Here is a 56277-nt window from a genome sequence, read left to right on the forward strand (position 1 = left end):
CTCGCCCGCCGTATCGGCGACCCGGTCGCGGTCGCGCTGGGTGCCGGTGCGGAAGCGACCGCGGGTGTGCTGGGTGAGCACGGTGCGGTGAAGGTCCTGGTCTCCGAGGCGTCGGAGTTCGCGGACTATCTGGTGGTGCCGAAGGTGGATGCGCTGCAGGCCGCGTTCGACGCGGTCTCCCCGGCGGCGGTGCTGGTGGTGTCCTCGGCCGAGGGCAAGGAGATCGCGGCCCGTCTGGCGCTGCGGGTCGGTTCGGGGATCATCACGGATGCCACCGACCTGGAGGCCGGTGAGGAGGGTCCGGTCGCGACGCAGGCGGTGTTCGCCGCGTCGTTCACGACGAAGTCCCGGGTCTCCAAGGGTGTTCCGGTGATCACGGTCAAGCCGAACTCGGCTCCCGTCGAGCCGGCCGCGGCGGCGGGTGCGGTCCAGGCTCTGGCGGTGTCGTTCGGTGCGGGCGCGTCGGGTACGAAGGTGACCTCGCGGACGCCGCGTGAGTCGACCGGGCGTCCGGAGCTGACCGAGGCGGCGATCGTGGTCTCGGGTGGCCGGGGGGTCAACGGTGCGGAGAACTTCCCCGTGATCGAGGCTCTCGCGGACTCCCTGGGTGCCGCGGTGGGCGCGTCGCGTGCGGCGGTGGACGCGGGCTGGTACCCGCACACCTCGCAGGTCGGGCAGACGGGCAAGTCCGTCTCGCCGCAGCTGTACATCGCCTCGGGTATCTCGGGGGCGATCCAGCACCGGGCGGGCATGCAGACCTCGAAGACGATCGTCGCGATCAACAAGGACGCCGAGGCCCCGATCTTCGAACTCGTCGACTACGGCGTCGTCGGCGACCTCTTCGCCGTCGTTCCCCAGCTCACCGAGGAGATCACCGCCCGCAAGGGCTGATCCCCCGGCGAACCACCCCCGCCCCGGGCCGCACGGTGAACCCCACCGCGCGGCCCGGCGCCGTTCCGGGCGACCATTGACGCAGGTCGAGCGGCCTTATAACTTCACTATACGGATTGTTGATTCCGGGAAGCGGAAACGACGAGAGCGTGGAGGGTACGTTCATGGGTCAGCAGGAGAAGGTGGCAACGAGCCTCGCCGGTGCGGTCAGCGAGGAGATCAGTGCCTCCCTCACGGCGGTCGACGCGGAGCTCGCCCGCCGCTATCCGGGCGATCCCGGCACCCGCCAGCCCGTGCACACCGTCTACGTACCCGGTGACGTCTTCGAGCCCGGCACCCTGCGCTCCTGGGGCGACCAGGCGCTGGCCGCCCTCGACGAACACGCCCCCGACGCCTCCGCGTTCGCCGCCGTCCTCGGCATCCCCGAGGAGCTGGCCGGGCCGGTCCACGACCGCGTGCGCGCCAAGCTGGAGCGCGAGCCCGTCGAGGACCTGCGCATCGACTTCGAGGACGGCTACGGTCCCCGTCCGGACGCGGAGGAGGACGAGGCCGCCGCCCGCGCCGCGCGCCTGGTCTCCGAGGCGTACGCGAACGGCACCGCCGCCCCGTACATGGGCATCCGGATGAAGTGCATGGAGGCCGGTGTACGCGACCGGGGCATCCGCACCACCGACGTCTTCCTCACCGGCCTGATGGAGGCGGGCGGGCTCCCCGAAGGGCTCGTGCTGACCCTGCCGAAGGTGACGTACCCGGAGCAGGTCACCGCCTTCGTCCAGCTCCTCGAAGCCTTCGAGAAGGCCCACGGCCTCGACGCCGGGCGGATCGGCTTCGAGATCCAGATCGAGACCAGCCAGTCCATCCTCGCCGCCGACGGGACCGCCGCCGTCGCCCGCATGATCGACGCCGCCCAGGGCCGGGCGACGGGGCTGCACTACGGCACCTTCGACTACAGCGCCTGCGTCGGGGTCAGCGCCGCCTACCAGGCCAGTGACCACCCGGCCGCCGATCACGCCAAGGCCGTGATGCAGGTCGCCGCCGCGGGCACCGGCGTACGTGTCTCCGACGGCTCGACCAACGTCCTGCCCGTCGGCCCGACCGACCAGGTCCACGAGGCCTGGCGGCTCCACTACGGCCTCACCCGCCGCGCTCTGGCCCGCGCCTACTACCAGGGCTGGGACATGCACCCCGGTCACCTGCCGACGCGCTACGCGGCCGTCTACGCCTTCTACCGCGAGGGCCTGGAGCCCGCGGCCGCCCGGCTCGCCGCCTACGTGGCCAAGGCCGGCGGTGACGTCATGGACGAGCCCGCCACCGCCAAGGCCCTCAGCGGCTACCTGCTGCGCGGCATCGACTGCGGCGCGCTGGACACCGCCGAGGTCGCCCGGCTGACCGGCCTGACCCGCGCGGACCTGGACGCCTTCGCCTCACCGCGCCGGGGCGACCTGACGGTCACCGCTCCGTAAGGGGGAGCCTCAGTAGCCTTCGCGCCCCGAGGGGACGGCCAGTCCCGCCGGGGTGCGCAGGCCCGCGACCGGCACCGTCCGCTGGCCGCCGCGCGCCGGCAGCTGCACCACCCGGTCGTTGTTGAAGTCCGCGATGTACAGCGCGCCCGCGGGGTCGAAGGCCAGGCCGTACGGGGAGTTGAGCCCGGTCGCCGGGACGGTCCGCTGCGGCCCGCCGCCCGCAGGCAGCCGGACCACCCGGTCGTTGCCGCTGTCGGAGACGAAGAGATCCCCTCCCCGGCCGAAGGCCAGACCGGTCGGCTGGGAGAGCCCGGTCGTGGGCACGGTCGTCTGCGGGCCGCCGTCGGCCGGGACCTTCACCACGCGGTCGTTGACGAAGTCCGCCACGAAGAGGTTCCCCGCCCGGTCCAGCGCGAGACCGTTGGGATGGAGCAGCCCGGTGGTGGGGACGGTGACCTGGCCGCTGCCGTCGGCGGGCACCTTCACCACCCGGTCGTTGAAGCTGTCGGCGATGTAGAGGTCGCCGTCCGCGTCCAGCGCCAGCCCGATGGGGCGGGAGAGGTCGGTGGTCGGGACGACGGTCTGCGGGCCTCCGTCGCCCGGCACCACGACGACCCGGTTGTTGCCGGTGTCGGCGATGTACAGGTCGCCCGAGGGGCCGAGCGTCATCCCGGTCGGGCGGATCAAGCCGCTCGCCGCGACCGTGACCGGCGCGCCGCCGCCGGGCGGCAGGCGCAGCACGGTGTTGTCGGCGTAGTCGGAGATGTACAGGGGCGCTCCACCCTGCGCCGGGGGGCGCCCGTCCGCCGTCCCGGGCGCGGTTTTGGGCGTGGCGGAGGCGACCGGTGCCGCGCACAGCAGCAGCGCCGCCGCCATGGCGGCGAGCCGCCAGCGCGGCTGACTGCGGACCGGCTTCGGGACCGGCGGGGCTGAAGGGATCGATGGGGTCGTCGTGGGACGGCTCATGGGTGCGTACCTGTTCTGGATGCCCTGCCCGCTGCCGTACCGGCCCGGGAAGGGGAGGGGGCGCCCCGGGGTCCGGTCCGCGCGGTGCCCGAGCCGAGGGGCGGACGAGCGGGCGGGCGGGCCGAGGGGAGCTGCGGAGGTGACGGTCCGACACCCGGGCCCGTCGACCGGTCCGCCGGGGCGTGCCGTACGGGGGACGGGGCGTCGGCGGCCGACGATAGGGAGCCGCTCCCGCCGATCCGTCGGCACCACGCCCCGATGGACCGGGCGGCCACCCCAACGGCCCCTGCCGCCCCTCCCGTCCGGACGAGCCGGGCCGTCTTCGGCTGTCCCGGCGCGCTGCTGCCCCGCCACGAGCGCGACAGGTGCGCATCGTGTGCCGCCCACCGCGCACCGCACACGTCCATGTCGTACACGTCCACGGCGCACCAGGTGCCGTTCGACGTGGGCGCGGTCGTGGAAGACCCCCCCGGCGCTCCGGGGACGCGTACGCCTTGAGGTGCCCGGCGTGACGGCCGGTCAGGCCGTCGAGCAGGAGGGCTTCGAGCGCCGAGCCGTCGGGCTGCCGTCTCCGGCCGGGCGGCGGGGTTCGGGGGTCGGCGGCCCTGGTGCGCGTGGCTTCCCGGGCCCCGGTGGGCCCGACCGGCTTCAGGCGGGCGGCAGTTCGCCCGAGCCGCGGGGGATCAGCGTCGTCGGCAGTTCCACCCGTGCCGTGGCGTGGTCCGCTCCGTCGAGGCGGCGGAAGAGATGCTCGGCGGCGGTCCTGCCGACCGCCGCCGCGTCCTGCGAGATCACGGTGATGCCGAGCAGGTCGGCCAGCTCGATGTCGTCGAACCCCACCAGCGCCACCGGCCGCTCCCGCTCCGCGATCACCCGGACCGCCGTCACCGTCACCCGGTTGTTGCCCGCGAACAGGGCGGTGACCGGCTCGGGCCCGCCGAGCATCTCCTCGGCGGCGGCCCGGACCCGCTCCGGCTCGGTGGAGCCGAGGGAGACCCAGCCGTCCTCGACGGTGATGCCCGCGTCCCGCATGGCGGCGTGATAGCCGCGCAGTCGCTCGGTGGCCGTGTGGATCCGCGGCTGGTCTCCGATGAACCCGATCCTGCGGTGACCGTGCGCGATGAGGTGCGCCACGCCCTCCCGGGCCCCGCCGAAGCTGTCGGAGAGCACCATGTCGACGTCGACGTGGCCCGCCGGGCGGTCCACGAAGACCGTGGCGATGCCCGCCTTGATCTCCGGCTCCAGATAACGGTGGTCGTCGCCCGCCGGGATCACGATCAGACCGTCCACCCGGCGGGCGCACAGCGCCAGCACCAACTCCTGCTCCCGCTCCGGGTCCTCGGCGCTGGAACCGTTGATCAGCAGCGCGCCGTGCGCTCGGGCGACCTCCTCCACAGCGCGGCTCAGCGGACCGTAGAACGGGTCCGCCAGATCCTCCAGGACCAGTCCGATGGATGCCGTACGTCCCTTGCGCAGCACGCGGGCACTGTCGTTGCGGCGGAAGCCCAGCGCGTCGATCGCCTCCTGCACGCGCCGCTCGGTGTCGGGCGTGACGCCGGGCTCGCTGTTCACCACCCGGGAGACCGTCTTCAGGCCGACTCCGGCGCGAGCCGCCACGTCCTTCATGGTCGGCCGGTTGCCGTAGCGGGTCTCGGAATGACGGGCGGTCCGGTCCACGTGCGCTGTCCTGTCGTCGGATACGGGCGGGGCTGCGGTGCTCCGGGCGGGGCCGAGCGAGGCCGAGTGGGGGCGCCGCGGGGGTGATCGGAGGCTGTGGCGTCGAGCATAGGCCCTGGACAACGTTGTCAACTGAATGGAGACTGTGCAGACTGTGGACGGAACCCGCAGGTCCCGCCCCTTCACCGATCCGGAGAGTCCCCACCGATGCATACCGACCTCGTCGCCGCGCTCGACATCGGCGGCACCAAGATCGCCGGAGCGCTGGTGGACGGCGACGGATCCCTTCTCGTACGGGCGCAGCGGCCGACGCCCGCCCGGGAAGGGGCCGAGGCGGTCATGGGGGCCGTGGACGAGGTGCTGGGCGAGCTGATGGCCTCGCCGCTGTGGAGCAGGGCCGGATCGATCGGTATCGGCAGCGCCGGTCCGGTGGACGCCGCCGCGGGCACGGTCAGCCCGGTCAACGTCCCCGGCTGGCGGGACTTCCCGCTGGTGGAGCGGGTGCACAAGACGGCGGGCGGATTGTCGGTCGCGCTGGTGGGCGACGGGGTCGCGATGACGGCCGCCGAACACTGGCTCGGTGCGGCGCGCGGCTACGACAACGCGCTGTGCCTCGTCGTGTCGACGGGCGTCGGCGGCGGCCTCGTCCTCGGCGGCACCCTGCGCCCCGGCCCCTCGGGCAACGCCGGGCACATCGGCCACATCAGCGTCGACCTGGACGGGGACCTGTGCCCCTGCGGTGCGCGCGGCTGCGTCGAGGGCATCGCCAGCGGTCCCAACATCGCCCGCCGGGCCCTGGAGAACGGCTGGCGGCCCGGTCCGGACGGCGACGGGACTGCCGCCGCGGTGGCCGTCGCCGCCCGCGCCGGGGACCCGGTCGCCATCGCCTCCTACGAGCGCGCGGCCCAGGCACTGGCGGCCGGCATCGCCGCCACCGCCACCCTGGCGGACCTCGACATCGCGGTGGTCGGCGGGGGAGTGGCCGGGGCCGGTGACGTGCTCTTCGTACCGTTGCGCCGCAGCCTGCGCGACTACGCCACGCTCTCCTACCTCAGGCGGCTGACGATCGCACCCGCCGTGATGGGCACCGACGCCGGTCTGGTCGGGGCCGCCGCGGCGGCGATCGCGCTGCGCTGAAGGGCCCCGCCGCGACAGCTTCCAGGGGGCGCCCGGTTCGTCAGGCAGGGCGCCCCTTGGTCCACCCCTCGCGCGTACCGCAGAGAGATGCCAGTCCGCCGCCGACGGCATCGGCCGGGTCTCCGCCGGGCGTCCCAGCACGGGCCACGCTCATGAACGCCACCATCTTTCGACAGCTGAAGGCACAACGGCGTCAGCCGACGTCGCCCTCGGCGGACCCCGGGCCCGGGCCCCGCCCCCGGCCGACGCCCGTCATCGCCCATCGATAACGGCGACCGCATCGAGCCCTGCGTGGCGAAGCGTCCGCTGGACGGAGCGCCGCGCTCCGTGAATCGTGAGGACAGCCTGCTCCGGCCGCAGCGTTGCCGCACGTAGCAGCGCGTAGGCGCAGGCCAGATCGAGGCGTGTCGCGTCACTCATGTCCACGTGCCACTCGGCAGCCTCGTTCAGAGAGGGCTCAGCAAGGAGTTGCTCCAGCTCCCGCAGGTTCTCAGCTCTCAGATCTCCGGCCAGCACCAGGGTGGCGCGCGGCCCTTCGATGACAGCGACCGTCATGGTCGGTCCTGCCGACGGAGTGGAGCCGGGGTGGGTCGCCACGGTGGCATCCTTTCGCGGCCGACTGACGAGATTCCGCCATATTCCTATAGTGCATCCGGCAGCAGGGAAGGGTTCGTTCGGCGGCACTCGGAAGCCCGTGCGCGGACGGATGCCCCAGGGGTCCACACCCGCCCTGCGAGATCACCGCACATGCGGCCGGTGCAAATGAGTACCCGTCCTCCACTGTCCGGACGATCAGCCTCATGGGGCCTGTCATCTTCGACAGCAACGGCATCTTCGACGTCCTGGACACCAAGCGTGAGCGTCGGGCTGCATCCGAGCGGGCCGTGCAGGTCGAACAATCAGGCGAGCGGACCCGCCGCATCTCGCCCAGAATCGGATGACCGCCGATCCCGCACGACGGAGAGGACCCCATGCCGCGCATCGTCGTCGTCAGCCCGCCGTTCGACTCGCACGCTGCCCCGCTGGCGACGCTGGCGGGGGCGCTCGGTGCGCGAGGTGCGGAGGTGTACTTCGCCTGCGCCGAGGAATTCGCCCACCTCGCACGGGGCGACAGCGTGACGTTCGTCCCGCTGACCGTGACACGGAACGCCAACACCGGAGTCGCAGAGGCGACCCGGCAGCCCTTGGCCGAGGCGGCCCGACTGGGGGAGTTCCTGGAGGCCACCCGCGCCGGGGCCGTGCCGACTCTGCTCACCCAGGCGCGGCATCGGCGGGCGGACATGCTCTCGGACCCCGAGGGCGTCCTGCGGAAGCTGCGCGTCCTCGACGAGCGACTGCGCCCGGACTGGTACGTCACGGACCAGCTCAGCTTCGCCGTCACGCTCGCCCTGCACTGCCTGGGTGCACCCTATGCAACGTTCTGCCCAGGTCATCCCACCTATCTGCCGGCGGGCCCCGAGGCGTACTTCGGTGTGCCCTACGACTGGCCCCAGGCGCTGCGCCCCGGCCACGCGGACGCGAACCGCCTGCTGGCGGCCGCCCGCGAGAACGACCTCGCGTTCACCAGCGCGTTTCACGAGTTCGTACGCCGCCACGCGCCCTCGGCACCGGCTCCTGGGCGAGCCTTCGCGCTCACCTCACCTCATGCCGTCGTCCACGGCTACCCGGATCTGCCGTGGCTGCCCAGGCCCGCCACCGGCCCCGCCCGTCTGTTCGCGGGCCACATGGTTCCGCCGCACTCCCCGCCGCTCGACACCGCCTGGCTGCTGCGCCTGGAGCGGCTGCGGCGACGGGCGGAAAGGATCGTCCTCGTCGCCTTCGGCACGTTTCTGTCGGCTCGCGGCGACGTGTTGCGCACCGTGATCAAGGGCCTGCTCGACGGTCTGCCGGACGTGGGAGTGATCGCGGCCGCGGGGAGCCGGTCGCCGGCGCTGGCGGACCTGGCCGGCGACCGGGCGGTGATCGCCGCGACCGTGCCGCAGCAGAGTCTGCTGAACCATGTGGACGCCATGGTTCACCACGGCGGGGGCAACTCCTTCACCGAATGCCTGCGCGCGGGTGTTCCCGCTCTGGTGCTCCCCTTCTCCAGCGATCAGTTCGCGGTGGCGCGTGACGCCGAGCGCCTGGGCGCCGGGGTCGTGGCCGACCCGAACACCCTGAAACGGGCGGACGTCCGGGCGGCGCTGGACGGTCTGCGGGAGCCGGCGACCGACGTGCCCCTGAGCAGTTCCCCCCGGCTGAGGTCTCGCGGGCCGGTCTGGGCGGCGGCACAGTTGTTGCGCGTCATGGCCGAGAGCGCTCCCGGGCGCTGATGTGCGAAGAGATCGCCCGCTTCTCCGCCGGGCGTTCGTCCCGGGCCGTGCGGCGCGGTGCCGGACAGGCCCCGGCGCGATGCGACCGCGCCGGGTGCATCCGTCGGACGGGTGAGCGCCGAACTGTCACCCGGCTCCACTTCCCACAGGAGGCTCACCTTGTCCACTGACGCTTCCGCGCACCGATCCCCCGAGAGGGACGCGCTCGGCGGACTGGATTTCGACGAGCTGCTGGCCGCGCGCTCGGCGTTCTACGGCATACCCGCCGAAGAGCCGGACCCACCGGCCGCGCAGCCGGCAGCCGATCCGTCCCCCGGCGGACTGCTCGCTCAACTGCTCGCCGCCGAGTACGGGCGCCGCCCCCAGGGGGGCCGCCGTCGGGCCGTCGGATTCACCCCCGACGATTCGGCGACAGCGGCGCTCCGGCGAGCCTGCCGCCTCGGGATCGCCCTGCCTCCGCGCACCCTGCTCCACGTAGCCCTGGACCATCCCCACCAGGCAGGTCCGGTGCTGGAGCTGTGGCCTGGGTCGGTAAGCCGCTACGGCCCCCGGCAGGCCCGGGAAGTGCTGCGACGACAGCTGGTCGGCGGCCATGGTCACCCCGAGCACATCCCCGTGCTGCTCGAACTCGCGATGAGTGCGGGACTCCGCCCCCTGGCAGCCGAGGAGGCCGCCGCCGCTGCCGCCGCGTCACCGGTCCGGGAGGCTCGGCACGCCCTGTGGCGCTACCTCCATCTGCTCCCCGGCGGCAGCGGCCGCCTCCCGGACACGGCGACCGCGGGCGACGACTACGAGCGGCTGCTGCTCAGCCCTCCGACCGATCTCGCCGGTGTCAGGATGAGGCCCGGCGGCCTGCTCATCGCCCAGTCCATGCTGCTGGGGAGCCTGGACCGCCCTGGCCACGGGCAGAGCGGAGGTCTCTCCGTCCTGCTCGCGGGACTGGGAGACCGCCTGGCGTCGACGAGCGCGGCCGCCGGGGTGGTGACGATCGTGACAGCGGGGCATCGCGACCTCGCCGAGGACCCGTGCCTGGTGCGGGAACGTGCCCCCGGGCACTGGGTCGTACGCCTGCCCGTCGACGCCCCGACCGGCCCGGCGCAACAGCAGATGCCCGCACACCGTCCAGGACTCACCTGGTGGGCCGTACGCCTCCTGAGCCTTCTGCCCCGGCCCGTGGACGTGCTGCACGTACGCTACGCCGACGACGCCAGCCTCGGACTGGCCGAGGCAGGCAGAATCCTCGGGTGTCGCCTGGTGTTCACGGCCACCCCGGATCCGCATCGGCATCTGGCGCGACGCCACGGAGACACCGCCTCCGGCAGCAGCCGGTCCGCGGAGCACCTGCGGCATGACCTGCACCGAGTGTTCCTCGCCGACAGACTGGTGCACCGAGCCCACTCCGTCGTGGGCATCCCCGGTCGCGGAGGAAGCGCGGAGCTTCTCAGGTTCTTCCCGGTACTCTCCACCCGCAACGACGGCAGAGGCCCTTCCGCCCTGCCCGAGGGCGTCCCCGCGTATACGCCGGCTCAGCACGAGAACGAACTCAGAAAGACGCTTCTGGGGACCCTGTTCGCAGGCGGCGACGACATCAGAACACTCGCCCCCGGGGACCGGGACCTCACACTTCTGCTGTGCGTGGGCCGGCTCCACCCGATGAAGCAGCAACACCTCCTCGTCGACGCCTGGCTGAACGGCGGCCTCTGGCGCACCACGACACTCGTCCTGGTGGGCGGGGCCGGCGAGCACCCCTCCGAGGAGGAGCGGGACATGCGGCGCCGTCTCCACGCAAGGGTGCGCGAGTCCCCCTCCGCCGCTCGCCGCCTCGCGCTCCTGCCCGCGATACCCAACGACGAGGTACGCCGACTGGAGCACGCCCTCGCCGAGTCGGAGGGATTCAAGGCCTGGTACGTGTGTCCCAGTCTCAAGGAGGAGTTCGGCCTCGCCGTGCTGGAAGCCATGGAGGCGGGCCTGCCCGTGGCCGGCACGCGGCGGGGAGGCATCCCCCACTACCTGCGCGACGGTGTCAACGGCGTCCTGCTGGACACGTCCGACCGGCTCACGCTGGCACGGGGCCTGCACCGCCTGGCCGCGCTGGCCGAACCCGAACGGCGCCGCATGGCGCGTGCGGGGCGCAGGACCGTCCGTGAGCGCTTCTCCGTCGCGGAGATGGCCGACGCGCTCGCCCAGGAGTACACCGAAGCATGTCTGCGGCCGCTTTGAGTGCATTCCTACCAAGATGCGCCGACACGTGCGGGAAGTAAGGATGATCCCAGTCCGATGACTTCTACCCGCAGGAGAGCCATGATCGTCCAGACGCTGCACGAAAAGGGACTGCGTTCCGAGCACGCCTACACGGCCGCCTTCGTATCGATCGGCCTGTCCGTCGTGACGTGGTGCGGTTCGATGAAGGGTGAATCGTCGGGGACGGACCGCGCGGATCGGTGGGGCATCTTCGTGGGCGAGTGGGCCCCGACGTTTCTCGCCCTCGGCCTGGCCCTGGCGAACTACGAGCGGGACCACCAGCCCTCGCACTCCTTGAAGCACTGACGCGGCAGCGCGTGCCGGGCGGGGTGACGCGCGGTCACCTCGCTCCCCAGGGCTGTCCCGCAGCCCTCGGACGTACCTCTCCACGAGAGCCGTGGACCCCCGGCACGTCCGAGAAATATTTTCCGACTGGAGTGAAACCGAGGAGCCGCGAGGGGCGGAAGGCTCTGCACAGACTCCCCCCAGGAGTCCCGGTGAAGGGAAACTCCATGACCCCTCGGCCCATAGCAGCGACCCTCGCGCTGGCCTCAGCCACCACGATCGGTCTCGTCGCCGCGACCCCCGCGCTCGCCGCGCCCGCCGCCGCAGCCGATGACAAGGCAGTCGTCTCGGTCTTCCACGCCGTACCCGGCCTGAAGGTCGACGTGTACGCCAACGGCAAGGAACTGCTGCCGGACTTCGAGCCCGGCACTCTGACGGACCCTCTCGAACTCAAGGCCGGCAGCTACGACATCAAGGTCTTCAAGGACGGCGAGGGCCCCGACGGCACACCCGCCATCGAGAAGAAGGTCGAGGTGCCCGCTGGAGCCGACGCGACGCTGGTGGCGCACCTGACAGCCGACGGCAAGCCCGCCCTCAACGCCTTCGTGAACGACCTGTCCAAGGTGCCGGCCGGGAAGTCCCGGCTGACGGTCCGCCATGTCGCGGCCGCACCGGCCGTCGACGTCCGGGCCGGAGGTACTCCCGTCTTCAAGGGCCTGGAGAACCCCAAGGAGATCAAGGGAGAGGTCGACGCCGGCACCGTCGAGGCCGACGTGACCCTGGCCGGTACGGACACGGTCGCCATCGGACCGGCCGAACTCGATCTCGCCGAGGGCGTCAATACGGTCGTGTACGCCTGGGGCAGCGCGGACGACAAGAACCTCGCCCTGAAGACACAGACCTTCAAGGACCTGCACTCCGCCCCGCACGGTGTGCCGGCCGGTGAGACCGGCCAGAACGCCACGAACTCCGCCGGGCTGTCGGGCTGGTCCCTCGCGCTCGCCGGGATCGCCGTGGCCGGGGCGGCGGTCGGGGGCCGCCGACTCCTCACCTCGCAGCGCTGACCGTTCGGCATCCGGAGGAGCGGGCGACGCTCCCGCACCACCCGCTCCTCCGGCCCCGCCGTCGACCACTCCTCACAGAAGGAAGACATCCGTCGATGAAGCACCGTCGTTCCCCGCGAGGTCGGTGGCTCCTGGCCACTGGGGCGATCCTCGGTCTGTCGCTGCTCGCCGTTCTCATCGTGATCCGGCTGGACCGCGATGCCGGGCCGGCGGACTTCGGTGCTCCCCTTCCTGCCCAGGAGGCGCCGGCAGCCAGCGGTCCCTCCGCCGCTTCACCCACGCCCTCTCCGGAGGCGTCAGGGGCTGCCGACGCACAGCCGCGCCTGCTGCAGATACCTCGGCTGCGCGTCAGTGCGCCCATCGACCCGGTCGGCGTGGCGCCGGACGGGGAGACGGAAGTCCCCGAGGACGCGCGCCGCGTCGGCTGGTACCGCTTCGGTCCCACCCCGGGCTCATCGGAGGGCTCGGCAGTCATCGTCGGCCACGTCGACTCCCGGACCCAGGGACTCGGCGTGCTGGCCAAGCTCGACGACGTCCGAGCGGACGACCGCGTGGCCGTGCGCGATTCGGACGGGTCCACCACGCGGTACCGGATCGTCTCGCGCCGAACCGTCCCGAAGGATGAACTGGCGGACTCCGGGGTGTTCCGCCGGGACGGTTCACCCGCTCTCACGCTGATCACCTGCACCGGGCCGTTCCTCGAAGACCGCGGCGGCTACCAGGACAATCTGGTGATCACCGCGGTGCCGGAGACGAGTTGACGATGCCCTGGGGTGGCCCGCACATCCTTACGACTATTCTGTCGCGTGTGCCGAAGACGGATGAGGACATCGCCAAGGGCTTCGCCCTGGGCGATGAGTCATGTCTGGCCGCGGCCTACCGGAGGTGGGGTTCGCTCGTCTACACGGTGGCCGGCCGCGCGCTGGGCGACGCCGAGGAAGCCAAGGACATCGCACAGCAGGTCTTCATCGGTGCCTGGCGTGGCCGTGCCGGTTTCGAGCCTTCGAAAGGGACTCTGCTGGCCTGGCTCATGGGCATCACGCGCTACAAGATCGCCGACGCTCTGGAGCAGCGGTCCCGTCGCAGGCGCGATCTGGAGGCGGTGTCGGCCACCGCGGTGGAGATCCCGCGGTTGGATGACGCCGTACCGCAAGTGATCGTCGATCAGCTCCTGGTCCGCGACTGTCTCGCTGATCTGACTCCCGCACAGCGGCGGGTGCTGGAGCTGGCCTTCTTCGACGACCTCACCCAGATTCAGATCGCTGAGCGCACGGGGTGGCCGCTGGGAACGGTGAAGACCCACGCACGACGCGGGCTCATCGCGCTCAGGCGCAGGTTGGAGGAGGTGGACGGTGCAGCACAATAGCCTGAACGATCTGGTGCTGATCGCCTTGGGCGATGCGCCGTCATCGGTCGGATCGGCACACGTGAGCGAGTGCTCCCAGTGCGCGCGGGACCTGGCTGACCTGGTGCGCGTGGTCGACGCGGGCCGTGCCCCCGAAGAGCAGGAGCTGGTGGAGCCGCCACCGGACGTCTGGTCCGGTATATGCGCCGAGCTGCATCTGGACTTCGATGACACCGCCGAGGAAAGGCCGACCCCGCTTCCCGCGGAGGGCGGCCCGGCGGCCGGATCCGCGAGGCGGAAGGATGCCGTCCACGTCCTGTGGGGGGATGACGACGATCCAGATTCTCGTTCCGTTGTCGGGAACGGGTCCGGCGCGCGGCGGGGGCGTCGGACCGCGTTCGTCGTCGCTGTGGCAGCGGCCCTGCTGGGGGCGGCGGCCGGAAGCGGCATCACCTGGTGGGCTGTCGACCAGGACCGTCAGCCTGCCGTTGCCGGAAACAGCCGGGCTCTCACCCCTCTCGTGCCCAGCGCGCTCGGCTCCGCGCGTATCGGTGACGCTTCCGGACAGCGCAAACTCGACATCAAGGTCGAGGGGCTGCCGAAGACTTCCGGATACTTCGAGGTCTGGCTCATGGACCGCAGCCACACCAAACTCATATCCATGGGGATTCTGGGCCCCGAGGGCCACGCGGTGCTCCCCGTACCGGACAACCTGGACCTCAAGGACTATCCGTTCGTCGATGTCTCCGTCCAGGCCTACAACGGCAGCCCGGAACATTCGGGCAACAGCGTTGTGCGCGGACAGTTCGCCGGCGCTTGACAGCGCGAAGCAGGTAAAGGGCGCGGCGACCTGGGTGCCCGCCGCGCCGCACGCTGTGCGTGCGAGGAAACTGCAACAAGCGGGTCCCTTAAGGAACTCTTCGCGAACCCGTCGCTCAACTGCGCCCGGGTCGAAGTCCCGGTCGACTATGCGGTCACCAGCCGGCATGAGCTCCCCGGTGTGGAGGGTACGTACAGCGAGGCGACGACAGCGATGGAAGAGCGGATCGGTGGGTATCTCTAGGGAGTTTGGGAGAAAGAGGTGGTGGGAGCCGGGCTGTGGACACCCTCGTTTCCCGTGCCTCTCCCGGACGAACCGGCGAAACCCGCTCCGCCGCTGGTCAGCGGCCTTCCCACTCTGGAGTGCTAGTGATTGTCGTCTGGGTCAACGGTGCGTTCGGTGCGGGCAAGACCAGCGCCGCGGGCGAACTGATCGATCTGATCCCGAACAGCACGCTGTACGACCCGGAGATCACCGGCGCGGCGCTGCGCGCTCTGCTGCCGCAGAAGAGGCTCGCCGAGGTCACCGACTTCCAGGACCTGCCGATCTGGCGGCGGCTCGTGGTGGACACGGCCGCGGCGCTGCTCGCCGAGGTGCCCGGGGTGCTGGTGGTGCCGATGACGCTGCTGCGGCAGGAGTACCGCGACGAGATCTTCGGCGGGCTCGCCTCCCGGCGCATCCCCGTCCGGCATGTGGCGCTCTCACCAGAGGAAACGATCCTGCGCAGCCGGATCGCGGGCCGCGAGGAGTTTCCCGGCGACGACGAACAGAGCGACCGGGTGCGCCGGTGGGCGTACGAGCACATCGGCCCGTACCGCGACGCCCTCGGCTGGATCGCCACCGACGCGTATGTGCTCGACAACAGCGCCCTCACGCCCCGTCAGACCGCCGAGCGGATCGCGGACGCCGTGCGCGACGGGATCGCCGCCCCGTGCCCGATCGTGCAGAGCCCCGAGCCGACCGGTGAGACGGTCGCTGCCGGGGTGCTGCTCTTCGACGAACAGGACCGGGTGCTGCTCGTCGACCCCACGTACAAACCGGGGTGGGAGTTCCCCGGCGGTGTCGTCGAGGCGGGCGAGGCCCCCGCGCAGGCCGGGATCCGTGAGGTCGCCGAGGAGATAGGCCTCAGCCTCGACCGGATCCCCACCCTGTTGCTCGTCGACTGGGAGGCGCCCCGCCCACCCGGCTACGGCGGGCTGCGCTTCCTCTTCGACGGCGGCCTGTTGCGCTCCGAGGACGCCGGCCGGCTGCTGCTGCCCGGCTCCGAGCTGCGCGGCTGGCGCTTCGTCACCGAGGAGGAAGCCGCGGGGATGCTGCCGCCGACCCGGTACGAGCGGCTGCGCTGGGCCCTGCGGGCGCGTGAGCGGTCGACGGTGCTCAACCTGGAGGCGGGGGCGCCGGTGGGCTGAGCGGCGGCCGCACGACGCTCACCCGCCGTTCGCCGCCGCCGCCAGCAACGCGGCCGCGTTCTCGGTGAGCGGGTCGCCGTGACCGAAGCAGACGGTACGGGGCGCGAGCGCGGCCAGTCGCCGGAACGTGCCCGCCGCCTCGGCTCGGTCCACGTTGAACACGCCGAGCATCACCCGGTCCGCGAAGGCAGCGGTGTCCCCGGTGAACAGAACGCCGTGGCGCGGCAGATGCAGCGCGATGGAGCCCGCCGTGTGCCCGGGGGCGTGGACCACCCGCGCGCCGTCCCCGAACGGCAGCACCTCGCCGCCGGTCACCTCGCGGTCGACCCGGGTGGGCGGGGCGTCGGGACACGTCAGCCCGTGCTCCCAGAGCGGCCGTTCCCAGTCCAGCAGGTCCGGTTCCGGTACGGGACGCTCGCCCCGGACCGCTGGGGCGTCCAGCGCGTGGGCGACGATCTCCGCGCCGTGGCGGTCGGCCAGCTCCCGCGCGGCCCCGTAGTGGTCGCGGTGACCATGGGTGATGACGATGCGGCGGATCCCGGCCGGGTGGTGGCCGAGCGAGCGGATCGCGTCCTCGATCGCGGTGGCCGAGTCGACGTCGCCCGCGTCGATCAGGGTCAGATCCGCCCCGTCGCGCCAGAGATACGCCTGGCCGATCCGGAAGCGGAACATGTGCAACTGGGGGAGTACCTCGACGAGATCCATGCGGCGAACGTACGCAGCTGCGGACGTCCGCCGCACGGATCTACGCTGCCGGCGACTTCGCCGGCGGCGTAGCGGTCAGGCCTTCTTCGACGCCGCGTAGTTCCGCAGGAACAGCGCCTCGGCGACCGACATCCGCTCCAGCTCCTCGGGCGACACGCTCTCGTTCACCGCGTGGATCTGCGCCTCGGGCTCGCTCAGTCCGATCAGCAGGATCTCCGCCTCCGGGTAGAGGCCCGCGAGGGTGTTGCACAGCGGGATCGAGCCGCCCATCCCGGAGGACTGCATCTCCTGGCCCGGGTAGGCGTCCCGCATCGCGTCGGCCATCGCCGTGTACGCCGGGCTGGTCATGTCGGCACGGAACGGCTGGCCCTGGCCGACCTGTTCCACCTTCACCCGGGCGCCCCACGGAGCACGCGACTCCAGGTGGGCGGTGAGCAGCTTCGTCGCCTCGGCGGCGTCGTGGCCCGGCGGCACCCGCAGGCTGATCTGCGCCCGGGCGCTCGCCTGCACGGACGGGGTCGCGCCGACGACCGGCGGGCAGTCGATGCCGATGACGGTGACGGCGGGACGGGCCCAGATGCGGTCAGCGACCGTGCCCGTGCCGATCAGCTCGACCCCGTCCAGCACCTTGGCGTCCTGCCGGAACTCCGCCTCCGGGTACTGGATGCCGTCCCAGTCGGCGTCACCGGTCAGACCGTCGACCGTGGTGGTCCCGTCCTCGGCGCGCAGCGAGGCCAGCAGCTGGATCATCGCGGCCAGCGCGTCCGGGGCCGCGCCGCCGAACTGTCCCGAGTGCAGGTTCCCTTCCAGGGTGTCCAGCTGCACGCGCAGCATGGTCATCCCGCGCAGCGTCGCCGTGACGGTCGGCAGGCCGACCCGGAAGTTCCCGGTGTCGCCGATGACGATCGTGTCGGCGGCCAGCAGCTCCGGGTGCGCCTCCGCGTACTGCTCCAGACCGCCGGTGCCCTGCTCCTCGGAGCCCTCGGCGATCACCTTCACCGAGACCGGGACGCCACCGTCCGCCTTCAGGGCGCGCAGCGCGAGCAGATGCATGATGAACCCGCCCTTGCAGTCGGCCGCGCCCCGCCCGTACCAGCGGCCGTCGCGCTCGGTCAGCTCGAACGGCGGGGAGACCCAGGCCGCCTCGTCCAGCGGCGGCTGCACGTCGTAGTGCGCGTAGAGCAGCACGGTCGGCGCCCCGGCCGGCCCGGGCAGGTACCCGTAGACGGACTGCGTCCCGTCGGGGGTGTCCAGGAGCGCGACGTCCGTGAACCCCTCGGCGCGCAGCGCGCCGGCGACCCACCTCGCCGCACCCTCGCACTCGCTCCTCGGGAACACCGCCGGGTCCGCCACCGACTGGAACGCCACCAGCTCGGCCAGCTCCTCCCGGGCGCGGGGCATCAGCGAGGCGACGGTCTCGGGAATCGGACGGGCGGTCATGGGCACGCTCCTCGTGGGTGCGACGTTATGGGTAGGGCGCGGTGTGTACGCGACCGGGTGCGCCGCCGTCTCCGCGACGACGCATGTACGACGAAATCATGGCCGATCCTCCCACAGGAGGGCCGGCCCGTAGCGCGCCGTAGGATGCCGTGAGCAGCTTGGGGCCACTGGGCGGATCAGGAGCAGAAGCACATCGTGAGCAGCGAGAACGCAGACGCCGGACGAGAGTCGGAAGAGTCGTTGGTGTGGGATGTCGTCGTGGTCGGCGCCGGACCGGCCGGCGCATCGGCGGCGTACGCGGCAGCCGTGGCGGGCCGGAGAGTCCTGCTGCTGGAGAAAGCGGAACTGCCGCGCTACAAGACCTGCGGCGGAGGAATCATCGGCTTCTCGCGGGACGCCCTGCCGCCGGGGTTCGAACTGCCCCTGAAGGACCGCATCCACGCGGTCACCTTCTCGCTCAACGGCAAGCTGTCGCGCACCCGCCGCTCCCGGCGCATGCTCTTCGGGCTCATCAACCGCCCGGAGTTCGACGCCGGGCTGGTCGAGGAGGCGCAGAAGGCCGGGGCCGAACTGCGCACCGGGGCATCGGTGGTGCGGGTCGAACAGCACGGTCCCGCCGTGCCCGACCGGCGAACGGTCGCCGTGGTGCTGGCCGGTGGTGAGACGGTGCTCGCGCGAGCGGTCGTCGGCGCGGACGGCAGCGCGGGCCGGATAGGAGCCCATGTCGGGGTGAAGCTCGACCAGGTCGACCTCGGCCTGGAGGCGGAGATTCCGGTTCCGGCCACCGTCGCGGAGGACTGGGCGGGACGGGTGCTCATCGACTGGGGCCCGATGCCGGGGAGTTACGGCTGGGTCTTCCCCAAGGGCGACACCCTCACCGTGGGCGTCATCTCGGCGCGCGGCGACGGCGCGGGCACCAAGCGGTATCTGGAGGACTTCATCGCCCGCCTCGGCCTCGCCGGGTTCGAGCCGGCGGTCTCCTCGGGACATCTCACCCGCTGCCGCAGCGACGACTCGCCGCTCTCCCGCGGCCGGGTCGTGGTCTGTGGCGACGCGGCCGGACTGCTGGAGCCGTGGACCCGCGAGGGCATCTCCTTCGCGCTGCGCTCGGGCCGGCTCGCGGGGGAGTGGGCGGTCAGGATCGCCGAGTCGCACGACGCGGTGGACGCCCGCCGCCAGGCCCTCAACTACGCCTTCGCCATCAAGGCCGGTCTCGGCGTGGAGATGAGCGTCGGCCGCCGCATGCTCAAGCTGTTCGAGCGCCGCCCGGGAGTGCTGCACGCGGTGCTGACCGGCTTCCGCCCGGCGTGGAAGGCGTTCGCCGGGATCACCCGGGGGACCACGTCGCTGGCCGAGCTGGTGCGTACCCACCCGCTGGCGCAGCGGGCGCTGCACGCGATGGACCGCTAGGGCGTGTCGTTACCGCGCCCCCGTCGCCCGCACGGGCCACGGGGGCGCGGTCATGCCTGAACGGTGATGCGGAAGACCGGGTGGTCCGGGCAGGCGGCCAGCAGCTCGGCGTCCGTGGACTTCGCCGTGATCCCCTGGAAGTACTGGTTGACCTCCCAGCCCCACCGCTCCAGATAGGCCCGGATGATCCGGGCCTTCTGCGCGTCGTCGGCGAGCTCCACGGCGGTGAAGCGGCTGACCTTGCGTCCCAGCCGCAGCTCCCCGCCGCCCGCCACGCGCATGTTGCGCACCCACTGCGAGTGGCCGCGCGCCGAGACCAGATACCGGTCGCCCTCGAAGGTGTGGGTGTTGACCGGGATGCGCTGCATCTGCCCGCTCTTGCGCCCGCGCACCGACAGCTCGGCGGAGCCCATCAGGCTGAAGCCGTGCCGGGCCAGCCAGCTGACGATCTTGTTGAAGCGGTTGGCGGAGGCGCTCGCCCGGAGGTAGTAGGGCTGCTGCGACATGATGACTCCCAGGCTATGGAGAGCGGTGCTCTCGCTTGAGATCAGTGTGCATGGAGGTGTCGGCTAAAGCAAGAGCACTGCTCTTGTTCATGGTCAGTGCTCCGTTCGCATGGCAGACTGATCGTATGAGCACCATCCGAGGGGCCAGGGAACGCGCCCGTATCGAAGTGACCGCAGCCATCAAGGACGAGGCCAGGAAGCAGCTCGCCGAGGAGGGCGCGGCGAAGCTCTCGCTACGGGCCGTCGCCCGGGAGCTGGGCATGGTCTCGTCCGCGCTCTACCGCTACTTCCCGAGCCGCGACGACCTGCTCACCGCGCTGATCGTCGACGCGTTCGACGCGATCGGCGCGGTCGCGGAGGCGGCGGCGGAGGAGCGGGCGGCGACGGTCGCGCCCACCCAGCGCTGGGTCGCCGCCGCCTGCGCCGTACGGGAATGGGCCCTCGCCCACCCCCATGAGTACGCCCTGATCCACGGTTCGCCCGTCCCCGGCTACATCGCCCCGATGGACACGGTGGGGCCCGCGTCCCGGGTCGGCCTGGTGCTCATCGGCATCGTCCGTGCCGCGGCCCGGGCCGGCGACCTCACCCTGCCGCCGCTCGCGGACGAGCTGCGCGCCGACGCGGAGCGGATGGCCGCCGATTTCGCCGAGGACGTCCCACCCGAGGCCGTGGCGGCTCTGGTCGCCGCCTGGGCGCAGCTGTTCGGCCTGATCTCCTTCGAGCTGTTCGGCCAGTTCAACCGGGTCGTCGAGGCGCGCGAGCCGCTGTTCCGGCAGGCCGCCGGTGAGCTGGCCCGCTCGGTGGGCCTGCGCGATGCCGGTACGGCCTGACGGCGGCGCACCGCCCTTCGCGGCGGCGTACTCCCCGCGGAGTACGGGTGCTCACCACGCACGGCGGACGCCTCCGTGCCCGCCCGCCGTCTAGCGTGGCCGCCATGGACGAACAGCAGCCGCCGCACCGGGACGGCGGTCACTCCTGCGGCTTCCCGGGCCGCCGGCCGCCCGGACGCCCGGGGTGGCGCGGCGGGCCCCCGTGGCTGTCCGCCGCGCGCTCGCGGACCGCCGCCGGGCTGCCCTGGGTGTCGACCACGCTGCTCCTGGTGTTCGTCATGGTCGGTACGGGCTTCGCCGAGCACGGACAGGACCGCCGGCCCCTGGACCTGACGGCCCGGCTGCTGCTGCTCGTCGCGGTCGGCGTGCTGCTCTTCCGGCACCGCCGCCCCGTCGTCGCCGTGGCCACCACCTGCGCGGCGACCCTGGGCTACCTCGCGGCGGGCTATCCGTACGGTCCGGTGCTCGTCGCCGTCGCCGTGGGCTGCTTCGGCGCGATCGTGACCGGCCACCGCAAAGCCGCCTGGTGGTCGTTGGGCGGGCTCTGGGCCGGGCAGGTCCTGGTCTCCCACTGGCTGTACCGGTGGCTGCCGCCTGGCGGTGACCGGGCCGAGTCCTGGACGCAGGAAGGCTTCATCGCCGCCTGGGTCGTGGCCGTCGCGGCCGCCGCCGAACTGCTGCGCCTCCGCCGTGAGCAGTGGGCCGCCGCCCGTGCGGAGCGCGAGGCCGCAGAGCGGCGACGGGCCGACGAGGAACGGCTGCGCATGGCCCGCGAACTCCACGACGTGCTGGCCCACTCCATCTCCGTCATCAACGTGCAGGCCGGGGTCGGACTCGCCCTGCTCGACTCCGACCCGGAACAGGCCCGGACCGCCCTCACCACGATCAAGGGGGCCAGCAAGGAGGCGCTCGACGAGGTGCGTCAGGTGCTCGCCAACCTCCGCACGCCCGGCGACGCCCCCACGTCCCCCGCCCCCGGCCTCGACCGGCTGCCGGAACTGGTCGAACAGGCGGCGGCCGCCGGACTCACCGTCACCGTGGAGAGCGAGGGCGACCCGGCCGCCGTCCCGCCCGGCGCCCATCTCGCCGCCTTCCGCATCGTCCAGGAGGCCCTGACCAACGTGGTCCGCCACTCCGGCTCCCGTACCGCGCTGGTGCACATCGCGTACGGCTCCGGGCAGGTCCGGCTCCGCATCGACGACGCGGGCCCCGCCACCGGCGACGACGCGGGCGGCGGCGGCAACGGACTCGTCGGGATGCGGGAGCGGGCCGCCGCCCTCGGTGGCACGATCGAGGCGGGCCCGCGTACCGACGGCGGCTTCCGGGTCCTGGCCGAACTGCCGTTCACCGCCCCGGACCGCGACCGACGCCGCCAGCACCCGCCGGAGCCCCCCGAGGAGACACCGTGATCCGCGTAACGCTCGCCGACGACCAGTTGCTGGTACGGGCGGGCTTCCGCGCCCTGCTGGACGCGCAGCCCGACATCGAGGTCGCCGGGGAGGCCGCCGACGGCGAGGAGGCCGTCCGCCTGGTGCGCGAACTGCGCCCCGACATCGTGCTGATGGACATCCGCATGCCCCGCCTGGACGGCCTGGCCGCCACCCGGCGGATCACCGGCGACCCGGAGCTGAACGAGGTGAAGGTGGTCATGCTCACCACCTTCGAACTCGACGAGTACGTCTTCGAGGCCCTCCGCAACGGAGCCTCGGGCTTCCTGGTCAAGGACACCGAGCCGGAGGAACTGCTGCGCGCGGTACGGGCCGTGGTCGGCGGGGACGCACTGCTCTCGCCGGGCGTGACGCGCCGGCTGATCGCGGAGTTCGCGGCCCGCTCCAAGGAACCGCAGGCCGCGGCCTCGCTCGTCCTGCTCACCGAACGCGAGCGGGAGGTGATGGCGCTGGTCGGCATCGGCCTGTCGAACGAGGAGATCGCCCGCAGACTGGTCGTCAGCCCGCTCACCGCCAAGACCCATGTCAGCCGCACGATGGTCAAGCTCGGAGCCCGTGACCGGGCCCAACTCGTCGTGCTCGCCTACGAATCGGGGCTGGTGCGCCCCGGCTGGCTCGGCTGAGCCGGGGCGGGGCGCCCGGTCCGGCGGGAGATCGTCAGACGACCGCGGAGTGGTCCGTCCAGAGCCGGGCCACCGAACGGTCGCCGCGCAGGGTGACGGCGGTGAGCGGCAGCCGGTTCCAGAGGGTGAGGAAGAGCCCCTCGGCCGTACCGCTCAGCTCGCAGTCGACGTGTACGGCGCTGTCGACACCGCCCGTGCCGCCCGTGCCGCCCGTGCCGCCCGCGCCGTCCGCGCCGTCCGTGCCGTCCGCGCCGTCCGTGCCATCCGCGCCCGCCGTGCGTACGGCCTGCGGCGGGTTCTCCGAGATCCGCACCGTCCAGGTCGCCGCCGTGTCCACGGCCCGTACCCGCAGGGTGCGGGGCCGGTCGGAGCGGACCCGGCTCTTGGGGCGGGCGTGGAAGCCGGTGAGGAGTTCGTCGATGGCGTCGGCCGCCCGGTCCGCCGACACCGGGGTCAGCGGGCCGCCGAGGGCCGATTCCGCGTCCACCCGGTGCACGGTCGTCTCGTTCAGCTGACGGCGGGACCAGAACGCCAGTGGTGAGGGGGCCGGCAGGAAGGTCCAGCAGTCCAGGTCGGCGGGCGCTTCCTCCAGGGACCGGACCAGATGACGGTGCCCCTCACGGAACCAGGCCAGGAGTTCGGCCCCGTCGAGGTCGGGCTCGCCGCCGTCGGAGTGGTAGGAGGTGTGTCCCTCGGTGACGAACGCCGCCGCCCACCGGTGCACCGTGCCGGTGTGCCGCAGCAGATGGCGTATCTGCCAGCCGGGGCAGGTCGGGACGGAGGCGCCGGGGCCCGCCTGCTCGGCGGCCGCCGCGAGCAGCCGCCCTTCCTCGGACAACGACGCGATGTGCTCGGTGATCTGCATGGCGGCGATTGTGCCAGGGCCCTGTTCGGCCCTCAGACGCCCTGCGGGTGCGCGGATCCGGCCGAACCGGCCCGGCGCACCAGGCGGACGAACCAGCCCAGGGCCAGGGACTGGACGAGGACCGAGACCACCAGGCCGAGCACCAGGAACCACGCGGGCCCGCCGGCCTCGGCGCCCGCCAGGGAGCCGCCGAAGAAGAACAGGAAGATGGTCGGGGCCGCGAGGAGGAACAGCCAGACGCCGGAGAACGAGGCGTCCTCGTGGGCGACGAACAGGGTGTCCACGGCGACGAACAGCGTCGCCGCGAGCACCAGCCCGAGGTAGATCAGGGAAGCGGGGTTGCGGAAGGTCAGGCGGACCAGGGTGTTCAGGTGCGGGTGGTCGGTCAGCCGCTTCATGAGGTGCTCCCTTGCTCGGTCGGGCTTCCATCGTGCGCCGGGGGAGCGGGTCCTGCCTGAGTACCGCTACTCAATCGACCATGTGTGCTGGTGATCAGGTGTGCGGGTCCGTCGTCGCGTTGCGGGCCGTGTAGCCCAGGGCGGCCGCCGCCGCGGCCAGCAGGGCGACCGTGGTCAGGGCCAGCGGCAGCGAGAACCAGTCGGCGAGGAAGCCGATCGCGGGCGGGCCGAGCAGCATCCCGCCGTAGCCGAGCGTCGAGGCGGCCGCGACTCCGCTCGGTCCCGCCAGTTCGCCGGCCCGGCCGACGGCGACCGGGAAGATGTTGGCGAGCCCGAGGCCGGTGACGGCGAACCCGGCCAGCGCCAGCCAGGTGGTCGGGGCCAGCGAGCCCAGCAGCATCCCGGCCGCGGCCGTCGCCCCGCCGAGGACGAGGGTGCGGGTCTGGCCGAGCCGCTCCAGGAGCAGGGTCCCGGTCAGCCGGCCAGCCGTCATCGTCAGGGCGAACAGCGCGTATCCGGCGGCGGCGAGCCCGGGGTGCGCGCCCAGGTCCTGTTCCAGGTGCAGGGCGCCCCAGTCGGCGAGAGCCCCTTCCCCGTACGCCGTGCACAGGGCGATCACGCCGAAGAGCACCACGATCCGGCGGGCCCGGGGCGAGAGCCGCTGCTTTGGCTGCCGCGGGTCGAGAGCCTCCGGGGCCGTGGGAGCCGGGCGGTGGCGCAGCAGGGAGGGTCCGGCGAAGGCGGTCACCAGCAGGCCGATCCCGGCCAGCAGGAAGAGGTGGGTGGAGGCGGAGAGGCTGCCCGCGACCAGGCCGCCGAGTCCGGCTCCGACCATCCCGCCCAGGCTGAACGCCGCGTGGAAGCTGGGCATCACGGGCCGGCGCAGTTCGGCGACCAGATCGACGGCGGCGCTGTTCATCGCCACGTTCATCCCGCCGTACGCCGCTCCGAAGACCAGCAGCACGAGGCCGAGGGAGAGTGCCGAGTGGGTCTGGGCGGGCAACGCGATGCTCAGGGGGAGCAGGACGCCGCAGACCACGGTGACGGCATGGCTGCCGTAGCGGCGGCAGAGCCGGCCGGTGAGCATCATGGTGATCACCGCACCGGCGGAGACGCCGAGCAGGGCGAGGCCGAGGGTGGAGGCGGAGGCTCCGGTCTGCTGCTTGATGGCCGGGATACGGACCACCCAGCCGGCGAAGAGGAACCCGTCGAGGGCGAAGAACACGGTCAGCGCGGTACGGAGGCGGGCCGACGCGGGTGGGGCGGTGTCTCCGCCAGGTCCCCCGGGTAGGGCCGTCCGCAGTTTGTTTAGTTGCGGCACAAACTCAGCATAGAGGCGCTCCGGCGACGGGCGCAACACCGCCGCACATCGCTCGTTCCGGGAGCGCCGCCGTGGCGGGAACGGGATCCCCGGACCGCCCCTGGGCGTTCGGAACGCCTCCGGATCATGGGAGACTCGCCCCCATGAACGGCAAGGCGACCACCACCCGGACGAAGTTGGAGAGGGGCCGCAGCGCGCTCGGGCCCGCACTGGAACTGGTCCACACCGGACGCGCCCCCACCCGGGCCGTCCTCACCTCCGAACTCGGCGTCACCCGCGCCACCGCCGGGGCGGTCGCCGCGGAACTGGAGGCGCTCGGGCTGATCCGGGTCGACTCCAGCCCCGGGTCGGCGGCCGGATCCCAGGGCCGCCCCTCGCACCGGCTGTCCGTTCTGGAGACCGGCCCCGTCGTCCTCGCCGCCCAGGTGCACGCCGACGGCTTCCGGGCCGCGCTCGTCGGGCTCGGCGGCCGGATCGTCGCCACCTCGCCGGGCTGCGTCGCGGTGATGGCCGACCCCGCGCAGGTGCTCGGCGAGGTCGTGGAGGCGGGGGCCGAACTGCTCCGCGCGAGCGGGCTGCGCTGCGTCGGGGCCGGGCTCGCCGTGCCGTCGGCGGTCGCCGAGCCGGAGGGGACCGCCCTCAACCCGCTGCACATCGCTTGGCCCGCGGGCTCCCCGGTCCGGGACATCTTCGCCGCCTGTGTGCGCCGAGCGGGCATCACCGGGCCCGCGTTCACCGGCAACGACGTCAACCTCACCGCGCTGGCCGAGCACCGGCACGGCGCGGGCCGCGGCGCCCAGCACCTGCTGTGCGTGGCCACCGGCCACCGGGGCGTGGGCGGGGCCCTCGTGCTCGACGGCCGCCTGCACAGCGGGAGTTCGGGCCTCGCGCTGGAGGTGGGCCATCTCACCGTGAACCCCGAGGGGCGGCCCTGCCACTGCGGCGGGCGCGGCTGCCTCGACGTGGAGACCGACCCGCTGGCCTTCCTCACCACCGCTCGCCGCGAACCGGGCCCCGAGGAGTCCCTCCTCAAGCAGGCCGGGAACCTGCTCCGAGCGGAGTACGACGACCCCGCGGTGCGGCACGCCGCCGAGGCGCTGATCGACCGCCTGGGCCTGGGGCTCGCCGGGCTGGTCAACATCCTCAACCCCGACCGCATCATCCTCGGCGGCCTCCACCGCGACCTGCTGGAGGCGGACCCCGAGCGGCTGCGCGCCGTCGTCGCCGACCGGAGCCTGTGGGGGCGCAGCGGCAGCGTGCCGATCCTGCCGTGCACCCTGGCCCACAACAGCCTGGTCGGAGCCGCCGAACTGGCCTGGCAGCCGGTCCTCGACGACCCCCTCGCCGCCCTGGCCTGAGGCCCTTGCGGTCCCGCCGGGGGCCGGCTGCCGGAGGAGAGGCGCGGGCCCCGGCTGCTCCCGCCGGAGTACGCGAACGGCCGCCAGGCGGACGACGCCCCGGAGCACCTTCCCCGGGCAGGCTCGAAAGCGACCGGAACGGCACCACGCCATCCGTGAACGAGGGAGCTGACCGAGATGAACACCCTGGCGCACTCCGGCGGACCCGGCCCCTGGGTCCTGCTCTTCCCGCTCTTCTGGGCGGCGGTCGTCATCGGGATCGTCACCCTGCTGCGCCGCACCGTGTGGCGTGGCCGGCGAGGCCCGTGGGGGGCCGCCCGCACCCCGCAGGGCGCCCCCGGCGCCTCGTCGCCGATCGCGCTGCTCGGCCGTCGATTCGCCGCGGGCGAGATCGACGAGGACGAGTACTGGCGCCGACTGTCGGTACTGGACGAACAGTTCGGCCGGGCCGCGGGTGGCGGCACGGCGTGACCCCTGCCCGCCCGGTCAGCCGACGACGGCCGACCGGGCGGGCAGCGACGCGAGGTCGTCGGGGGCGATGGTCACGGATCCGAACGGACCGTCGGTCATCGACCCGTAGACCGCGAGCGGTGGCAGGGTCGAGGTGCCGGTGACCGCCGGCAGGGTGAACCAGACGGCCTTCCCGGCCGAGCCGATCGGCCGCACGCCCCAGCTCTCACTGACGGCGGCGATCAGCGCCAGGCCCCGGCCCGACGTGGCGAACGTGTCCGCCTCGTTCACGGTCGGCAGGCGCGGATCGTGGTCGTGGACGGAGACCGTCAGACGGTCGAGCAGCAGCTCGATGTCGACGGTGCATGACTTGTCCGGCTGTGCGTGCCGGTGCACGTTGGTGAGAAGCTCGGTGACACCCAGGGCCGCCTGGTCGATCAGAGGATCGAGATGCCAGTAGCGCAGTTGCGCCGAAATGATTCTGCGGACCTGACCGATCCGCGACGGCAGGGCCTGGAGCTCCACCGTGCAGTGCCTGCTTGGCTCGCTGATCACGGCTGCGACTCCCCGAAATAGGTCCGGAAGAAGAGAAACGAACGGAGCCGGCGGACGACTTTGCTGCCGAATCCGCTCTGCTCTTGTCGTGTCTGCTCGTGTCGCGCGACCCGGTCCGTGGAGCGGATCGCTCTGTCACCGATACTGCACCTTCAGTGACGTGGATCCAGCGTGGCTCAGGGGATTCGGCTCCGCAACTCGCGGCGGAGCCCGGCGGCCCGGGAACCGGCCCGCCGTGTCCGTGCCGGCAGTCAGTCCCGGCGGCCGCGCGCGCTGCGCAGCGTGTCCAGGAAACGCCGCAGCGGAGCCGCTCCGTCGCGTCTGCGGTTGCGCTGCCCCATCGTCAACCGGTAGCGCACCCCGTTCACCCGGGCGATGACGGAATCCGCCGCGATGAACCACCACTTGCGGGCGCTGACCGTGCCCACCGGGGCGCTGTCGATCTCCCGCCCGTTGCTCGTGAGCAGGGACAGCCGGCCGTCCTTCACCACCACCTGACCAGCCCTGGTCAGCGATCTGGTGAACCGTTCGATCCTGACCCCCGACGCACTGAACTCGACGTCCGCCATCGCGGATTCGCCCCCCTTCGTCACTGCTCCTGCTGTGCAGTGTGCCCGGACGCGGGCCGTACCGCCAGAGGGCCCGGAAGCCCGCCGCGCGGCCGCCCGCACCGCCCGTCACAGCCGCCCCGCAGGCGGCGGTCAAAGGCAGCGCTATGGACCATCAAAGTGACCGTTTGTGCAGGTGGGGTGCCTATCGTGGAGGGGCGAGCATCGGACCGACGACCAACAGGAGCAGGCCCATGGAGACCAGTGAACACACGGCCGGGGGCGGGGCCAGGGCGACCGTGGACGTCGACCGCAGCGACCCGGACTACCGGGCCTGGCTGAAGGAGGCCGTCCGCAAGGTCCAGGCCGACGCCAACCGTTCCGCCGACACCCATCTGCTGCGCTTCCCGCTGCCCGAGGCGTGGGGCATCGACCTGTACCTGAAGGACGAGTCGACGCACCCCACCGGCAGCCTCAAGCACCGCCTGGCCCGCTCGCTCTTCCTGTACGGCCTCTGCAACGGCTGGATCCGGCCCGGCAAGCCCGTCATCGAGGCGTCCAGCGGGTCGACCGCCGTGTCGGAGGCGTACTTCGCCAAGCTGATCGGCGTCCCGTTCATCGCCGTGATGCCGCGCACCACCAGCCCGGAGAAGTGCCGCCTCATCGAATTCCACGGCGGGCAGTGCCACTTCGTCGAGGACTCGCGCACCATGTACGAACAGTCCGCCGCCCTCGCCGCCGAGACCGGCGGGCACTACATGGACCAGTTCACCTACGCGGAGCGCGCCACCGACTGGCGCGGCAACAACAACATCGCGGAGTCGATCTACCAGCAGCTGCGCCTGGAGCGCTATCCGGAACCCGCCTGGATCGTCGCCACCGCCGGGACCGGCGGTACCTCGGCGACCATCGCCCGCTACGTCCACTACCTCCAGCACGACACCCGCATCTGCGTGCCCGACCCGGAGAACTCCTGCTTCTTCGACGGCTGGACCCACCACGACCCGCTCGCCACCAGCGACCGCGGCTCACGCATCGAGGGTATCGGCCGCCCGCGCATGGAGCCCAGCTTCGTGCCCGGCGCCATCGACCGGATGATGAAGGTGCCCGACGCCGCCAGCGTCGCCGCCGTCCGGGCCCTGGAGCGCGCCATCGGCCGCAAGGCGGGCGGCTCCACGGGCACCGGCCTGTGGAGCGCGTTCAAGCTGATCGCCGAGATGGTGGAGCGGGGCGAGCAGGGCAGCGTCGTCACGCTGCTCTGCGACCCGGGCGACCGCTACCTGGACAAGTACTACTCCGACTCCTGGCTGGAGGAGCAGGGCCTGGACATCGCCCCGTACACCGCCGCCATCGACGACTTCCTCGCCACCGGCACCTGGCCCTGCTGACGACACGCCCTAGGGTGCCGGGGCCGCCAGCCGTGCGTCGAGGCGGCGCATCGCGTCGCGGAAGGACCGGCCCAGGCCCGCCCGGGCCAGGCTCAGGACGAAGCGGAACGGGCCCGTCCCGTCGGCGGCGAAGGTCCATCGCACCCGGGTCCCGGATCCCTCGGGGGTGAGCCGCCACTCCTCCAGCAGGGCCCGCAGACCGGGAGCGTTGGACTCGTCGACCCGGTAGGCGTAACACGTGCCCGGCTCGGCGGCGACGATCGTCTCCCGGAAGTGGACCCCGCCCCGGAGCCGCACCTCACGGCCCGCGCCCCCCTCGGTGGGCGTGGCCCGGGTGACGGCGGTGAACCAGGACGGCCAGGACGCGACGTCATCGGCGAGCGCGCGGTACACCACGTCCGGCGGCGCGGACACCTCGGCGGCGAACACCAGCCGCATCGGCGCGGAGTCGACGAACTCCCCTCCCACGGTACGGAGTCGGTGTGCCATCGCGTGCACCTCCCGGCGGTCTGCGGTGTGTGGGGCGCACGCCCTGGGGCGCGCCCGGCGGATCCTAGCGGCCGGAGCGTCAGTTGTCTGTACCACTGTCGGCCAGCGCCTCGCGCCCGCTGCCGATCGCCGGTGCGCGCCGCTTCTCCTCCGCCGCTGCCGCCTTGGCGATATTGCGCGCCATCCCGCCGAACACCACCGAGTGGAAGGGCCACACGCTCCACCAGTAGGCGTGGCCGAACAGCCCCCGCGGATGGAACAGGGCGCGTTGCCCGTACACCGTCCGCCCCCGCTCGTCGCGGCGTACCGACAGCTCCAGCCACGCCAGGCCCGGCACCCGCATCTCGGCCCGCAGCCGCAGCAGCTCGCCCGGCACGATCTCCTCCACCCGCCAGAAGTCCAGCGAGTCGCCCACCCGCAGATGCTGGGCGTCCCGCCGGCCGCGCCGCAGGCCCACCCCGCCGACGAGCCGGTCGAGCCAGCCGCGTACCGCCCAGGCCAGCGGGAAGGAGTACCAGCCGTTCTCCCCGCCGATGCCCTCGATCACCCGCCACAGCGCCTGTGGCCCGACCGGCACGGCCATCTCCCGGTCGTCGCGGTAGAGACTGCCGCCCGCCCAGTCGGGGTCGGTGGGCAGCGGGTCGCTCGGTGCTCCGGGCACCGAGGCATTGGACCAGCGGGTATCGACCCGCGCCTCCTGGATCCGCTTCAGGGCCAGCCGCAGCGCCCGGTCGAAGCCGATGGTCCCGTCCGGCGGATCGGGGACGTACTTCTTGATGTCGTGCTCCCGGCAGACCACCTCGTGGCGCAGCGACTCCGTGAGCGGCCGGGCGATGGAGCTGGGCACCGGCGTGACCAGCCCGACCCAGCGGCTGGAGAGCGTCGGGGTGAGCACCGGCACCGGCAGGATCACACGCGGCCGCAGCCCCGCCACCGCCGCGTAGCGCTGCATCATGTCCCGGTACGTCATGACGTCCGGCCCCCCGATGTCGAAGGCCCGGTTCACCCCGGCCGGCATCGCCGCGCACCCCACCAGATAGCGGATCACGTCCCTTACGGCCACCGGCTGGATCCGGGTCCGCACCCAGCTCGGGGTGACCATCAGCGGCAGCCGCTCCGTGAGGTACCGCAGCATCTCGAACGAGGCGGACCCCGAGCCGATGACGATCGCCGCACGCAGCACCGCCGTCGGCACCCCGGAGTCCAGCAGGAGGTGCCCCACCTCGGCCCGCGAACGCAGATGGGGCGACAGGTCGTTCTCCGGCACCCCCGCCGGGGTCAGCCCGCCCAGATACACGATCCGGCGCACCCCCGCCGCCCGCGCCTGCTCCCCGAAGGCCCGGGCCGCCTCGCGGTCGGTCCTCTCGAAGTCCGAGCCGGTGCCGAGCGCGTGCACCAGGTAGTACGCCACGTCGACGTCCCGCATCGCCTCCGCCAGGGAGCCGGCGTCGGTGACGTCGCCGCGCACGACCTCCACCTGGTCCGCCCACGGGTAGTCGCGCAGCTTCTGCGGCGTTCTCGCCAGGGCGCGCACCCGGTACCCGGAATCGAGCAGGGCGGGCACCAGCCGGCCGCCGATGTAACCGGTCGCCCCGGTCACCAGGCAGCGCGGCGGGGAGCCGTCGGGTCGTCGGGTGCTGTCGCCGGGGCCGTCCTCAAGATCTGTCACCTGTCCGAGTGTGACACCGGACGGCTCCCGGGACCGGTCGAGGACTCCGTACGGAGGCATCGGCTGTGATGGCGCGGTGCCCTCCGGGCCGGTATCGGCTCCGCGCACGAGGCTCTCAACGCACCGCCGGGAGCGTCCCGCCCTCGCGCAGCGACGCCGTCAGCTCCACGTCGGCGTCACGAGGCGCCCGCACCGCGAACGTCGGTCCGCCCGCCGCACCCCGCACCGCCCCGCTCGCCTCGATCCGGGTCACCGCCCGGCTGCCCGCGGCCAGGACGTACCACCGGCCGGAGGCGGCCTTCCAGTGGGTGCCCGCCAGGACGTGCTGCCCGAACCTGCTGCACAGGGCCGTGTCGTCGCGGTCGGCGACCACCGCGGCCGGATCCGTGGGCGAGGCGGCGGGCCCGAGGAACTGCACCAGGACCCGGCCCGGGCCCCGCCAGGTGTCGGCCCGGGTGCACAGCCAGCCGGCCGACGCCCCGCCCTCCGGCAGCTTCTGCTCGGCGAAGGCCCAGTTGTTGACCGCCCGCACGCCGGAGCCGGACAGGGTCCGCAGGGAGCACGCCGTACGCGCCCAGGCGAGCAGCGCTTCGGTGCCCGTCGCCTCGCGGGGCTGCCGGGCCGGCGCGCCCCGGCCGGGCTTCGGGGTGTACGTCAGATGAGCGGGGGCCAGATCGCCCAGATCCGTCACCAGGAACGCGTGCTTCTCCACGATCCGCTCGGAGGACCGCAACTGGAGCACCGGCCAGGCGTCGCACGCGCCGCCCGCCGCGGGCCGGGGCACCGAGGCGGTGACCCCGTCCGGGCCCACCTCCAAGGGCCGCCCGGGCGTGTTCGGCGCCAGCAGGTCGCGGGTGGTGGACTCGGCGATCCACGGGGCGAGCAGGAAGCGCGCGCTGTCGCCCGTACGGCTGACGACGACGGCCGCGCCCGTCGTCACGTCCGCGTCGTCGGTCCGGGCGAAGTCGAGCGCGGCCCCGCCGGACCCGGACAGCGGCTCCGCGTACCGCACGATGCGGACCCCGCCGTCGTGGAACAGCACCACCGCCGCCCCGTCCACCTCACCGGCGAACAGCAGCCGGGGCGGCTGCGCGGCCGGCACCGTGACGGTGCCCGGCGTGGTGGAGACCCTGACCGTGCCCGGCGTGGTGGACCAGGCCCGCAGCGCCCGGCCCAGCAGCTCGTCGTCGCCCGTCCGCCCGCCCCGGGCCGGCCAGGCGGTGAAGTCGACGCGTGAGGTGTCCGCCCACCGCTCCGCCGCCGTCCGCATCAGCTCCGCCGGATCGAGCACCGGGGCGAACGCGCCCACCGGGCCCCGGTCCTCGCCCGCGCCCCGCGTCCCCTCCTGGACGGCGACCGCCAGGCCCCCCGCCACCACGCACAGCGTCGCGGCGACCGCGACCGCCCGCACCCGGTGCCTGCGCCGCAGCAGATCACTCGGCCGGGTCTGGACCGTGCACGGGTCGAACTCGCCGGACCTGAGCATCGCCTGCGCCCCGGCCCGGTCCGGCTTCCCCAGCCGGGCCGCCCGCCGCACCGCACCCGCCGGATCAGCCACCGCGGCATCGGCCAGCAGCTCCCGGGCCCCGGAATCGCCGAGCCCCTCCAGCAACTGGAGCGCGAACGCCGCCCGGACCGCCCCGTCCACCGTGGACAGGGCCCGGTCCAGGGCCAGTTCGTCGACGCCCCCCGCCCGGGGGAAGAGCCGCAGCCCCCACACCACCGGCACGGCCGGACGCAGCGCGGCCGGCGCCGGGAGCCGCCCGGGCCACCAGCGGGGCCGCCGCTCGTGGGCCAGCGCCGCCCGCAGCACCCTCAGCCGCACCCACCCGTACGCCGCGCCCGCGGGACCGGTGTCGGCCGCGACGCCCTCCGGTGCGGGCGCCGTGCCTGCCGGTGCGCCGGAACGGCGGGACTGGGCGGGAACGCGCGGGCTCGGCGCGCCGCTCCCGGACGTGGGCAGGGCCCGCTGGACGACGGCGTGGGCGGCCAGGACCCGGCGGTGCCGGCCGAGCGCGGGCGGCAGGACGACATAGGCGAGCCGCACCAGACGCGGGTAGTGCTCCACGAGGGCGGCCTCGGCCTGCCGCACGCCCGTGCGGTCGCTGCGGTCGGTGCGGACGTCGGTGCGCTGCTGCGGTTGATGGATCGGCATGAAATGGGTGCCTTCCGTGGCCGTGGCGGGGATGTCATACCGACAAACGAGTCAATCGTGTGACGGTCACATCACCCGTACGCGGAGCACGTGGCCCTAGCCGCGCGGGCCGCCCGCGCTCGTCACCCGTGCGCGTCGCCGGGGGAGGCCAGCAGGGCGTCCAGGACCCTGCCGAACATCCGCCGCCCGGCGGAGGCGAGCACCGGGTCACCGAACCGGGGAACCAGCCGCACCCGCAGCTCCTCGACCCAGACCACGTGGGAACCGGAATCCGTGGGCAGCACGTCGATCGAGGCCCGGCCCAGCACCACGCCGCCCCGCTTCTCCAGCCTGCAGACCCCGGCCCGGCCCCCGGCGGGCGGTGTCCACCGCACCACCTCCATCGGATCGTCGAACGCCAGCGGCCCCAGTCCCGTACGGGCCACGAAGACCGTGCCGAGCTGCGAGGGAAGCCCGGTCGGGACCGAGATCGCGGTCAACGGCACCTGCGCGGCGTGCCGTTCCCAGTCGGTCACCCGGCGCCAGGCCTCGGCTGCGGGGAGAGGGGAGAAACGCTCGATCCGGAAGACGGCCACAGCACGATTCTATGGGGTGTCACGCATACGGCGAGCCGAGCGGAACCCGTGTCAGGCCTCGGTGGCGGGCGGAGCGTCGGGAGCCTCGGCGGGAGCGTCGCCCGCCACCAGCAGTCCCGGCAGGTGCTCCTCGATCTCCGCGCGCAGCTCCGGCGCCAGGCCCGCGTCCGTGACGAACGTGTCGACCTCCTCCAGCGCGGCGAAGGAACTCAGGCCCACCGTGCCCCACTTGGTGTGGTCGGCCACGACCACGATCCGGCGCGCCGCCCGGACGAAACGGCGGTTGGTCTCCGCCTCCGCGAGGTTCGGCGTCGAAAGGCCGGCCTCGGCCGAGATCCCGTGTACGCCGAGGAACAGCACATCGAAGTGGAGGGAGCCGATGGCCCGGTCCGCGACCGGTCCGACCAGCGAGTCCGAGGGAGTGCGCACCCCGCCCGTCAGCACCACCGTCGCCGCCCCCGGCCGCGCGCCGCGCCCCCCGGCCGGGCGCTGCGCGTCGTGGAACACGTCGGCCACCCGCACCGAGTTGGTCACCACCGTCAGATCCGGCACGTCCAGCAGATGCCTGGCCAGCGCGAAGGTCGTCGTCCCGCCCGAGAGCGCGATGGCGCTGCCGGGCACCGCGAGCGCCGCCGCCGCCCGCGCGATGTCCTCCTTGGCGCTCAGCTCCAGCGCCGACTTCGCCTCGAACCCGGGCTCGTGCGTACTCGCCTCGATGACCGGGACCGCACCGCCGTGGACCTTCTCGATGACGCCCTGGCGGGCCAGCGCGTCCAGGTCCCGGCGGATCGTCATGTCGGAGACGTTCAGCTTGCGCGTCAGCTCGTTGACCCGGACCCCGCCCCGCCTGCGCACCTCGTCGAGGATCAGCGCACGGCGCTGCTCCGCGAGCAGGTTCTGGTTCTCGCTCAACGCCGGGTCCGTTCCTTCCCTCTGCCGTACGGTCCGCAGCCGTCTGCGCGACACGCCCATCCTGCCACGCACGCATGTCCCGCGTATCACCTGGGGAGATTCCGTAAGACCGCTCACGCACCCGCTCCGCGCCCGGAATTCTGGGTCCGGGTCACCCGGCGGGTCGCCAGGCCCGGAGCCCACGCGTCCCGGCCCGCACCAACCGCTCCTGTGCACGTCCTCGTCGGCCGGTGAGGCCGACGCGCCCGAGAGAGAGTCCTCCCCTTGGCTCCTGCCGGCCCGCCCCCGCCGCCGTCGTCGTCTCCGCCCCCCGCCCCGTCCTCGCCCTCCTCCGCGTCCGCGTCCGCGCGGCACACCGGGACCGCACTGGAACTGCTCGTCCACGGAGTCGGCGGCGCCACCCCGCAGGAGATGCTGGGCGACCCCCGTACCGTCCGGGTCACCGGGGACGCGACCGCCGCCGTGTACCGGCGCACCGAGGACGCCGACGGCGAGAAGCACCCCGAGCGCTACGGGGGCGAGCCCGTCGCCGAGGCGTACTGCTGGTCCGGCCTCACCTCCGGCAACGGCTCCCGGGCGCTGTGGCTGCTGCTCCTGCCGTTCATGGTGGTCAATCTCGCCCACTGGATGCGCCCCACCGCCACCGGCCGCACCCGCGCGGTCCGGCTGTACGGCGTCCTGGTGCGGCTCGTCGCACTCAGTCTCACCGTGCTCCTCACGGCGGCCGCCTGCGAAGTCGCCCTGGACCTGCTGGCCTGGCAGTGCGCGGGCGCCGAGGCCTGCGCCGAACGCCGCTCCTGGCTCGGCTTCCTGTCGGCCCATCAGGGCGACTGGTGGTCCCAGCCCGGCCGCCGCCTCGCCCTGGCCGCCGTCGTGCCCGCGGCCCTGGTGGGGCTCCTGTGGTACCTGTCCAACCGGACCTGGAGCGCGTACGAGTCCCAACGCCCCTTGGACGGCGATGACTTCGACGCGAACGATCCTTTCGGTGCGGAGGAGGCCCACGGCCCCCGCGCACTCGACGCGGACGCCGACGGGTGCCCGCGCCCGGCCGTTCCGGTCCGCCCCGCGCTCGGCAGGCCCGGCTTCTGGTACGGCCGGCGGCTCGTCGCCCGGCTCCGCGCCGCCCACACGGCGGCCGGGTTCCTCACCATCGCCGCGGCCGTCGCCGGCGCCGCCGCACGGCACGACCGGAGCGCCGAAGGACCGGTGCCCCGGTTCCTCGGCGTGGCCGTCGAGGGCGGCATCGTCCTGTGCGCGCTCGTCGTCCTCTGGGTCGTCTGCCGCCGGGGCCGCAGCGAACGGACCCGCGACACCCGCCTGGACGCGGCCCTCATCAGCTGGCTGCCCGGCTCCGCGCTGGCCCTGCTCACCCTCGCCGTGCTGTACGCGTCCCTGTCGCGCCCCGGCTGGCAGTCCTCGGGCAGCCTGCCCGGCGAGACCGCCTTCCGGCTCCTCGCCGTCGGCCAGGGCGTCCTCGTCGTCGCCCTCGCCGCGGTCGCCCTGGGCCTCTACCGGCGCACCCCCGAACCCCGCACCATCCTGCACGGACTCGGCGGACCCGCGGTCGCGATGCTCGCCTGCGCCCTCGGCGGCGTGATGACCGGCGGGGTGGCCCAGCGCGTCGCCGACTGGCTCGACGGGCCCGGCACCCCGGGCATGGGCCACAACACCGACATCCCCGGGCCGCCGGTCCTGCTCAGCTGGCAGGCCTCCGTCATCCCCGTCCTCCTGCTGCTCCTGCTCGTCCCCGTCCTGGTGCTGGTCGTCCGCACCGCGCGCGCCGCCCGCCGCCTGGCACCGGTCATCGAGGCGGAGTACGCCCCCGAACCGCCCGACGAGGGCCGTACCCGCCGGATCGCCCGGATCCGCGCCGCCGCCGCCCTCACCGACTCGGCGCCCTGGATCGTCGGCGTGGTCTCCGCCGCCACACTGCTGCTCGGGGCGGGCGCGATCGCCGGCTCCTGGCGCAGCGACCAGGTGCCTGGCCGGGCCGCCGACGGCAGTGGGCCGCTCCTCGAATCCTTCGCCGAGGCCGCGCAGTCGACCGGCTCCTGGCTGATCGGCTTCGGCTTCATCCTCTTCGTCGCCGGCGGCCGCCGCGCCTACAAGGACGCCTCGGCCCGCCGCACCATCGGCATCCTCTGGGACGTGGGCACCTTCTGGCCGCGCGCCGCCCACCCCTTCGCGCCCCCGTGCTACGCCGAGCGCGCCGTCCCCGACCTCGCCTCCCGGATGTCCGCCTGGACGACGACCACTCCCCGGGGCCGGCTCGTCATCTCGGGCCACTCCCAGGGCAGCGTGCTCGCCGCGTCCGCCGTCTGGCAACTGCCCGACGCCACCCGCCACCGGGTCGCGCTGCTCACCTACGGCTCGCCCCTGGAGCGGCTGTACGGGCGGTGGTTCCCGGCCTACTTCGGCCCCGAGCCGCTGCTCGGGCTGCACCGCTCGGTGCACTGCTGGCGCAATCTGTGGCGGGCCACCGACCCGATCGGCGGCCCCGTCCGCATCTGCGCCGACCCCGACCCGGGCGTCGACCGGGGCCCGCTGAAGGACCCGCTGGCCTACGGGCGGACCACGAAGCTCCCGCTGCCCGAACCCGTCCTCGGCCACTCCGACTACCAGGCCGACCCGGCCTTCGCCGACGCCCGCGCCGACCTCCTGGCGGAGTTGGACCCCCTCGTCCCCCGGCAGGCGGAGGCACGCACTCAGAAGGACACGTCGGGGAGGTCCTCCGGGTAGAGCAGGGTCAGGTCGTCCGTGCTCGTCTCGGCGAGCTGGGCGACCCGGCCCGCGTGCCGCTCCACCATCGACTCGAAGGTCTGCCGGGCCGTGCGGCCGTTGCCGAAGGCGGGGCCCTTGGGGAGCGCGGTGAAGTACTTCAGGAGGGCCTCGCCGGTCCCCTCCGCCAGACTGTACTCATGCTCCTCGGCCTGCTGCTCGACGATCCGCAGCAGCTCCTCGGGAAGGTAGTCGCTGAAGGTGATGGTCCGGGAGAACCGTGAGGCCACCCCGGGGTTGACGGTGAGGAACCGCTCCATCTCGTGGGTGTAGCCCGCGACGATCACGACCACCGCCTCCCGGTGGTCCTCCATCAGCTTCACCAGCGTGTCGATGGCCTCCCGCCCGAAGTCCCGCCCGGAGTCCTCGGGGGACAGGGCGTACGCCTCGTCGACGAACAGCACCCCGCCGCGCGCCCGGTCGAACGCCTCCTGGGTCCGGATCGCCGTGGAGCCGATGTGCTCGCCGACCAGGTCGACCCGGGACACCTCGACCAGGTGGCCGCGCTCCAGCACGCCGAGCGAGGCGAGGATCTCCCCGTACAGCCGGGCGACCGTGGTCTTGCCCGTACCGGGGGAGCCGGTGAAGACGAGGTGGCGGCGGACGGACGCGGCCTTCAGGCCGGCCTCCGCGCGGCGACGGCCCACCTCGATCATGTCGGTGAGCGCCCGCACCTCCCGCTTGACGCTGTCCAGGCCCACCAGCGCGTCCAGTTCACCGAGGACCGCCGAGGAGTCCCGGGCCGGCTCCGCCGGGGCGACCGTCTCGGGGGCGGGCTCGGTCGCGCGCTGCCCGGGCAGCGCGCCCAGCAGGCCGGGCGTCGACCGGGTCTCCGTCAGCACCGCGGGCGGCGGGGCCGAAGCCGTACGCAGCCCGCTCTCGTCGCTCGTGCAGTTCTCGGCCACCGGGCCGGTCGCCGAACCGCCCTCGCCCTCGGGGAACTCGTAACCGCCCCGGGCGCATCGCTCGGTACGGCACCGGGTGAGCGTGGTGCGGCAGCCCTCCATGACATGGAAGCCGTAGCCCTCGCTGCCGGTCACCCGGCAGCTGTCGAAGGTGCCCCGGCCCTCGGCCGAGACGTAGAACCCCGCCTCGGCGGGCGAGGTGACCGTGCAGCGCTCGATGGTGGGGTCCGCGCCCTTGGTGACGATGACCCCGGTCTGCGCCGCGTCGATGGTGCAGTTGTTCAGCGTGCCGCCGCTGCCGTGGTCGCGGAACCAGGCGCCCGTGGACGCCTCCCTGATCCGGCAGTCGTCCAGCTGGGCGGTGGCCCCGTCGCTCACCGACACCGCCGTGTTACGGATCTGGGAGAGGTCGCTGTCCACCACGTCGGCGCGCGAGCCCCGGTCGAGGACGAACAGCGCGTCGGGCACGTCGTGCACCCGGCAGGCGTCCAATATCACCGTCGCGCCGTCGCTGACCCAGACCGCCGGATAGTCGCCCGTACTGTCGTGGATCTCGCACTGGTTGGCGTCGACCCGGGTGCCCGGATCCCAGACCGAGAGCCCGTTGCGGCCGAACCGGCGGACCGTGGAGCGGGTCAGGGTGAGCACCGAACGCGACCGCAGGTCGACGGCGTTCTCCGGGATGTCGTGGATGTCGCAGTCGGCGAGCGTCAGCACCGCGTCGGTGTCCAGCGTGACGCCGTCCGCCGACGTGCGGTGCACGGTGCAGTCGGTGAGGTGGGCCGAGGCGCGCGCGGTGACCTGGATGCCGCTGCCCTTGATCTCGTACACCTCGCAGCCGAACGCCTCCAGGCCGCTGCCCTCGCCGGTGACGCCGATGCCCGCCCCGGACGCGTGGTGGATCCGGCAGCGGTCCAGACGCGGGTGCCCGCCGTCGCGGACCGAGACCCCGGACTGGCCGGCCGAGACGATCTCGCACTCCTCGAACACGCCACCCGCGCCGTCCAGCACGGCGATGCCGACCCCGGCCGGATTGTCGACCGTGCAGCGCCGCACGGTGGGCCGGGCCGCGCCGCGCACCTCGATGCCCGCCGCCGAGCGGGTCACGATCCGCAGGTCCGTCAGCTCCGCCGTGCCGTCCTCCACGAGCAGCGCCGGGGCCGCCGAGTCCTGGCCCTCGATGTGGAGGTCCTGGACGACCGCGGAGGCGCGCACGGTCAGCGGCACACCGTCGACCGGCGCGATCCGCACGGAGCCGACCGACCCCTCGGGGCCGCGCAGCGTCACCGCGCGATGGAGGACGAGGTTCTCCCGGTAGGTCCCGGGCGCGACGGTGAGGACGTCCCCGTCGGCCGCCGCCTCCAGGGCCGCGGAGAGGGAGGCGTACTCGCCCGTGCGGCGGCGCCATCGCGATGTGCCGGTGTGCGTCACCTGGACCGTGCCCTGTGCCATGGCGTTGCTGTGCCCCCACCTCGTGCTGTGCGATGCCTCGGGTCCGTCCGTCGCCGGGGAGGCGGACGGGGTCGGACCACCGTAGCGCGCGCGAGGGGCGGGAGTTGACGAGTCGGCCCGGCTGAGCGAGGTTGCCGACGACCGGCTCCGGCCGGAGGAGACCGTGGTCAGCCGCCTGTTCCGGCCCTGCCCCAGCCCGCGTCCGCCGCGGCCCACTCCCGGTCCAGCCGCGCGTACCGCTGCCGCACCATGCGCCCTACGACCATCCTGCGCCCCGCCTCGACACATCCGGCGGCGAGCAGAAACGTGCCGATGCCGCCCAGCACCGCGTGGGTCCGGGCGGCGCGCGCGTCCATCGGCGGGGGAACGGGGACGCCCGCCGCGTCGGTCCAGATCCGCAGCGGGGACCCCGGGACGCCGTGCCCCGAGGCGGCCGCCACCTCCCCGGTGCGCGGACTGCCGTCCGGTGCCTGCCAGGACGCCACCACCCGGATGCGCGCCGCCCGTTCGGCGCCGCCCTCGGGATCACCGGCGAACCGCTCCCGCCCCGGCGCCCGGCCCAGCACGACCGCGTCGACGGGGTGGCGCTCGTGGTGCTGGGCGCGTACCGACCGCTGGAGGGCGGCGTCGGCGACCGCCCCGCCCGCCCAGCCCGCGGCCGGGGCGGCGACCACGAGGAGCAGCAGCGCGCCGAGCGCGACCCAGGCCTCGCGGCGGTCGGTGGCACGGCGCAGTGGATTGGGCCGCCCGCGCAGCAGTGCCCACAGCAGTCCCCACGACTCCCGCACCCCGTGCCCCCGTTCCCCTCGATCGATGTCCCGCGCCCGGCCCTGACGGGCCCGCGGTGTCACGAATCGCCGAGACGCCGAGCCAGGGCTCCGTACCCAGGAGGTGTCTTGTCGACCAGGGCCGGGTGACACCTCCTAGGACCCCGCTCAGCCGTCAGAGGTTGCTCGGTGCGTCCCCCGGCGCACCTCGCTGTACGGAGGAGTCGTGGTTCAGTACCCCCGGCTCTGGTACGGCCGGTTGTACGGGTCCTCGTACGGCGACTGCGCCGGCGCGGGCCGCGGCGAGGCCGGACGCATCGACTCGTACCCCGTGGCGGGCGCGGGGCGCTGCGGCTGGGGCTGCTGCGGATAGCCGCGGACCGCCGAGGGCTGCTGCGGGATGTACGGCGCGGGGGCGTGCTGCAGCTGGGCGTGCTGCATCGGCGCGTGCTGCGCCGGAGCCTGCTGGTACTGCGGCATCGGCTGCTGCTGCGGGTAGCCGTAGGAGCCGGTCTGCTGCGACGGGGCCGCGGGCAGGGCCGGCAGCGCCGACGGCAGGGCCGGCAGGTAGCTGTTGCCGGTGTCGTACGCGGCAGGCACCCGGATGGGGGCGATCTGAGGGGTTCCCCGCTCCGCGACCAAGGAGTCGTAGATCGGAGTGTCGGGGAACGACGCGGCGTAGTAGCCGCCGCCGAAGGTGGAGCGGGGGGACGTCATGCCACCTAAGTTAAGCCCTCGACACGCCGGTTGTGGAGCCCGATAAGAGGGTTGTTTTCCGCGATGTGAGTGAACCGTGATCCCCAATGCGAGCGAACTTGGCAAAAAAGGGCGCACCGACGTCTACTGATCGTGTAAAGGCCAAGTTCACGGGGGGTTACCGGCGGATCGCCGGGAGGGGTCGGGGTCGGCCGGGGCATGCTCCGGTGGGCCGGGGATTAGGTTGTCGGTAAATGCCTGCGGGCGGCCGGACTCGTGATGGGGACGAGCATGACCATGCAAAAAGGGACCAACGTTCCGGTGCCGGTCGGCGCCGTGCGCGTCGAATTGGGTTGGCACGCCGCACCGGGCGCCCCGGACGTCGACACCTCCGCGCTTCTGCTGGTGGCGGGAAAGGTCCGCGACGACGCGGACTTCGTCTTCTACAACCAGCCGGTCCACGCGTCCGGAGCGGTCCGGCACGAGGGCAAGCGGACGGCTCCCGACGGCGTCATCGACACCCTCCTCGTCGACTTCGGGAAGGTCGAGCCCGCGATCGAGCGCATCGTCCTCGCGGCCTCGGCCGACGGCGGGACCTTCGGCCGGGTGAGCGGACTCCACGTCCGGATCACGGACGCGGCGGGCGGCGCGGAGCTGGCCCGCTTCGACAGCACGGACGCCACGGTCGAGACCGCCTTCATCCTCGGTGAGCTGTACCTCCGTCAGGGCGCGTGGAAGTTCCGGGCGGTCGGGCAGGGCTACGGCTCCGGCCTCGAAGGCCTGGCGACGGACTTCGGCATCTCCGTCGACGAACCGCAACAGGCCCCGTCCGCCCCGCAGGCCCCGGTGCCCCCGTCGCCGCCCCGGCCCGCCGCCCCGGCTCCCGTGCCGGCCGCCCCCGCCCCGCCCGCGCCTCCCACCCCCGTGGCCCCGCCCGTCGCCCGCCCCGTACGCCTGACCAAGATCACGCTGACCAAGAGCGCCCCGTCCGTCTCGCTCGCCAAGCAGGGCGGCACCTCCGGCGCGCTGCGCGTCAACCTCAACTGGGAAGTCCGCAAACAGTTCAAGAGCTGGGGGGCGAAACTCGGACGGGCCGTCGCCCTGCACGCCGACCTCGATCTTGATCTCTGCGCGCTCTACGAACTCGCCGACGGACGCAAGGGAGTTGTGCAGTCTCTCGGAAACGCGTTCGGTTCTCTGAATCGGCCGCCCTTTATCCATCTCGACGGCGACGACCGCACCGGCGCGCTCTCCATCGGCGAGAACATGACCATCAACCTCGACCACAAGGACCAGCTGCGGCGCGTACTGATCTTCGTCACCATCTATGAAGGCGCCCGGAGTTTCGCCGATCTCCATGCCACCGTCACCCTCCAGCCGCAGAACGGCGCACCCATCGACTTCTCCCTCGACGAATGCACCGTCCCCTCCACCGTCTGCGCCCTGGCTCTCATCACGAACAACGGCGGCGACCTCACCGTGCAGCGCGAGGCCCGCTACCTCGTCCCGGACCGGGGCGTCAGCCCCCAGCGCACCATCGACGCCGCCTACGGCTGGGGCATGAACTGGACGCCCGGCCGCAAGTGACCCGCCCCCGCCGCGCCCGCCCGGACCGGCCGCCCGCCTCCCGGCGGCGTCACCGGTCGGGCGCGGCCTCCGGGCGCGCGTAGGTACGGCCCTTCCAGGCCGCGCCCCGCCCCCGGTAGTGCTGCACCGCCGAGTCCACCGTCATCAGCAGGTACAGCACCGCCGTCAGCGGCAGCAGCGGGCCCAGCCACAGCGACTGGCGGTAGTAGGCCAGCATCGGCAGATAGGTCGCCGTCATCACCGCCCAGGCCGCGCCGCCCGCCCACGCCGCCGCCCCGTCCCCCGTCAGCACCCCCGCCACCAGCGTCGCCGGCGGCGCCACGTAGACGAGCAGCAGCCCCGGGACCGTCCCCGCCAGCAGCAGCGGGCTGTGCCGCAACTGCGCGTACGCACTCCGCGCGACCATCCGCCACAGGTCCGCCAGCCGCGGATACGGCCGCACGCTGTCCACCCGCTCCGCGAGCCCCAGCCAGATCCGGCCGCCGCCGCGCCGCACCTCCCGCGCCAGCGACACGTCGTCGATCACCGCCTGCCGGATCGAGTCCGGGATCCGCGCCCGCTCGGCGGCCTCGGTACGCAACAGGACACAGCCGCCCGCCGCGGCCGCCGTCCGCGACCGGGCCCGGTTCACCCGGCGGAACGGGTAGAGCTGCCCGAAGAAGTAGACGAACGCGGGCACCACCAGACGCTCCCAGACGCTCTCCACCCGCAGCCGCGCCATCTGCGACACCAGGTCGAAGCCGTCCGGGCCGGGGGAGCCCGCCGCGGCCACCAGATCGCGCAGGCTGTCCGGCTCGTGGGCGATGTCCGCGTCGGTCAGCAGCAGGAAGTCCGGCTTGTCCCGCCGGGCCACCGCGATCCCGTGCCGCAGGGCCCAGAGCTTCCCCGTCCAGCCCCGCTCGGGCTCCCCGGGCGTCACCACGGTCAGCGGAAACCCGCCGTACCGGGCGGCCAGATCCCGGGCCAGCTGCCCGGTGCCGTCGCTGCTGCAGTCGTCGACGAGGATGATCCGGGCGCTGCCCGGATAGTCCTGGACCAGCAGCGACGGCAGGCTCACCGGCAGCATCCGGGCCTCGTCGCGGGCCGGCACCACCACCGCCACCGACGGCCAGCGGGCCGGGTCGGTGCGCCGGGGGAGCCGCTGGTCCGTCCGCCAGTAGAAGCCCTGCCCCAGCAGCAGCCACACCCACACGATCAGCGAAACCACGGCGATCCAGGCAACGGCGCTCATCCGCCGAAGTCTGCCCCACCGAGCCCGGTCCGCAAGGGCTGTCGGCTAGGGTGACCGGGTGAAGATCGCGCTCATGGACTCCGGAATCGGCCTGCTGGCGGCAGCGGCCGCCGTGCGCCGCCTGCGGCCCGACGCCGAGCTGGTGCTCTCCTGCGACCCCGGCTCGATGCCCTGGGGGCCCCGCACGCCCGAGGACCTGACCGCCCGCGCCCTGGACGTCGCCCGCGCCGCCGCCGCCCGCCGCCCCGACGCGCTGATCATCGCCTGCAACACGGCCTCGGTGCACGCCCTGCCGGCGATCCGCGCCGAGCTGGAGCCCGCCCTGCCGGTCATCGGCACCGTCCCCGCGATCAAGCCCGCCGCGGCCGGCGGCGGCTCCGTCGCCATCTGGGCCACCCCGGCCACCACCGGCAGCCCCTACCAGCGCGCGCTGATCGCCGACTTCGGCGGCTCCGCCGAGGTCACCGAGGTGCCGTGCCCCGGTCTCGCCGACGCCGTGGAGCACGGCGACGAGGCCGGGATCGACCGGGCCGTCGCGGCCGCCGCCGCCCTCACCCCGCCCGACGTGCGGGCCGTCGTCCTCGGCTGCACCCACTACGAGCTGGTCGCGACCCGGATCCGGGACGCCGTGCAGCGGCCCGGCCGCCCGCCGCTCGCCCTGCACGGTTCCGCCGGAGCGGTCGCCGCCCAGGCGCTGCGCCGGATCGGAGCGGCCCCCGCCCCGACGGCCGAACCCTCCGGCGCGCTCACCGTGCTCCAGGCCGGCCGTGTCGCCGCCCTCCCGGACGCCGCCCTGACCTACGCGGAGGGCCGGATCCTGGCCGCCGGGGCGCCCGTCCGCTGACCGCGCTGCCTGCGGGCGGCTCGCCCGATCGGCCCCCGCAGCCCCGGCCGGGAGTCCGGAACGCGGCTACGCTGCTGAATATGACGGACCACCCCGAGAGTGCGAGGCACGGGTCGAGCCAGGCGCCGCCCACGGAGTGGAACGGCCGCGCCACCAATCGGATCCAGTGGCTGCTGGCGCTCGCGGGCGCCGGCTGCGTGGCGCTCGGCATCGAACTCGCCGTCGACGGGGCCTGGACCTCGGGCATCGCCCCGCTGCTCATGTCCGTGATCGGCTGCCTCGCCGCCGGACTGCTGATCCTCTTCGGCACGCTCGCCTTCGTCCACGTGGCCGTCAAGGTCGACGGGGACAGCCTGGAGGTGCGCTGCGGCCACGCCGGCCTGCCGCGCCGCCGGATCCTGCTCAGCCATGTCACGGGGGCGGAGTTCGTCCCCCGCATCAACCCGCGCCAGTGGGGCGGCTGGGGCTACCGCTGGCGCCCCGAGCAGGGCACCGCCGTGGTGGTCCGCAAGGGCGAGGGCATGGCCCTGCAGCTCGGTGACGGCCGTACCTTCACCGTCACGGTCGACGACGCGGAGACGGCCGTACGGTTCATCCGGCAACGCCTGCACCTGCCGTCCCCCGGGAAACGGCCCGGCGACTGACCGGGCAGCCCCACCGGCGGGCATCCCCGGCGACCGACCGGGCGACCAGGTCTCCCCGGCGGCGAGCCGCCCGCGACCGGGTCTCCCCGGCGGCGAGCCGCCCGGGAGCCGCCCGTGTCCCGGCCCCGAGCACGTCAGCGCCGCCGCTCACAGCCGTCCACCGTAGACTCCGCCGGGTGAGCGCCACCATGACCCCCGTAGACGATCCGCCGTCCGCCGCAGCACCTCGGGCCGCCGGGCTGCTGTCGCGGCTCCTCCGCCCGGCCGCCGCCGTGCTGTCCGGGCTCCTGCTCTACGCGAGCTTCCCGCCCCGGACCGTGTGGTGGCTCGTGCTGCCCGGGTTCGCTCTGCTCGGCTGGGTGCTGCACGGGCGTCGGCTCCGGGCCGCCTTCGGCCTCGGCCTCCTGTCGGGCCTCGGCTTCATGCTGCCGCTGCTGCGCTGGACCGGCGAGGACGTCGGCCCGGTGCCGTGGCTGGCCCTGGCCGTCGCGGAGGCGCTCTTCATCGCCGTGGGGTGCCTCGGGATCGCCGCGGTGACCCGCCTCGCGTACTGGCCCGTCTGGGCCGCCGCGGTCTGGACGCTGGACGAGGCGGTCCGCGCCCGCATCCCGTTCGGCGGCTTCCCCTGGGGCAAGATCGCCTTCGGCCAGTCCGAGAGCGCCTTCCTGCCGCTCGCCGCGTTCGGCGGCACCCCGCTGCTCTCCTTCGCCGTCGTCCTGTGCGGCTTCGGCCTCTACGAGGCGGTGCGGCAGGTCATGGCCTACCGGAGCACCGGGAAGGTCCCCCGCGCGGCCGTCGCCGGCGCCGCCGCGAGCATCCTCGTACCGATCGCCGGGGCCCTCGCCGCGCTGCCGCTGGTCGACGACTCGGCGGAGAACGGCACAGCCACCGTCGCCGCGATCCAGGGCAACGTGCCGCGCCTCGGCCTCGACTTCAACGCCCAGCGCCGCGCCGTCCTCGACAACCACGCCCGCCGCACCGCGCAACTGGCCGAGGCGGTGAAGGCGGGCAAGGAGAAGCAGCCCGACTTCGTGCTGTGGCCGGAGAACTCCTCCGACCTCGACCCCTACCTCAACGCGGACGCCCGCCAGGTCATCGACGACGCGGTCAAGGCGATCGACGCCCCCACGGTCGTCGGCTCGGTGGTCGAGAAGGGCTCCGACAGCCTCCGCAACACCCTGATCGAGTGGGAACCGGACAAGGGCCCCGTCGACACCTACGACAAGCGGCACATCCAGCCGTTCGGCGAGTACATGCCGATGCGCACGGTCGCCCGCTTCTTCAGCGAGGACGTCGACCGGGTGCAGCGCGAGTTCGTCCCCGGCACCGAGGTGGGCGTCTTCGAGCTCGCGGGGACGAAGGTGGGGCTCGTGACCTGTTACGAGGCCGCCTTCGACGACGCCGTACGCGACACGGTCACCCACGGCGGCCAGATGATCGCCGTGCCGAGCAACAACGCGACGTTCGGCCGCAGCGAGATGACCTATCAGCAGCTGGCCATGTCCCAGGTGCGGGCCGTCGAACACGGCCGGGCCGTCGTCGTCCCCGTCACCAGCGGGGTCAGCGCGGTCATCCGGCCCGACGGCACGATCGTCGAGAAGAGCGGGATGTTCACCCCCGACGCCCTCGTGGACGAGGTCCCGCTGCGCTCCTCGCTGACCCCCGCCACCCGGATGGGCCCCCTGCCCGAGGGCGTCATCGCGCTGCTGGCCTTGGCGGGCCTGGGCTGGGTGAGCGTCTCGGCGGTCCGGGCACGCCGGGCCGGAGGGACCGCGCGATAGCACCTGATCCGGCCACGTAGGCTCGGATGCATGGCTACTCCCGACTTCATCCGTGACATCCGCGCCACCGCCGGGCACCAGCTGCTTCTGCTGCCCGGGGTGACGGCCATCGTCCTCGACGACGAGGGCCGGGTGCTGCTCGGGCGGCGCGCGGACACGGGGAAGTGGTCGGTCATCGGCGGGATCTGCGAACCGGGGGAGGAGCCGGCGGCGACGGCGGAGCGCGAGGTGCTGGAGGAGACGGGCGTGCACTGCGTGGCCGAGCGGGTGGTGCTCACGCAGGCGCTGGAGCCTGTGCAGTACGCCAACGGCGACCGCTGCCAGTATCTGGACGTCACCTTCCGCTGCCGGGCGACCGGTGGCGAGGCGCGGGTCAACGACGACGAGTCGCTGGAGGTGGGCTGGTTCCCGCTGGACGGGCTCCCGCCGCTCGGCGAGTTCGCCCTGTTCCGGATCAAGCAGGCCCTCACCGAGGGCCCCGCCTGGTTCCAGCCCACCCCGCGCACGACCTGAACCTCTAGTTCACGGTGAAGCTTCCCGTCGCCCCGGTGAACGGCGTGATCTTCCCGAGCAGGCTCTTGGCGTCCCCGTGGTGGACGATCCGGTAGGTGCCGGGTGCGGTGTCCGCCGCGACGTCCCAGGTGATCGTCGCCTTCGAGGTGCCGGTCAGGGCGCCCAGCCGGGTCCAGCGGTAGGTGGTCTCCCAGTCGCCGTCGTCCAGCACCCGCTGCCAGCCCCCGTCCTCCAGCCGCTGCACCTCCAGGAAGGTGGAGCCCCGGCGGACGTTGTTCTTCGGATGGCCGGTGGCGAACTCGACGGTGGCGGTGGAGCCGCGCGCGTACGAGCTCTCCGGCGCCTTCAGGACCGCGCCGAACACCTTGCCCGCGGGCGGGTTGTCGTACACGACCCCCGTCTGGAAGGTGAACTGCCTCCCAGACTCGTCCGGCGGCGCCGTGCCCCGGTCCAGGGCCGTGCCCGCACGCAGGGACTCGGCGATCCGGGCGTACTCCTGCTGGTAGGCGGGCAGGGTGTAGCGGCCGTACAGCGTGGAGCCGCCCTCGTAGTTCTGGGTGTCGTACTCCTCCGGAGTCGTGGCGTACTGGCTGTAGGCGTTGGCGTACCCCTGGAGCAGGACCCGGTCCAGCGGCACGCCCAGCCGCTCGGCCACCGTGCGCCGTACGCGAAGACCGGAGGCGATCGTGAACTCGCCCGGGGCGGCCACCAGATGCAGCTCGCCGATCTTCATGATCTGCAGGGGGAGGCGCTTCGGGGTGACCGGGTGGACGTTGCTCAGCAGGCCCGTGGGGATCAGGCTCGCCTTCGGGTACTGGCAGGACTGGAGCCAGGACGGGGTGTCGACGCGCAGCGCTTCGAGGATCGGGGCGATCGGGGTGCGCATGCCCTCCTCGAAGAGGGGGATGGCCGGGCCGTCCTCGACGCTGCCCGCGAGCGTGGACGCGCCCACGACGGCGGGACAGGTGCGGTGCTCCTTGCCGTCCGGGGTGTACTCCGGACGTACGGTCACGTTCTCCATGTCGACATAGGCGAGCCGGGAGTCCACCCCTCCGGCGATGGGCCGCGCGTCGTCGTAGATCTCGCGGGCCTTGTCGAGCTGGCGCTCGCCGATGATGCGCGCGTTCTCGAACTCGTCCTCCGTGGGCCCGGAGCCGGGCTTCAGGTTGAGGTTCGGCGACATGTCGCCCGCGTTGGTGTTGGGGAAGGCGGCGACGAAGCCAGGGGTGTCGTCGAGATAGCGGACGCCCTCGTGGTCGTGCTCCCAGGCGTAGGAGGCGTAGCCCTTGTTGTCGGGACTGATCAGCGTGTTCTTGTTGGTGATCGAGGTGTTGTGGGTGGCGAACCAGCTGATCGCGCCCGCGTCCTTCTCGCCCTGCCTGAAGCGCAGCACGGTCATCGCCGGGTCGATCGCGTCGGGGAAGGCTGCCCGGTCGGCCGCCGGATTGCGGTCGAACGCCTCCCGGGAGCGGTTGACGCTGGCGTTGGTGAGGGCGCCGGTGCCCAGGCTCATCGTGCCGGGCTTCAGGTCCTCGTGCGCCTCGGCCACGGACTCGGTGATGCCGTCGACGATCGCCCGGTAGGTCTCCTTCTGGAAGCCGAGGACGGAGAGGTTGTAGGCGACGTTGTGGGAGTAGCCGCCGGGCCCCGAGTGGGTGTGGGTGGCCGACAGCAGGACGTTCTCCTCGCCGTACAGGCTGCCGTAACGCTCCTTCAGCCGGGCCATGACGCCCTGCCGGACGGACTGGAAGATCATCGCCAGGTCCGCGTTGACGTACACCACGCGCTTGCCGCTCGCCCGGTCGACGACGACGAAGGCGCGCGACCGCTGCCGCTGGTGGATGCCCGAGGTCTTCTGGTCGAAGCTGGAGTAGCCCATCATCCCCGTCTCGGCGGCCTCGCCCGTGACATCGGCGATGCCGCGCCCGACGAGGTAGTGGCCGTCCTCGGCGGTGTCCGACGCGGACGCGGGGGAGGGGGCGCCGAGGGTGACCGCTCCGAGGACGGCGGCGAGCACCGCGACGGGGAGCCTGCGCCGGGAACGGCGGACGGTGGGGGGTGGCATGGAACCTCCTGGGGCGGGAGACGGTACGCCCGGGCCCGGTCGGCGGCTCACCGACGTGGAGGGGCCGGGACGGTGCCCCGACGGTAGAGGAGTGTGACCTGCGCCGCATAGATGTCTACCGGCCAGTAAAGAAGAACGCGGTCCATGGGGGAACAGCCGTGCGACGGTGCGATAGTGGGGGCGCATCAGCAAAGGGCTGACCGGAGGAATCGCCGTGCACTACGAACTCGCCGACCGGCTGGTGATCGGGATCGCGTCCAGCGCTCTCTTCGACCTGACCGAGTCGGACGCCGTCTTCCGGGAGCAGGGCGAGGAGAGCTACCGCGCCTACCAGGAGAAGCACGTGGGCGACCGGCTCAGCCCGGGGGCCGCGTTCCCCTTCATCCGCCGGCTGCTGTCGCTGAACGACCTCGGCGAGGTGAACGACCCCCTGGTCGAGGTCATCGTCCTGTCCCGCAACGACCCCGACACCGGGCTGCGGGTGATGCGCTCCATCGAGAGCCACGGTCTGCCCATCAGCCGGGCCGTCTTCATGCAGGGCCGCTCGCCCCACCGGTTCATGCCCGCCTTCAACATGTCCCTGTTCCTGTCGGCGCACGAGGGGGACGTCCGGGAGGCGGTCGCCGCCGGACTGCCCGCCGGGCACGTCCTGGGGGCTCCCTACGAGGACGACGCGGACGACCACGACCTGCGGATCTCCTTCGACTTCGACGGGGTGCTCGCCACGGACGCGTCGGAGCAGGTGTTCCAGGAGGGCGGGATCGAGAAGTTCCGCGCCCACGAGGTCACCAACGCCGCCGTCCCGCACGACGCCGGGCCGCTGCGGGACTTCCTGGCGAACGTGAACCGGATCCAGCAGCGGGAGGAGCAGGAGCGCCGGAAGGACCCCGACTACCGCATCCGCCTGCACGTCTCCATCGTCACGGCCCGCAACGCGCCCGCGCACGAGCGGGCGGTGCAGAGCCTCAAGGGATGGGGCGTGACCGTCAACGACGCGTTCTTCCTCGGCGGCATCGACAAGGGCCGGATCATGGGCATCCTGAAGCCGCACATCTTCTTCGACGACCAGCAGGGGCATCTGGAGAGCACCTCGCGGACCACCCCGAGCGTGCACGTGCCGTTCGGCAAGCTCAACGAGCCGGCGGACCCCGCGGCCCCGGACGCCTGAGCGCGTACGGGATCGCGGACGCTCGCACGCGTGCGCGCCCGGCGTACACCCTCAGTGCGGCGGACCCCGCCACATGTTCCGCACCCGCAGCCACACGTCGCGCGCCTGGCGGCCCGCCGCCGTCCGGCTCCGCGCCACCAGCTCACGGGCCTGCTCGGGCGTCTCCACCATCGGGCCCGAACCGCGCAGCGGCCGGCCCGCCGTCTCATGCAGGAAGAACGTGGCCACCAGACCGATCACCCCGGCCACCATCAGGTAGTACGCGGGCACCATCTCGTTGCCCGTGGCCTCCACCAGACCCGAGACGAAGAGCGGGGTCGTACCGCCGAAGAGCGACACCGAGATGTTGAAGGCGATCGACAGGGCCCCGTACCGCAGCCGGGTCGGGAACAGCGCGGGCAGCGTCGAGGCCGCCGTCCCCGCGAAGCAGACCAGCAGCAGACCGAGCACCGCGCACCCCAGCGCCGGCAGCAGGATCCCGCCCTGCCGGATCAGCAGGAAGGCGGGCGCGGACAGCGCGATCAGCGCCAGGCTGCCCGCCATGAACACGGGTCTGCGGCCCCACCGGTCCGAGGTCCGGCCCACGGTGGTGATGAGCAGCACCACCAGCAGCATCGTGCCGAGGACCAGCAGTTGCGAGGTGGTCTCCGGTTCGCCGAGGGTGGAGGACATGTACGTGGGGAGATAGGACGTCACCATGTAGTTGGTGACGTTGTACAGCAGCACCAGGCCCATGCAGATGAGCACGGCCTCCCAGTGCTTCGTGAAGATCTCCTTGAGCCGCCCCTTGCCCGACTGCCGGGCCTCCTCGACCGGATCGTCCCCGGATCCGGAGCCGGAGCGCGACTCGGCGGCCTGGTACGCCTCCTCCTTCTGGAAGGCAGGCGTCTCCTCCAGCTTCAGCCGCATGTACAGCCCGATGATGCCCATCGGGCCCGCGACGAAGAACGGGATGCGCCAGCCCCAGTCCGTCATCCCGTCCGCGCCCAGGACGGCGGTGAGCACGGTGACCAGACCCGAGCCCAGCGAGTAGCCGACGAAGGTGCCGAAGTCGAGCCAGCTGCCGAGGAACCCGCGCCGCTTGTCGGGGGCGTACTCCGCGATGTACGTCGTGGCGCCCGCGTACTCCCCGCCGGTGGAGAAACCCTGCACCAGGCGGCAGACCAGGAGCAGCAGCGGGGCCGCGAAGCCGACCGCCGCGTACGTGGGCAGGAAGCCGACGGCGAAGGTGCTCGCCGCCATCATGATCATCGTGAGCGCGAGGACCTTCTGCCGTCCCACCCGGTCGCCGAGCGGTCCGAAGACCAGTCCGCCCAGCGGACGCACCAGGAAGGCCGCCGCGAAGGTCGCGAACGTCGACACCACCTGGGCGCCCGGCGAGCTGGAGGGGAAGAAGACCTTGCCGAGCGTCCCGGCCAGATAGGCGTAGACCCCGAAGTCGAACCACTCCATGGTGTTGCCGAGGGCCGCCGCCGTGACGGCGCGCCGGACCTTCGGCGGATCGGTGACGGTGACGTCGTCCTCGCGGAACGACTTCTTCCGCCGTCGGATGAGGGTGCGGACCATGCGCTCCACGGCCACGTTGTCACGTTCGCGCCGGGGGGTATGCCCCCGGCGTGCAGGTCCGCCCGCCATCGGTCCGCCCTCTCCGCCCGCGAGGACGACCGCCGCGGTGGGCACGGGGCGTCCCGGAGCTCAGCGCCTCCGATTCTGGCCCCGCCGCCCGGACCCGGCCTCCTGGGCGGTGCGCACGGGTGAGGGGCGCGAGTGGGTCCCGGCGGCGCGCCTACTTCACGCTGCCCGCCGTGAGCCCCGACCGCCAGTACCGCTGGAGCAGCAGGAACGCGATCACCAGCGGCAACAGCGCCAGCAGCGAACCGATCACCATCAGCGGGTAGTAGTCCGGGTTGATGGGGGCCGCCGCGTTCCAGCTGTACAGGCCGAGGCTGAGCGGATACAGCGACTCGTCGGAGAGCATCACCAGCGGCAGGAAGAAGTTGTTCCAGATCGCGGTGAGCTGGAACAGGAAGATCGTCACATAGCCGGGGGCGATCATCCTGAGACCGACCGAGAAGAAGCTCCGCAGCTCGTTCGCCCCGTCCACCCGCGCGGCCTCCAGCACCTCGTCGGGCACGTAGGAGGCGGAGAACATCCGGGCCAGATAGACACCGAAGGGGTTGAACAGCACCGGGATCAGGACCGACCACAGCGTGTTGGCGAGGCCCAGGTCGGAGGCGAGCAGATACATCGGCAGCGCGAGCACGGTCGCCGGGACCATGACGGAGATCAGGATCAACGCGAACAGCGGACGCTTCCCGGTGAACTCGAACTTGTCGAAGACGTACCCGGCGGCCGTGCTGACCAGCGCCCCGACGGCCGCGCCGCCGACCGCGTACAGCAGGCTGTTTCCGTACCAGCGCAGATACGCCCCGTCGTCCTGGGCCAGCAGCGCCCCTATGTTGTCGAACAGCGCGAAGTGGGACAGGTCGAAGAAGTCGGAGGCGAACAGCGCCTCCGAGTCCACCGCGGAGGCGGCGAGCAGCCACAGCAGCGGCAGGAGCGCGTAGAGGGCGCTCACCCCGACCACGAGGTTGGCCGCCGCCGGGCCGTACCGGCCGGTCCGGCGCGGGCGGACGGGCGGACGCCGAGTTCCGGGCGAGGAGCCGGCCGGCGCGTTCGGCGCCTGCGGGGTGGTGCGGACCGACGTACTCACGGGCGGGCCTTTCTCGAAGAGGTGACTCGTGTCTTCCGCCGCGTCGAACCCCGGGTCACGGCGAAGGACAGGGCGCAGCAGACGATCAGGAGGAGGACGGAGGCGGCGGATGCCAGGCCGTAGTTGTTCCGGGTGAACGCCGCGTCGAAGATGTACATGTTGGGTGTGTAGCGCGGGCTGATCAGCGGGGTGGCCTTCGCCAGCAGCATCGGCTCGGTGAACAGCTGGAGCGCGCCGATGGTCGTGAAGATCGCCACCGTCGAGAGCGTGGAGCGCACCAGCGGCACCTTGATGGTGAGCGCGGTGCGCACCGGGCCCGCCCCGTCCATCGCGGCGGCCTCGATCAGCTCGCGCGGGATGGCCTTGAGCGCGGCGAAGAAGATGACGGCGGTGTAGCCGAGACCGCTCCACAGCGCGATGTTCACCAGCGACGGCACGATCATCGTGAGGCCCAGGAAGTTCACCGTGATGTCGAGGCCCGTGAGCGCGTCCAGCACGGGGGATATCCCCGGGGTGTAGAGGTACAGCCAGATGACCGTGGCGATGATGCCCGGCACCGCGTGCGGCACGAACAGCACTGTCTGTGTGAGCCGCCTGGCCCGGACCAGCCCCGAGTCGAAGAGCAGCGCCAGGGCCAGAGCGCCCACCAGGACCAGCGGGATGAACACCACCGCGTAGAGCAGGGTGATGCCCACGCCCCGCACGAAGCTCGGGTCGGACAGGACGGCGGCGTAGTTGCGCAGCCCGGCGAAGGACGTGCGGGCGTTGCCGAAGCCGAGGCCGCTGTGCGAGGTCGAGAAGAAGCTCAGATGGACCGCGTACAGGGTCGGGACGACGAACACCGCGACCAGCAGGACGCCGAACGGACCGAGGAGCGTCGAGACGGCCAGCCGCTGGGGTCGGCGCGTGCGGCGGGATTCGGTGGCGGTGCTCATGCTTGCCTCACAGAAAGACCCAGGCTGCGCAGGTCGGGCAGCGTCTCGGATTGGGCGGTGCGGAGCGCCTCGGAGATCGTGGTGCCGTACTCCAGCCGGGCCAGCCCCTGGTGCAGCGAGGTCGCGGTCGCCTGCATGCGCGGGCCCCACGTCCAGCCGGTGCGCAGCGACCGGGCCTGCCGTTCCACGAGTCGGTAGACGTCCTGGCCGCCGTAGAACGCCGTGTCGAACTGGCGGGAGGCGTCCCGCACCAGGCTCGCGTCGGCGGGCAGGATGCTCGAACGGCCGCCGGAGAGGCGGGCGGTGATCGCCTCGGGCGCGGTGGTCATCCACTCCAGGAACCGCATGGCGCGTTCCTTCTTGTCGCTTCCGGCGGTGATGGCGTGCACGGAGACCCCGTCGGTCCCCACGACGTCCTCGCCGCCCTCCCACCGGGGCAGCGGGGCCACCCGCCAGCGCCCCGACGTGCCCGGCACGGACCTGACGAGGGCGGCGAGCCCCCACGGCCCCACGAGGTGGGAGGCGACCGTGCCCCGGGCGAGCGCGGAGAGCCACTGCTGGCTGGAGCCGGGGGCGAACATGGTGACGTCCTCGTCGACCAGGTCCTGCCAGAACTCCGCGACCCGTCGGCTGGGTTCGCCGAGGAAGTCCAGCACCCAGGTGTCGTCCTCGATGGCGAACCACTGCCCGCCGCTCTGCATCGCGTGCCCGGCCAGCACGTTGTAGGCGTTGGGGTGGAAGGTCGTCAGATCGACGCCCGCGTCCCGCTTCAGCCGGCGGGCCGCCTCCCCGAACTCCTCCCAGGTGGTGGGCGGTTCGATACGGTACCGGGTCAGGATGTCCTCGCGGTAGGCGAACAGCATCGGGCCGAGGTCGACCGGAATGCCGTACGTCCGGCCGCCCAGCACCCCGTTGGTCCACGCCTGCGGGCCGAGCCGTTCGC

Annotated in this window: 51 protein-coding genes (1 of these 51 only partly in view); 26 read left to right on the forward strand and 25 right to left on the reverse strand. The window is 73.0% G+C overall.

Features of this window, described 5'->3' with window-relative positions:
• Positions 1-891 (forward strand): electron transfer flavoprotein subunit alpha/FixB family protein (locus tag ACFWRV_RS20850; protein ID WP_384336629.1); only part of this gene is annotated, 891 nt, incomplete at its 5' end.
• Between the two features lie 164 nt (positions 892-1055).
• Complete coding sequence (locus ACFWRV_RS20855; RefSeq protein WP_384336631.1) at positions 1056-2354, forward strand: DUF6986 family protein; 1299 nt, start codon at positions 1056-1058, stop codon at positions 2352-2354.
• Positions 2355-2363: 9 nt separating this feature from the next.
• Here ACFWRV_RS20855 and ACFWRV_RS20860 read toward each other — a convergent pair whose 3' ends face one another.
• Together ACFWRV_RS20860 and ACFWRV_RS20865 are read right to left on the reverse strand one after the other, a co-directional pair.
• Positions 2364-3230, reverse strand: a complete 867-nt coding sequence (locus ACFWRV_RS20860) for an SMP-30/gluconolactonase/LRE family protein (protein WP_384336783.1) — start codon at positions 3228-3230, stop codon at positions 2364-2366.
• 738 nt (positions 3231-3968) lie between these two features.
• Complete coding sequence (locus tag ACFWRV_RS20865) at positions 3969-4997, reverse strand: LacI family DNA-binding transcriptional regulator (RefSeq protein ID WP_384336633.1); 1029 nt, start codon at positions 4995-4997, stop codon at positions 3969-3971.
• Between the two features lie 207 nt (positions 4998-5204).
• Between ACFWRV_RS20865 and ACFWRV_RS20870 the strand changes: the two genes are divergently transcribed.
• Positions 5205-6134 carry an ROK family protein gene (locus tag ACFWRV_RS20870; protein WP_384336635.1) on the forward strand — a complete coding sequence of 310 codons (930 nt, stop codon included), beginning with the start codon at positions 5205-5207 and terminating at the stop codon, positions 6132-6134.
• A 252-nt stretch (positions 6135-6386) separates the two neighbouring features.
• On the opposite strand, the gene ACFWRV_RS20875 is transcribed toward ACFWRV_RS20870, so the two are convergent.
• Entirely contained in the window at positions 6387-6731 is a 345-nt protein-coding gene (locus ACFWRV_RS20875) for an STAS domain-containing protein (RefSeq protein ID WP_384336637.1), read from the reverse strand.
• 203 nt (positions 6732-6934) lie between these two features.
• Here ACFWRV_RS20875 and ACFWRV_RS20880 point away from each other — a divergent pair, with 203 nt between their 5' ends.
• The 9 genes from ACFWRV_RS20880 to ACFWRV_RS20920 all read left to right on the forward strand — a co-directional run bounded on the left by ACFWRV_RS20880 (position 6935) and on the right by ACFWRV_RS20920 (position 15610).
• On the forward strand, positions 6935-7075 hold the full coding sequence (locus tag ACFWRV_RS20880) for a hypothetical protein (protein ID WP_384336639.1): 141 nt from the start codon (positions 6935-6937) through the stop codon (positions 7073-7075).
• A gap of 30 nt (positions 7076-7105) precedes the next feature.
• Complete coding sequence (locus ACFWRV_RS20885) at positions 7106-8446, forward strand: glycosyltransferase (protein ID WP_384336641.1); 1341 nt, start codon at positions 7106-7108, stop codon at positions 8444-8446.
• A gap of 159 nt (positions 8447-8605) precedes the next feature.
• Complete coding sequence (locus ACFWRV_RS20890) at positions 8606-10666, forward strand: glycosyltransferase family 4 protein (RefSeq protein WP_384336643.1); 2061 nt, start codon at positions 8606-8608, stop codon at positions 10664-10666.
• An 81-nt stretch (positions 10667-10747) separates the two neighbouring features.
• Positions 10748-10993 carry a hypothetical protein gene (locus ACFWRV_RS20895; RefSeq protein ID WP_384336645.1) on the forward strand — a complete coding sequence of 82 codons (246 nt, stop codon included), beginning with the start codon at positions 10748-10750 and terminating at the stop codon, positions 10991-10993.
• A gap of 206 nt (positions 10994-11199) precedes the next feature.
• On the forward strand, positions 11200-12036 hold the full coding sequence (locus tag ACFWRV_RS20900) for a DUF4397 domain-containing protein (RefSeq protein WP_384336647.1): 837 nt from the start codon (positions 11200-11202) through the stop codon (positions 12034-12036).
• 95 nt (positions 12037-12131) lie between these two features.
• The gene (locus ACFWRV_RS20905) at positions 12132-12797 is read left to right on the forward strand and encodes a class F sortase (RefSeq protein WP_384336649.1); all 666 of its coding nucleotides are present in this window, start codon (positions 12132-12134) and stop codon (positions 12795-12797) included.
• A gap of 47 nt (positions 12798-12844) precedes the next feature.
• Positions 12845-13402, forward strand: coding sequence for a sigma-70 family RNA polymerase sigma factor (locus tag ACFWRV_RS20910; protein ID WP_384336651.1), 558 nt, complete (start codon positions 12845-12847; stop codon positions 13400-13402).
• On the forward strand, positions 13389-14201 hold the full coding sequence (locus ACFWRV_RS20915; protein ID WP_384336653.1) for an anti-sigma factor: 813 nt from the start codon (positions 13389-13391) through the stop codon (positions 14199-14201). Before ACFWRV_RS20910 ends, ACFWRV_RS20915 begins: the two co-directional genes overlap by 14 nt.
• Positions 14202-14572: 371 nt before the next feature.
• On the forward strand, positions 14573-15610 hold the full coding sequence (locus ACFWRV_RS20920) for an NUDIX domain-containing protein (protein WP_384336785.1): 1038 nt from the start codon (positions 14573-14575) through the stop codon (positions 15608-15610).
• Between the two features lie 18 nt (positions 15611-15628).
• Here the strand turns inward: ACFWRV_RS20920 and ACFWRV_RS20925 are convergent, their stop codons facing one another.
• Both ACFWRV_RS20925 and ACFWRV_RS20930 read right to left on the reverse strand, forming a co-directional pair.
• Entirely contained in the window at positions 15629-16315 is a 687-nt protein-coding gene (locus tag ACFWRV_RS20925) for an MBL fold metallo-hydrolase (RefSeq protein WP_384336655.1), read from the reverse strand.
• A 75-nt stretch (positions 16316-16390) separates the two neighbouring features.
• A complete protein-coding gene (locus tag ACFWRV_RS20930) occupies positions 16391-17755 on the reverse strand; it encodes a dipeptidase (RefSeq protein WP_384336657.1) in 1365 nt (454 codons plus the stop codon).
• Positions 17756-17950: 195 nt separating this feature from the next.
• On the opposite strand from ACFWRV_RS20930, the gene ACFWRV_RS20935 reads away from it, so the two are divergent.
• Positions 17951-19165: a geranylgeranyl reductase family protein gene (locus tag ACFWRV_RS20935; RefSeq protein WP_384336659.1), complete on the forward strand. Its 1215-nt coding sequence runs from the start codon at positions 17951-17953 to the stop codon at positions 19163-19165.
• 50 nt (positions 19166-19215) lie between these two features.
• On the opposite strand, the gene ACFWRV_RS20940 is transcribed toward ACFWRV_RS20935, so the two are convergent.
• Positions 19216-19671 (reverse strand): nitroreductase family deazaflavin-dependent oxidoreductase, encoded by a 456-nt coding sequence (locus tag ACFWRV_RS20940; RefSeq protein WP_384336661.1) that lies wholly within the window; start codon positions 19669-19671, stop codon positions 19216-19218.
• Between the two features lie 125 nt (positions 19672-19796).
• On the opposite strand from ACFWRV_RS20940, the gene ACFWRV_RS20945 reads away from it, so the two are divergent.
• The 3 genes from ACFWRV_RS20945 to ACFWRV_RS20955 all read left to right on the forward strand — a co-directional run bounded on the left by ACFWRV_RS20945 (position 19797) and on the right by ACFWRV_RS20955 (position 22572).
• A complete protein-coding gene (locus ACFWRV_RS20945) occupies positions 19797-20501 on the forward strand; it encodes a TetR/AcrR family transcriptional regulator (protein ID WP_384336663.1) in 705 nt (234 codons plus the stop codon).
• Between the two features lie 104 nt (positions 20502-20605).
• Positions 20606-21910, forward strand: coding sequence for a sensor histidine kinase (locus tag ACFWRV_RS20950; RefSeq protein WP_384336665.1), 1305 nt, complete (start codon positions 20606-20608; stop codon positions 21908-21910).
• On the forward strand, positions 21907-22572 hold the full coding sequence (locus ACFWRV_RS20955) for a response regulator (protein WP_384336667.1): 666 nt from the start codon (positions 21907-21909) through the stop codon (positions 22570-22572). Before ACFWRV_RS20950 ends, ACFWRV_RS20955 begins: the two co-directional genes overlap by 4 nt.
• 34 nt (positions 22573-22606) lie before the next feature.
• Here ACFWRV_RS20955 and ACFWRV_RS20960 read toward each other — a convergent pair whose 3' ends face one another.
• The 3 genes from ACFWRV_RS20960 to ACFWRV_RS20970 form a co-directional block, all read right to left on the reverse strand.
• Entirely contained in the window at positions 22607-23437 is an 831-nt protein-coding gene (locus ACFWRV_RS20960; protein WP_384336669.1) for a maleylpyruvate isomerase family mycothiol-dependent enzyme, read from the reverse strand.
• A gap of 32 nt (positions 23438-23469) precedes the next feature.
• Positions 23470-23835: an SCO4225 family membrane protein gene (locus ACFWRV_RS20965; protein WP_384336671.1), complete on the reverse strand. Its 366-nt coding sequence runs from the start codon at positions 23833-23835 to the stop codon at positions 23470-23472.
• A 94-nt stretch (positions 23836-23929) separates the two neighbouring features.
• Positions 23930-25060 (reverse strand): MFS transporter, encoded by a 1131-nt coding sequence (locus ACFWRV_RS20970; protein WP_384336673.1) that lies wholly within the window; start codon positions 25058-25060, stop codon positions 23930-23932.
• Positions 25061-25299: 239 nt separating this feature from the next.
• Here ACFWRV_RS20970 and ACFWRV_RS20975 point away from each other — a divergent pair, with 239 nt between their 5' ends.
• Both ACFWRV_RS20975 and ACFWRV_RS20980 read left to right on the forward strand, forming a co-directional pair.
• Positions 25300-26514: an ROK family protein gene (locus ACFWRV_RS20975; protein ID WP_384336675.1), complete on the forward strand. Its 1215-nt coding sequence runs from the start codon at positions 25300-25302 to the stop codon at positions 26512-26514.
• A gap of 177 nt (positions 26515-26691) precedes the next feature.
• Positions 26692-26985, forward strand: coding sequence for an SHOCT domain-containing protein (locus ACFWRV_RS20980; RefSeq protein ID WP_384336677.1), 294 nt, complete (start codon positions 26692-26694; stop codon positions 26983-26985).
• A 15-nt stretch (positions 26986-27000) separates the two neighbouring features.
• Here the strand turns inward: ACFWRV_RS20980 and ACFWRV_RS20985 are convergent, their stop codons facing one another.
• Together ACFWRV_RS20985 and ACFWRV_RS20990 are read right to left on the reverse strand one after the other, a co-directional pair.
• On the reverse strand, positions 27001-27519 hold the full coding sequence (locus tag ACFWRV_RS20985) for an ATP-binding protein (RefSeq protein ID WP_384336679.1): 519 nt from the start codon (positions 27517-27519) through the stop codon (positions 27001-27003).
• 251 nt (positions 27520-27770) lie between these two features.
• Complete coding sequence (locus tag ACFWRV_RS20990; RefSeq protein WP_384336787.1) at positions 27771-28088, reverse strand: hypothetical protein; 318 nt, start codon at positions 28086-28088, stop codon at positions 27771-27773.
• A gap of 233 nt (positions 28089-28321) precedes the next feature.
• Here ACFWRV_RS20990 and ACFWRV_RS20995 point away from each other — a divergent pair, with 233 nt between their 5' ends.
• On the forward strand, positions 28322-29455 hold the full coding sequence (locus ACFWRV_RS20995) for a PLP-dependent cysteine synthase family protein (RefSeq protein ID WP_384336681.1): 1134 nt from the start codon (positions 28322-28324) through the stop codon (positions 29453-29455).
• 9 nt (positions 29456-29464) lie between these two features.
• Here ACFWRV_RS20995 and ACFWRV_RS21000 read toward each other — a convergent pair whose 3' ends face one another.
• From ACFWRV_RS21000 to ACFWRV_RS21020, 5 genes are all read right to left on the reverse strand, one after another.
• Positions 29465-29944, reverse strand: a complete 480-nt coding sequence (locus ACFWRV_RS21000; protein WP_384336683.1) for an SRPBCC family protein — start codon at positions 29942-29944, stop codon at positions 29465-29467.
• Between the two features lie 79 nt (positions 29945-30023).
• Complete coding sequence (locus tag ACFWRV_RS21005) at positions 30024-31613, reverse strand: SDR family oxidoreductase (RefSeq protein ID WP_384336685.1); 1590 nt, start codon at positions 31611-31613, stop codon at positions 30024-30026.
• 115 nt (positions 31614-31728) lie between these two features.
• Positions 31729-33768, reverse strand: a complete 2040-nt coding sequence (locus ACFWRV_RS21010) for a hypothetical protein (protein WP_384336687.1) — start codon at positions 33766-33768, stop codon at positions 31729-31731.
• 122 nt (positions 33769-33890) lie between these two features.
• Positions 33891-34343 carry an SRPBCC family protein gene (locus ACFWRV_RS21015; RefSeq protein WP_384336689.1) on the reverse strand — a complete coding sequence of 151 codons (453 nt, stop codon included), beginning with the start codon at positions 34341-34343 and terminating at the stop codon, positions 33891-33893.
• Positions 34344-34394: 51 nt separating this feature from the next.
• Positions 34395-35255: a DeoR/GlpR family DNA-binding transcription regulator gene (locus ACFWRV_RS21020; RefSeq protein WP_384336691.1), complete on the reverse strand. Its 861-nt coding sequence runs from the start codon at positions 35253-35255 to the stop codon at positions 34395-34397.
• A gap of 264 nt (positions 35256-35519) precedes the next feature.
• On the opposite strand from ACFWRV_RS21020, the gene ACFWRV_RS21025 reads away from it, so the two are divergent.
• The gene (locus ACFWRV_RS21025; protein WP_384336693.1) at positions 35520-37994 is read left to right on the forward strand and encodes a hypothetical protein; all 2475 of its coding nucleotides are present in this window, start codon (positions 35520-35522) and stop codon (positions 37992-37994) included.
• Here the strand turns inward: ACFWRV_RS21025 and ACFWRV_RS21030 are convergent.
• The 3 genes from ACFWRV_RS21030 to ACFWRV_RS21040 form a co-directional block, all read right to left on the reverse strand.
• Positions 37961-40390 carry a right-handed parallel beta-helix repeat-containing protein gene (locus ACFWRV_RS21030; RefSeq protein ID WP_384336695.1) on the reverse strand — a complete coding sequence of 810 codons (2430 nt, stop codon included), beginning with the start codon at positions 40388-40390 and terminating at the stop codon, positions 37961-37963. The genes ACFWRV_RS21025 and ACFWRV_RS21030 overlap by 34 nt on opposite strands.
• A 167-nt stretch (positions 40391-40557) precedes the next feature.
• On the reverse strand, positions 40558-41178 hold the full coding sequence (locus ACFWRV_RS21035; RefSeq protein WP_384336697.1) for a hypothetical protein: 621 nt from the start codon (positions 41176-41178) through the stop codon (positions 40558-40560).
• A 210-nt stretch (positions 41179-41388) separates the two neighbouring features.
• Positions 41389-41874 carry a DUF6643 family protein gene (locus ACFWRV_RS21040; protein WP_384336699.1) on the reverse strand — a complete coding sequence of 162 codons (486 nt, stop codon included), beginning with the start codon at positions 41872-41874 and terminating at the stop codon, positions 41389-41391.
• Positions 41875-42132: 258 nt separating this feature from the next.
• Between ACFWRV_RS21040 and ACFWRV_RS21045 the strand changes: the two genes are divergently transcribed.
• Positions 42133-43440, forward strand: a complete 1308-nt coding sequence (locus ACFWRV_RS21045) for a TerD family protein (protein WP_384336701.1) — start codon at positions 42133-42135, stop codon at positions 43438-43440.
• A 49-nt stretch (positions 43441-43489) separates the two neighbouring features.
• Here the strand turns inward: ACFWRV_RS21045 and ACFWRV_RS21050 are convergent, their stop codons facing one another.
• Positions 43490-44671 (reverse strand): glycosyltransferase, encoded by a 1182-nt coding sequence (locus ACFWRV_RS21050; RefSeq protein ID WP_384336703.1) that lies wholly within the window; start codon positions 44669-44671, stop codon positions 43490-43492.
• Positions 44672-44729: 58 nt separating this feature from the next.
• Here ACFWRV_RS21050 and ACFWRV_RS21055 point away from each other — a divergent pair, with 58 nt between their 5' ends.
• The 4 genes from ACFWRV_RS21055 to ACFWRV_RS21070 all read left to right on the forward strand — a co-directional run bounded on the left by ACFWRV_RS21055 (position 44730) and on the right by ACFWRV_RS21070 (position 48453).
• Positions 44730-45515 carry a glutamate racemase gene (locus tag ACFWRV_RS21055; protein ID WP_384336705.1) on the forward strand — a complete coding sequence of 262 codons (786 nt, stop codon included), beginning with the start codon at positions 44730-44732 and terminating at the stop codon, positions 45513-45515.
• An 80-nt stretch (positions 45516-45595) separates the two neighbouring features.
• On the forward strand, positions 45596-46159 hold the full coding sequence (locus ACFWRV_RS21060) for a hypothetical protein (RefSeq protein WP_384336707.1): 564 nt from the start codon (positions 45596-45598) through the stop codon (positions 46157-46159).
• Between the two features lie 188 nt (positions 46160-46347).
• Positions 46348-47940: an apolipoprotein N-acyltransferase gene (gene lnt, locus ACFWRV_RS21065; RefSeq protein ID WP_384336789.1), complete on the forward strand. Its 1593-nt coding sequence runs from the start codon at positions 46348-46350 to the stop codon at positions 47938-47940.
• Positions 47941-47970: 30 nt separating this feature from the next.
• A complete protein-coding gene (locus ACFWRV_RS21070; RefSeq protein ID WP_384336709.1) occupies positions 47971-48453 on the forward strand; it encodes an NUDIX domain-containing protein in 483 nt (160 codons plus the stop codon).
• A gap of 4 nt (positions 48454-48457) precedes the next feature.
• On the opposite strand, the gene ACFWRV_RS21075 is transcribed toward ACFWRV_RS21070, so the two are convergent.
• Positions 48458-50518 (reverse strand): neutral/alkaline ceramidase, encoded by a 2061-nt coding sequence (locus ACFWRV_RS21075; protein WP_384336711.1) that lies wholly within the window; start codon positions 50516-50518, stop codon positions 48458-48460.
• A gap of 214 nt (positions 50519-50732) precedes the next feature.
• Here ACFWRV_RS21075 and ACFWRV_RS21080 point away from each other — a divergent pair, with 214 nt between their 5' ends.
• On the forward strand, positions 50733-51686 hold the full coding sequence (locus ACFWRV_RS21080; protein ID WP_384336713.1) for a 5'-nucleotidase: 954 nt from the start codon (positions 50733-50735) through the stop codon (positions 51684-51686).
• A 51-nt stretch (positions 51687-51737) separates the two neighbouring features.
• On the opposite strand, the gene proP is transcribed toward ACFWRV_RS21080, so the two are convergent.
• From proP to ACFWRV_RS21100, 4 genes are all read right to left on the reverse strand, one after another.
• Positions 51738-53252 (reverse strand): glycine betaine/L-proline transporter ProP, encoded by a 1515-nt coding sequence (gene proP, locus ACFWRV_RS21085; RefSeq protein ID WP_384336791.1) that lies wholly within the window; start codon positions 53250-53252, stop codon positions 51738-51740.
• 220 nt (positions 53253-53472) lie between these two features.
• Positions 53473-54399 (reverse strand): carbohydrate ABC transporter permease, encoded by a 927-nt coding sequence (locus tag ACFWRV_RS21090; protein ID WP_384336715.1) that lies wholly within the window; start codon positions 54397-54399, stop codon positions 53473-53475.
• Positions 54396-55334, reverse strand: a complete 939-nt coding sequence (locus ACFWRV_RS21095) for a carbohydrate ABC transporter permease (RefSeq protein WP_384336717.1) — start codon at positions 55332-55334, stop codon at positions 54396-54398. The genes ACFWRV_RS21090 and ACFWRV_RS21095 overlap by 4 nt, the downstream gene beginning before the upstream one ends.
• Positions 55331-56277: the 3' portion of an ABC transporter substrate-binding protein gene (locus tag ACFWRV_RS21100; protein WP_384336719.1), read on the reverse strand. 373 nt of this gene lie beyond the right edge of the window; 947 of the gene's 1320 nt are visible here — the last part of the coding sequence; its start codon lies beyond the right edge, outside the window; the stop codon is at positions 55331-55333. Before ACFWRV_RS21100 ends, ACFWRV_RS21095 begins: the two co-directional genes overlap by 4 nt.

Origin of the sequence: Streptomyces sp. NPDC058576 (assembly GCF_042718715.1) — a bacterium.
Taxonomy (GTDB): domain Bacteria; phylum Actinomycetota; class Actinomycetes; order Streptomycetales; family Streptomycetaceae; genus Streptomyces.

Bases quoted from the DNA above. Each gene is read 5' to 3' on its own strand.
- ACFWRV_RS20975 (WP_384336675.1), top strand. From the start codon at position 25,300: ATGAACGGCAAGGCGACCACCACCCGGACGAAGTTGGAGAGGGGCCGC.
- proP (WP_384336791.1), bottom strand. From the start codon at position 53,252: ATGGTCCGCACCCTCATCCGACGGCGGAAGAAGTCGTTCCGCGAGGAC.
- lnt (WP_384336789.1), top strand. From the start codon at position 46,348: ATGACCCCCGTAGACGATCCGCCGTCCGCCGCAGCACCTCGGGCCGCC.
- ACFWRV_RS21075 (WP_384336711.1), bottom strand. From the start codon at position 50,518: ATGCCACCCCCCACCGTCCGCCGTTCCCGGCGCAGGCTCCCCGTCGCG.
- ACFWRV_RS20895 (WP_384336645.1), top strand. From the start codon at position 10,748: ATGATCGTCCAGACGCTGCACGAAAAGGGACTGCGTTCCGAGCACGCC.
- ACFWRV_RS20960 (WP_384336669.1), bottom strand. From the start codon at position 23,437: ATGCAGATCACCGAGCACATCGCGTCGTTGTCCGAGGAAGGGCGGCTG.
- ACFWRV_RS20900 (WP_384336647.1), top strand. From the start codon at position 11,200: ATGACCCCTCGGCCCATAGCAGCGACCCTCGCGCTGGCCTCAGCCACC.
- ACFWRV_RS21060 (WP_384336707.1), top strand. From the start codon at position 45,596: ATGACGGACCACCCCGAGAGTGCGAGGCACGGGTCGAGCCAGGCGCCG.
- ACFWRV_RS20950 (WP_384336665.1), top strand. From the start codon at position 20,606: ATGGACGAACAGCAGCCGCCGCACCGGGACGGCGGTCACTCCTGCGGC.
- ACFWRV_RS21010 (WP_384336687.1), bottom strand. From the start codon at position 33,768: ATGCCGATCCATCAACCGCAGCAGCGCACCGACGTCCGCACCGACCGC.
- ACFWRV_RS20885 (WP_384336641.1), top strand. From the start codon at position 7,106: ATGCCGCGCATCGTCGTCGTCAGCCCGCCGTTCGACTCGCACGCTGCC.
- ACFWRV_RS20945 (WP_384336663.1), top strand. From the start codon at position 19,797: ATGAGCACCATCCGAGGGGCCAGGGAACGCGCCCGTATCGAAGTGACC.
- ACFWRV_RS20940 (WP_384336661.1), bottom strand. From the start codon at position 19,671: ATGTCGCAGCAGCCCTACTACCTCCGGGCGAGCGCCTCCGCCAACCGC.
- ACFWRV_RS20855 (WP_384336631.1), top strand. From the start codon at position 1,056: ATGGGTCAGCAGGAGAAGGTGGCAACGAGCCTCGCCGGTGCGGTCAGC.
- ACFWRV_RS20925 (WP_384336655.1), bottom strand. From the start codon at position 16,315: ATGGATCTCGTCGAGGTACTCCCCCAGTTGCACATGTTCCGCTTCCGG.
- ACFWRV_RS21000 (WP_384336683.1), bottom strand. From the start codon at position 29,944: ATGGCACACCGACTCCGTACCGTGGGAGGGGAGTTCGTCGACTCCGCG.
- ACFWRV_RS20870 (WP_384336635.1), top strand. From the start codon at position 5,205: ATGCATACCGACCTCGTCGCCGCGCTCGACATCGGCGGCACCAAGATC.
- ACFWRV_RS20930 (WP_384336657.1), bottom strand. From the start codon at position 17,755: ATGACCGCCCGTCCGATTCCCGAGACCGTCGCCTCGCTGATGCCCCGC.
- ACFWRV_RS20905 (WP_384336649.1), top strand. From the start codon at position 12,132: ATGAAGCACCGTCGTTCCCCGCGAGGTCGGTGGCTCCTGGCCACTGGG.
- ACFWRV_RS21045 (WP_384336701.1), top strand. From the start codon at position 42,133: ATGGGGACGAGCATGACCATGCAAAAAGGGACCAACGTTCCGGTGCCG.
- ACFWRV_RS20965 (WP_384336671.1), bottom strand. From the start codon at position 23,835: ATGAAGCGGCTGACCGACCACCCGCACCTGAACACCCTGGTCCGCCTG.
- ACFWRV_RS21070 (WP_384336709.1), top strand. From the start codon at position 47,971: ATGGCTACTCCCGACTTCATCCGTGACATCCGCGCCACCGCCGGGCAC.
- ACFWRV_RS21030 (WP_384336695.1), bottom strand. From the start codon at position 40,390: ATGGCACAGGGCACGGTCCAGGTGACGCACACCGGCACATCGCGATGG.
- ACFWRV_RS20860 (WP_384336783.1), bottom strand. From the start codon at position 3,230: ATGGCGGCGGCGCTGCTGCTGTGCGCGGCACCGGTCGCCTCCGCCACG.
- ACFWRV_RS20980 (WP_384336677.1), top strand. From the start codon at position 26,692: ATGAACACCCTGGCGCACTCCGGCGGACCCGGCCCCTGGGTCCTGCTC.
- ACFWRV_RS20995 (WP_384336681.1), top strand. From the start codon at position 28,322: ATGGAGACCAGTGAACACACGGCCGGGGGCGGGGCCAGGGCGACCGTG.
- ACFWRV_RS21095 (WP_384336717.1), bottom strand. From the start codon at position 55,334: ATGAGCACCGCCACCGAATCCCGCCGCACGCGCCGACCCCAGCGGCTG.
- ACFWRV_RS21040 (WP_384336699.1), bottom strand. From the start codon at position 41,874: ATGACGTCCCCCCGCTCCACCTTCGGCGGCGGCTACTACGCCGCGTCG.
- ACFWRV_RS20880 (WP_384336639.1), top strand. From the start codon at position 6,935: ATGGGGCCTGTCATCTTCGACAGCAACGGCATCTTCGACGTCCTGGAC.
- ACFWRV_RS21050 (WP_384336703.1), bottom strand. From the start codon at position 44,671: ATGAGCGCCGTTGCCTGGATCGCCGTGGTTTCGCTGATCGTGTGGGTG.
- ACFWRV_RS20990 (WP_384336787.1), bottom strand. From the start codon at position 28,088: ATGGCGGACGTCGAGTTCAGTGCGTCGGGGGTCAGGATCGAACGGTTC.